A 57671-nucleotide genomic window follows, 5' to 3' on the forward strand; every position below is an offset into this window, starting at 1 on the left:
ATCTTAAACAATCTTAAAAAAGCAAGTCAAGATCATGTTATTTATCCAAAAATAGAACAACGCTTTCGTTGTTTTAAATATTTTGATATAGAAGATACTAAGGTTGTGATCTTAGGACAAGATCCTTATCATACTAAAGATACAGCTAATGGTTTGTGCTTTAGTGTAGATAATAACTACAAACCCTTACCTCCATCATTAATTAATATCTTTAAAGCTCTTGAATATGATCTTAATATTAAAAAAGTAGATGGGGATTTAGAACCTTGAGCTAAACAAGGTGTTTTATTATTAAACACTGTTTTAACAGTGAATATGAACCAACCAAACTCACATAAAGCTTTTGGTTATGAAGAGATGATGGTTGATATTTTTAAAGCATTAAGTAAAGTTAAAAATGTGGTTTATATGTTATGAGGAAAACAAGCTCAATCATATTTAAAATACATTAATACTGCTCAAAACTTAATATTAATGTGTCCACATCCAAGCCCTTTAAGTGCTCACTTAGGATTTATAGAAAACAAGCATTTTAGTCAAGCTAATCAATATTTGATTAAAAATAATAGAGATCCAATAAAATGATAAAATATACAAACTATGAAATGAGGTGAATTCTTAATGAATATACAAAGTAAACTTCATAATACAACAGTTGAAGTTGAGGGGTTTAAGAGTTGACAAATCATTTTAATATTTTTAGCTTTTTTAATTACTTTTATTATTTTTACAGTTATTAAAAAAATATATTATTCAATTCGTTATCAAAAACGATTTTATATTATTCCAAGACCATCAATTAAAGGGATCTCCAATATTGGAATGGTGATCTCGATCTCAGTTGCTGTTATTATCTTATTAACTGTTTTATCAGCTAATACTGCATCTGTTATTTTTAGAGCCTGACCAGGAACCCGGGTTACGCTTGAAGGAATTTTAATTAAAATTGGTGGATTATTATTTGGTCCAATCTTAGGTATTTTTATTGGAGCAATGACAGATTTATTAGCTGTTGCTTTAACTGCAGGTGTATTCCACCATGGGTATTTAATTGCTGCAATGGCATATGGTCTAATTGGTGGATTGATTCGAATCATTCTAACTACATCTAAAAAACGCGATATTCCGTTTGCTATTTATAGTTCACTAGCTACCTTATTTATTGGTGTTATTATTGTTTTATTCTTATATTTTGCACCAGGAATTAAAGATAATGGATTCTCAATTCAAGTCTTTGGATTTGATCTAAGACTTCCAGCTACTACAATGATTGCTTTAATTTCTGCTTTCTTTGTTGTATCAATCATTGTTGTTTGGTTATGTTTATTAGTTAAATGATTAATAAAGAAATATAGTAAAAAACAACAAAAGGGTAATTGGTTTGTTGTCTTTACTCCTGTGCTTGTTACAATCTTATTAACTGAAGCTGTTGTTAACTTATTGATGATGCCATCATTTGATGCTGAACTATCATCACTAAAATATACTCAATGGTTATCAATTAGAGCAGCTTTATTCCCATTCATGGTTATATTAAATTTAATGATTATTTATCCAATCTTTAAGATTGTTGTACCATTGATTCGATATGAGTATGAAGATGATATTGTCGAAGATAAAAATGTACCAATTCATGTTGATTAAGGATTAAGATAATATGAAATATGAAATCAATATAGCTGATTTAAAACAAACATCAATGTTTGATATTAATGAACAAGAAGAAGCTAACATTATTAAAGCAATAGAACAATTAGTTAATGATCTTAAATGCTTTGATCATTTTGATTTATCGAACACTAAACCTTTACTTAATATTCATCAATCATTTGATAACTACTTAAGAGAAGATGAAATTGATCAAAATGCTAATCTAAATCATAAAGAAGTGTTAGATTGTCACATTGAAGTTCAACAAAATTATGGAGTTCTAAAAAATGAAAAATAAAACAATTCGAACTTTACATAACCAACTAATTAATAAAGAAATAACTGTTGAACAATTAGTAAATGAAGCAATCAACAAAGACATTGCACTAAAAGAAGCTAATGCAACTTTAGCTACAAATTACAAACAAGCTTTAGAACTTGCTAAAGAATTTGATAAAAGTCCAATAGAACCTAACCAATTTTTAGCTGGTATTCCTTATTCACTAAAAGATAATATTATTACAAAAGATATTATTACAACTGGTGGTTCTAAATTATTAAGTAAATATACTCCCCCATATGATGCACACATTAAAACTTTATTAGATCAAAATAAAGCAATCTTGATTAACAAGACAAATTGTGATGAATTTGGATTTGGTGGAACTGGATTAGCTTCAGCTTTTGGTCCTGTTATTAATGTTGATTATCCTAACAGAGTTGTTGGTGGTTCTTCATCTGGTTCTGCACTATTAGTACAACAAGGAGTGGTACCTTATGCAATTGCAACTGATACTGGGGATTCAATTCGTCGACCTGCTTCTTTATTAGGTATTTGTGGTTATAAACCAACTTATGGAATTGTTTCAAGATATGGAGTAATGCCATTTAGTCCTTCACTTGATCATGTTGGAATCTTAGCAAATGATGTAGCTGATGTAGCTATTGTTTTAGATGCTATAGTTCAAAGAGATTATAAAGATAGTACAAGTGTAGACATTAATACTAATTTTTATGATCAACTAAATTCAAACCAAAAATATCACTTTAAAATCATTAAAGATATTTATGCTTTATTTAAACCAGAATATAAACTTGCTTTTGATCAACTAATAGCTGAGCTTAAAGCTAATAATCATCAAGTTAGTTTTGTAGAATATGATTTTAAATTGATTCAAGCAATTCCCTCAATTTATAAAGTAATTGCTTATGCTGAAGGACTATCTTCTTTATCTAACTTAACCAATATTACTTTTGGACATCAGTTAGTTGATTATAAAAATTATGAAGATTTACTTTATAACACTCGTAATCAATTCTTTAATAGTGAAATCAAAAAGCGTTTATATATGGGGGCTTTTGTGACTCAATCAAACACAATTGAACCAATCTTTATGAATGCTAAAAAGATGCGTAATCTAATTGTAGAAGCAATCAATCAACATTTAAATGATCAAAACACTATCTTTATTCATTTAACAACAAATGATGTTGCTGAAACTATTGAAGCTGTAAGAACTCAACAACCAACAACTAATGAAATTACAGATGTATTACAAATTGCTAACTTCAGTGGACTTCCATCAATTTCAATTCCATTTATTAAAAACGAATCAGGTCATGTTGGTTTAAATTTATTTTCTAAAGTATTTAATGATCAAGAAGTGTTAAATGCTGCTTATTTAATTGAACAAGCTTTAAAGGAAAATAGTAATGAATAATTTTGAAGTCATCATTGGAATTGAAGTCCATACAGCATTAAACACAAAAACAAAAATGTTTTCAAACACAAGTGCAGATCATAAAGCTGCAGTCAATCTAAACATTAATGAAGTTGATTTAGCCCACCCTGGAGCTTTACCAACTGTTAATAAACAAGCTGTTTATAAAGGTTTATTTTTAGCTAATGCTTTAAATATGAAAACAAACCATCATTACATTGCTTTTGATCGAAAACATTACTACTATTTAGATTTACCAAAAGGGTTTCAAATTACCCAACAACAGTATCCAATTGGATATGATGGTTATATCAATATTAAATGTAATGATCAAACTAAAAAGATCAGAATCAATCGAATCCATCTTGAAGAAGATACAGCTAAACAAACTGGAATTGAAAACAAAATCTTACTAGATTACAACCGAGCAGGTTGACCATTAATTGAAATCGTAACTGAAGCTGATTTAAGAAGTGCAGATGAAGCTGTCGCTTATTTAGAAGAATTAAGAAAAATATTATTATTTAATGATATTTCAGATGCTAAATTAGAAGATGGATCAATGCGTGCTGATGTTAATATTTCAGTTCGTTTATATGGTGATAGTAAGTTTGGAACTAAAGTTGAAATCAAAAACATCAACTCAATCAGCAATGTTGCTAAAGCAATTAATTATGAAATAAAACGACAAACTAATTTGATCTTAACTAATCAATTAGTAGAACAACAAACAAGAAGATATGATGATCAAACAAACTCAACAGTTTTTATGCGTTCAAAAAATGATGCTGTTAATTATCGATACATCAGTGAACCAAACATTGCTCCAATATCTTTATCTGATCAATTTGTAGCTGATTTATTAGCTACTAAGAAAAGTAGTATTGATCAAGTTAGATCAGAATTATTAGCAGATGGGATGAATAGTGTTGCTATTGAACAACTATTAGCTGATTGATCATTATATAAAGCTTTTGATTTTGTTAACCAAATAGCAAAATCAAGTGTTAATGTTTATAAATGAGTTTGTTTAGAATTCTTAGGTTTAATTAATAAACAAAACAAAACTATTGATCAAATAAGTGAAGATACATTAGTTAAAATTGCAAAAATGATTCAACTATTTAATCAAACCTTAATCAATGGTAAACAAACAAAAACAATTCTTGAACAAATTTATTTAACAAACAAAGATCCAGAAGTCTTAATCAAAGAACTTGGTTTTGAACAAATCACTGATAAAAATGAATTAACTAAATTATTAAACGAAATCATAGCTAATAACGATGCTATGATGGCTCAGTACGATGAACGTCCAGATCGTGTTGAAAAATTCATCATGGGTGAATTAATGAAAAAAACCAAAGCTCAAGCTAACCCTGCAATTTCATTCACTATCCTTAAAGAAATATTAGCTAAAAGATAAAAATATAAGTCCGCACAAAAATGTGCGGCTTTTTTATTTATAATAATATCTAAAGGTTTAAGATAAATAAGTATATGATTAAAAAACAACAATTAATTAAATTGATCACAAAAACATTAATAGGATCTACTCTTATTATTACTCCATCTGTATTAGTTGCATCTAATAAAATTAGTAATTTAATTAATAATTTTAAAGTCTATAAAAATGCTTCTAATTTTTATGTTTTAGAACTTACTTTAGGTTTGGCTAATTTATCTTTATTAGATACTAAAACAATTAGTTTAACATTTACTAACATTAATACTAAAGTATCAGAAACTAAATTATTTCCTTTTCTTAAGGTTACTGATACAACAATTCGTTTAATCATTGATGAAGCTAATAAATTAAATGATCTTGTTATTTCTAAAATCACTTTAAAAGATCAACAATTACATTTTGCTGATCATCTTAAAACTAATGAAATTAATCTTAATCAAATCTATGTTGATGAACAAACAAAAATAGCTCTACATCAAAGAATTAGTTTAATCGTAGGTTCTGTGGTATTAGGAGTAAGTGTTGTTGTAATATTAATCATTGCTAAATATTACAAAAAGAGAAAACTAAACCAAAAATCATTACCTACTAAAGATCAAGAAAAGAAACAATAACTTATAAGGTTAGTTTGACTTATAGCTAATTTAAAAAAAATCAACAATTAACTAAGACTCACTGCCTTAGAATGAGTAATATAAAAATAATCTAATTAAGTTATTAAAAATATAAACAGATATAATGGTGCTAACACTGATTATGTCTGTTTTTAGTTAAAGAAGTTTTAGTAAGTTATATTTTCTATTAAAGGTGTTGTATTTAAAGCTAAGCAATTTTAAAAAAATAATATAAAATTAATAACCTGTGTTTCCCACTTGTTCAATTACACCCTTAACTTAATGACGAGTTAAGGGTTTTTTTATTTTTCTTTTATATATTTATATATAAAAATAAGACTTATAAAAGAATGTAATGAGCAAGATTTTTTCAAAATTATTGCTGGGTTTTTCTCTTTTGGTACAAAAAGAGTTAAAATGCTTTATTTTGCTTTTATATTTTTATAAAAATATAAAAGTTTATAATAATTACAAAGATGCAAGAATTAAGATATCAAAACGAGTAAAAATATGAAAACAGACAACAAAACTTCTAAAAAAACTACAACTAAAAAAGTGAAAAGTTCACCTGCTATTTTAACTGGTCCCAATACTAAAAAGTCGGAAACAAAAATTGTAATTAGTTCGGTTGACGAACTGATGATGTTTAGTGATGAATATGATTGAGATGAAGAAATAAACGCTCAAGATTTTCCATTTATGACGTTTGATGATAAAACTAAACAAGAAGTAAAATCTGTTTTAGATTCAAATGAAACGGCTAAAAATGAAGTTAAAGAAGAATATAAAATGTTTTCATTATTTGAGACATTATTTGATCATTTTGATCTTTTAAAAGGGTGCTCAAAAACAAAGTCTAGTACCTTAAGAACAATATTGATTCAATTGCTTTCACACCGAATCAAAGGACCTAAAAGTATACTTGGTACAATGAAATCGATTGAAAAAGAAGAACAAGATGTTTTCTCTAAAAATTCATATTATCGATCTCTTGAGTATCTTGCAAAAAATTCACATATATTGCTTAAAAATTTAAACGACAAAATTAGCGAAAAATACGAAAGAAACATTAGTGTAATGTGGTTTGATTCAACCACAGCATATTTTGAAAGTTTCACTAGAACAGGATTAAAAATGCCTGGTTATTCAAAGGATGGAAAAACCAAAGAAGACCAAATTGTAATCGCAATGGCAACTGATGAAAATGGAATTCCAATTCACTATAAATGTTTCCCAGGAAACACACCAGACCAAAAAACATTCATTCCGTTTTTAGAAGAATTAGCTAGTATTTACGAAATTAAAAACATCACAATAGTTGGTGATAAGGGTATGAATAATGCTGAAAATATTAGATTCTTAGAATCTAACGGTTGAAATTATGTGTTTGCTTATCGATTAAAAGCAACTAAAAAAGAAATCAAAAATGCTATTACGAATTCTGACGATTATACTCAATTGAATGATAATTTAAAATACAAAATTATTGATTTGAAACCAGCAAATGGTGATAGTCAAGATGCTGCATCAACTAAAAGATTAGTGGTTGTTCATAGCGAAGAAAGAGCTAGAAAAGACCGACATGATCGAGAAGTTTTAATCAACAACTTCACTAAGAAAATGGACAAAAAAGGTGTTGTTACACAAGAAAAACTAATGGGAGCTAAGAAGTGCAGATACTACAAGGCTGTAGACAAAACGACTTATTATATTCTTGATCAAGAAAAGATTTTAGAAGATGAAAAATACGATGGTTTTTTCGTTTATATAACAAACCGATTCGATTTATCAATTCTAGAAATAATGGAAATTTATACTAAACAATGAAAAATCGAATCGAACTTTAGAACTTTAAAAAGTACACTTGAATTAAGACCGATTTACCTATCTAAATACGAACACATTTTAGGATATTTGTGTTTATGTTTTGTGTCTCTTGTTTTCTTAAGATTTATACTACATTGAATGAATGATGAATTAGTTGCTCAGGGATTAGAAAAAATTACAGAACAAAAATTAGTTGAAATCGTAAATGATGTTAAATCAATTAAAGAGATTGTTAATAATATGGTTGTTCAAGAAATTGATTTTGTTAACAAAGGCACAAAATCCAGCTGGATTATCTATGAAAAAGTGTTAGCTTGAGCATCCAAAAAAGGGATGATTTAACGGCATTATTTTTTTAAAATCTACAAGTGGGAAACACAGGAAAGATAAGTTAGAGATCTACTCTTTGTACAAAGAAAAAGATTTTTCATTTAATAAAATTGCAAAGAAATACAATTTAAACAGAACCGTTGTTTGATACATTATTCGGTTAATAGAAAGGCATGGAACTAAGATTGTTTATCGTTCTAGGAATAAAAAATATTCTAAAGAATTCAAAAAAGCAGCAATTGATCGTGTTTTGCTTAACGGTGAAACTTATGTAAGGGTATCGATAGAATTAGGATTATCTAATGTTGGTTTATTACACTCATGAATTAAATCTTTTCTTGAAAACGGGTATAATGTTGTAGAGAAAAAGAGGGGCCGTAAACCATATGAACAAAAAGCAAGAAAACAAGACGAACATCTCATTGAAGCAAGAAAATGAACTTTTACGAAAGCAGAATTTACGCCTTACCATAGAGAACGAATACTTAAAAAAATTAGATGCCTTAGTTCAGAAAAGAGAAAACCAACAAAAGAAGAAATAGCTCAAGCTATCACAGAACTAAGGCAAGAATTGTTATGTAGTTTGAGATTCATTTTAGAAGTAATTAATAGCAATCCAAATTGTCCAGGCATTTCAAGAAGTGATTATTATTACCACCTTAAAAAGGTAAGTAAGGATCTGAAAAACAAGGAAATAATGAGCCTTATCACTGAAATTTATTACCACCACAAAAAACGCTATGGATACCGTAGAATCACACTAGAATTAGCAAATAGAGGGATTTTAATTAATCATAAAAAAGTGAAACGTTTAATGAAACTAATGGGATTATTTGCTCTAACTCCTAAAGCTAAATATCGATCATACAAAGGCGATTTAAATGGGGTAGTGAAGAGTCATCTATTAATCAAGATTCAAGATCAAGTTGCTCATAAAACTTATTATCAACGAGATTTTTCAACCACTTCTTGTAATCAAAAATGAACAACTGATGTTACTGAATTTCGCATCACTAATAGCAAAGTATACTTATCACCAATTATGGATATGCACAATAGAGAAATTATTGCTTTTAATATTTCAACAAGCCCTAACTTTCAACAGACAGTTAAGATGATTGGTGAAGCTTTTCAAAAGTTTGAAGACTTAAGTGGGTTAATATTGCATTCAGATCAAGGCTGACAATATCAAATGCGCCAATACCGCCAAATGCTAGCTGAGAAAAATATTATTCAATCAATGTCGCGAAAAGGTAATTGTCTTGATAATTCGCCTATGGAAAATTTCTTCGGTAAACTAAAAAACGAAATGTTTTATGGTCATGAATCTGAATTTAAAACGGTTGAAGAATTAATCCAAGCTATAACAAACTACATTCATTACTATAATAACGAAAGAATACAAGTAAAATTAAAAGGATTGACTCCTGTACAATACAGGCATCAATCCTTATAACAATAGACAAGAATTAATTTGTCCAAAAAATCGGGTTCACTACATGTTCCGGTTGATTGTGTTTTGTTCTATCTACAAATATTTTCAAGAAATAACCAAAAAAGAAAAAAATCAATCAACTCAAAAGCTACATTTTAAAGCACCCTTCTTACTTAAGTATAAAAATAAAAACCCTTTTCAATTAATGAAAAGAGTTAATATAAATAATTTAGTTAATTGATTTTCGCATTACCATTTCACCATCAATCCCTACAATTGGACTAACGACAATTAAACAGTCTTGATCAACTTCTCGTACTAATCTAATTACATTAGGGAATTCAACATAAGGAGAGATTGTTTGTAATGATTGATTAACTTTAATTGAAGCATCACTAACTGATTGAGAAATTGTGATTGAATTATTAAAGTCATGATTTCGTAGATTTTCAATAACTTTTTGAATATCTTTAGCATACACATCAATCTTTAAACTCTTATGTTTAGGGAAGTAAGCGTTTAATAGTACCCCTAATAAAATTGAAGCAATGACTGATGCTATCATGTTTGGTGAAAAGAATAATTCCACATCAACAAATCGTTTATCAATTAATGTTCCTGGGACAAATGAACCTAAAATAATACCTAATAATAAAGTAAATACATTAAAGTAGGTTAGAATTGAACCAATTGGTTTACCATTTTTCTTTGAATAAAAGAATGAAACAATATCAGTTCCCCCAGACGAACCACCAGCAATATAAACTGTTGCCATAAAGATTCCATCTAAGATACCATACACAAAAGCATACACTAAAATTGAAGGAATTTTAGGAGCTTGTGCAGGATCAGTTCATGGTAGAACTTGAACCTTGTTTTCAATTAGTAAATGATATTCATATAATGGTTTACTAAAGTCATATAAAGCATCTTTAGCTTCTGCACTCTTAAAATGATCAAAGAATTGACGTAAGATTACATTACTTGTTTTAGCTTGTTCAGTGTTATAAAAATTGATAAATTCTTGTTTAATAGCTTCATTTTTAATAGCATCAAAACTAAGTGTTTTATTAGCTAAATTTGCTGTTACATCTCTATCTAATAAGGAGTTGGTAAAGAAGTTATCAATAGTTGGATAAGCAAGTTTATTATTACCAAAAATCATAATCTTATCTGTATTAGGAATTTGAGCAATAATAAACCCAAAGACTTGAGCAGTTAAAATATAAACTAAACTCATTAATGCAAAGTGTTTACCAATTTTAAAATAAGCAAAAATTAGTAAAGGAACATTAATAAAAACAACTAATAATCAGAATAAAATATCATAAGCTATTTTTGCATTATAAGCATCATTTGATGATGTAATGATAATAGATTGAGCAAGCCGAGCAATTCCTTGTGATAGACCAGTGATTCCAGGAGAATAAATTCCTGTGTTTTGTACAAGCACTAAACCAAGTAAACCTGTTAATAAAGAAAAAGCAACAATCGCTAGATAACGAATTCAAATCCGCTTAGTAGTATATAAACTAGCAAACTTCAATAAACCAGCTTTATAACGTACTTTTTCAATTTGTACACCATTTGGTTCATGAATCATTGTTTGATTAGTGTTGATTCTACTTGTTCTTTTTAATAATTCGTTTGTACGCTGTGGATTCTTTTTAACTCACTTACTAAAACTAAATTTAGATTTGTTTTTATTTTCTTCCAACTAAACCAACTCCTTTCAGCAATTTTTCTTGTTTAATAATGAAACAAAAGCAACAATTAATTATACTAACTGTTGCTTTTTAAGATCGTTCATACTATTTATATTTATTTTTAATTTCTTTAATTCTTGCAGATTTACCTGAACGGTTACGCATATATGAAATGTAAGCACGACGTACTTTACCATAACGTAACACTTCAATTTTTTCAACAAGTGGTGAGTGGATGCTAAAGATTTGTTCAACACCCACGCCATCAGATTCCTTACGAACCATAGCAGTTTCGCTAGCTCCAGAACCAGTACGACGAAGCACAACACCTTCGAATTTTTGAATTCTTGATTTTTTACCTTCACGAATTCGGTTATGAACAACAACTGTGTCCCCAGAACTGAAATAAGGAATATCTTTTTTTAACTGTGTTGAGTTAACATAATTTAGGATTTCACCCTTATTAATTTTCATAACTGACATATTTTACACCTTCCTTTTATTATTAATATATTTTGTGTATAAATCAAAACGATTTTGTTTAGTAATTAACTCTTGTTGTTCTAAGCGATAAGTTGCAATATTTTTATGATGACCTGATAATAAAACATCAGGTACTTTATATCCTTCGAACTCAACTGGTTTTGAATAAACCGGATAATCAAGTAAATAGTTGTTAAATGATTCAGAAACTAAACTATCACTTGATATAACTCCATCAATTAATCTAACAATAGCATCTGCTATTATCATGCAAGGAATTTCTCCCCCAGTTAAAACATAATCACCAATACTAATTGTTGCATCAATGTAATGATTAATTCGCTCATCAAAACCTTCATAATGACCAGCTATTAAGATAATATGATCATACTTAGATTTTAAATCAACAGCTGTTTGTTGACTAAAGACAGAACCCCTTGGACTTGTTAAAATTACAATTGAATTTTCTGTTTTAATGGCTCTGATTGCATCAACAATTGGTTGAAGCAACAAAACCATTCCAGGTCCGCCCCCATATTGATAATCATCAACCTTTTTATGTTTATCTTTAGAATAAGCTCTAAAGTCAATGATTTCAATTTCAACATGTTGATTAGCTATTGCATTCTTAATAATTGAGTGATTTAGTCAAGTTGCAAACAAATCACTAAAGATTGTTAAAATACTAATTTTCATGTAGCAAATTATTTTGCTTTCTTTAATTCAGCCTTACGTTTTTTATTAGCATCTTTAAGTGCAGTGAATTCTTTTCATACACCTTGTTGAGATAAAATGCTTTTTACAGTATCGCTAGGTTGAGCACCGTTCTTTAGTTGTTCAAGTGTGCGTTCATTATTTAAAACAACTTTTCCATCAATTGGATTATAGTGACCTAAGTTTTCAATGTAAGCACCATTTGCTTTAGCTTTAGCATCCATAACTACAATTCTAAAGTATGGTCGCTTGTGTGTACCAACACGTGTTAATCTAATTCTTACCAATGTTTTCACCTCTTTTAAGTTAGTTATTTATATAAATAGATGACGTCTAATCAATTTTAGACAACCTAACAATTATACATAAAAATAATAAGCCCGTCAAGCTTTTTTGCTTAACGGGCATTAATTTCTTACTTAATCCTTATTTAAGGACTTTTTAATTATATCTTTAATGATTATTTAATAAATATTGATTAATAAAAATACCAACAGAATCTTTGTGTTTCTTTTTGTTAATTATTAAATCAACATAGTCTTTAATATGTATTCTTTTAAGTTTAGCAGCTGCACTTAGATTAGCTATTTTAAACATTGGAATATCATTTGAACTATCTCCAATACAAGCAATTTGATCTAAGCTAGTATTAAGAAGTTTAGCAATGAATTTCATTGCTTCTCCTTTATCTGTTTTTTGGGGTGTAATTTCTATAATGTGTTTTGAAGTATATGATACTGTTGCTTGATTATTACACAGTTCTTTAAGTTGTTGATATATTGAACCATTTAGTTTTTTATAAAGAGCATTAGGTAAGATATTAACTTTATAAACCTTATCATTGATTGGATCATATTGTTTAGGTTTTATAACAATATGGCTTGTATAATAAAGTTTAATTAATCAAGCATAGGAAATATTAAATAATTGAATAGTCATTTGATCAATATATGTTTGGTTATATGGTCAAAACCCTAAGTTGTTTGTTTTAGTAAAATCAAACAACTTAGTTAAGATTTCTGAATCAATTAATTTAGCAGATAGAACTTTGTGATTAATACAATCATAAATAAGAGCACCATTGAAGCAAGAAATATATTGAATCTGGTAGTTGATTTTATTTTTTATTAAGCTAACTACTTTTAAAGTGTTAGCTAGTGATCTTCCAGTTGATAAAACAACTGTTCCATTAGCTTTTGTGTATTTATCTAAAGCATCTAAGTTATATTTAGAAATAGTTTGGTTTTTAGTTAGTAAGGTGCCATCTAAATCAATGAACAAATAAGGATGTTTAAGCATACTATTAACCTTTATTTAATATATTAATAATATTATAAGAATAAACATTTAAACTTAGTTATATTAACTATATTCTGGTTATTAATTGTCATATTTATAAATAAATCTACTAAAATTATATTATTACATCATTAATTAATGATTTTAGTTATTGATGTGTTAGATTAAAAAGATATATTTATCAATCAATAAACAAGATTTTTAGATTTTGTTTTTAAATTAAAAAGAATAATATTTAATTAATAATAAACAAAGGAGTTGTATGGAGAATAATAAAAAGATTCCTACATATATCTATGCTCTTGGCGGGCTAGAAGAAATTGGTAAAAACACATATGTAGTTGAACATGATGATGAGATTTTAGTTGTTGATGCTGGAATTAAGTTTGGAAATGCAACAATGCCAGGGTTTGATGGAACGGTTGCTAATTTTGATTATTTAGTTCAAAATTACAAAGGAATAAGTGGATTAGTAATCACTCATGGGCATGAGGATCATATTGGGGGAATACCACACTTATTAAGACAAGTACCAATTAAGAAGATTTATGCACCACCACTTGCAGCAAAATTAATTCAACGAAAAATTGGTGAGTACAAAGATTTAAAGAAACCAGAAATCATTGTTTTTGAAGATAAAACGATGTTTAAAACAAAGAATTTTGAAGTTGATTTTTATCGAGTGTGTCATTCGATTCCTGACTCATTTGGTGTCTGTATTAAAACACCAAATGGTTATGTAGTATCAACTGGTGATTTTAGATTTGACTTTGGGACTGCTGGAGATCAAACTGATTTATTTAAGATTGCTGAAATTTCAGCTCGTGGTATTGATGTTTTATTATCTGAAACAACAAGTGCGGAAGTACCTGGATTTTCATCTAGTGAATGTTTTGTAATTAAAAATATTGCTGATTATATGAGTAAAGCAAAGGGGCGAGTTTTTGTTTCAACTTTTGCTTCTAACTTAGGTCGGGTTGAACAGATCATTGATGTTGCTGTTAAAATGAATAAAAAGATTTGTATCATTGGCAAATCAATGGAAGCAAATGTTAAAACAAGTCGTGCTTTAGGATATTTAAAAGTAGCTGAAACAACTTTTATTTCAAGTAAGGAATTAAAGAATTATCCTGATAATGAAATAGCTGTTATTTTAACTGGTTCACAAGGTGAATCAATGGCTGCTTTAAATGTAATGGCAAATGGTAAACACTCTAAGATTACTTTAAAACCTTCAGATACAATCATTCTTTCATCAAATCCAATTCCAGGAAACTGAAGTCAAGTTGAAGTAATGGTTAATAAGCTTTATCGTTTAGGTGTAACAGTTTATGAAAATACACCAAGTAAGAAGATTCACGCTTCAGGACATGCTACACAAAGCGAATTACAAATGATGATTAAAGCTGTTAATCCAAAATACTTATTCCCAATCCATGGGGAATATAAAATGTTAAGAGCAATGCAAAAAAACGCAATGAACATTGGGTTTAAAAAAGAGAATGTAATCATTGCTGTTAATGGTGAAAAATTACAATTACTTGATGGTGTATTAAGTAGAAGTGACATCATTGTTGATGCAACACCTAACTACATTAATGGTAATGATATAAGCACACATGCTGCTTCATTATTAAAAGAACGATTTGAATTAGGAAATGATGGAGTTATCTCAATTTCATTAATTGGTTCTAAAACAAGAAAACAAGCTGTTTTATCACCAACAATTACAACTCGTGGATGTTTTTATGCACGAGATTCAATTAACTTAATTAATCGTTTATCAACATCTGCTAAAACAATTCTTTCTCAAGATTTAAATGGTAATGATTTTAATATTAATAAAACAACTAAAGCGATAGCTGAAGAAATAAGATCAACTGTTTGAAAATGAAGAAAGAAAAATCCAGTTGTTTTAGTTGATATCTTATTTGAAGAAGATATCTTAGAAAAGAAAGAAAAAGAAGATTATATCCAACTTGAAGTTGATCAAGAATTTGATGATCTTTTAGTTGAAGAATATGATGAAATGGTTGATAACGCTTAGTTTTCAATATATTTAAATAAATACTATATAGAACTAATGGTAGTGTGTTGCCATTAATTTTTATTTAGCTAAATTTAAAATGAATCCCAATAAAAAACCATAGCTATGTAGCTATGAGTTGGAATTATAATAGTTAACTAAAGAGTTATTTATGGTTTAGTTATTTTGAATGGATTAGCTAATAAATTAGCTTCATCAATATTATCTACTTGTTTATTAGGATCTTTGATATATACATGAGTAATAGTGTATTCTCCACTTTTAGTTAGAGTTTCACTACCTACAACTTTAACATCAACAGGATCTTGGTTTATGAAGATTTCAATGTTAGAAATATTTACTGTATTCATTCCTCTAACTGTTTCTTCATTAGGGAATTTGAATTTGAAAACTAATTGTTTATTCTTTAGCTTACTTAAAACATCATGAACAGCACCTACTAAAGTAGCTTCTAATTTGTTGTTTTGATTAATGAATAATTTAAACACTTTAATCTTGGTATTTGGTTTGTTTACTAAAACTTTTAATCGTTCTTGATTTTGTAGTTCAGTATTATGTTTAACTAATTCGGTTTCTGTTTTTATTAAGTCTTCAAAGAATTTAGCTATAGTTTCTCAGCTAGTTGTTTGATCGCTTTTGTTAAATTTGTATTTATCAAATAATGTGCTGATTAAATTATTGTAAACTTGTTCATTCTTTTCTTTTAATGTTGAATACAATGTATCTAGTTGATCTTTAATGTTAGCAATATAAGTTACTATCTTATTATTTGGTTGTATATTTTCTAATCGTTCATTTTCACTTAAACCATTAATAAATACTTGTAAGGTAATAGCTGAAGCAAGCGACCGATTAACAAAGGCATTTAAACTAAATACTTTTGGTTTTGGAGACTCTGTCTTATTTGTTGTAATTTCTTCATTTAAAGAATTTGATGATGCAGTATCTGATTTTTCAGCTTCATTCTTAATATTAACTTCTTTATCTTTGATATCTTGATTTAAATATTGTTGTTCACCATCAACAGCTGTTTTCGATTCATAGATAATAAAGCTATCTAGTAGATATGATTTGTTTGGATCTAAATTATTAAAAACAAATGAAGCTTTGTTATTGTCGATCTTAGATCTGTTATTTGATCTGATGAATTTATTACTATCTTTTTCTTTTAAGACTAATTCTAAGAATTTGTTATTATCACCATTAATATTAACTATCAAGTTATATTGATTGTTGTTTTTAACTAAACTAAGTTTAGAATTATCTTTAATACTTAATGATTGAGTTGTGGTTTTAGATTGTTGGCTTTGATCTAATTTTTGTTCTTGTTTTTCAATTTGGCTCTTTTGAGTTGATTTATTGTTTGAACAAGCAACAATTAAACTACTTACTGTAATTGTACTTAATGATGCTAAAAATACCATCATTAATTTTCTTTTAATATTTATCATCATAAAATCACTTTCTAATCTTTTGTGGGTTGATATTCTACACTAAAAAGAGAAAAAATGCAACATTTATGCAATAATTTGTATTAAACAACAAATGATAAATAGATATTAAAATAGTTGATTAGATGATATTTTTATTTATAATATTAACCTATATAAAATGCATGTACAACTTAATTAATTATTAATTTTGTTAGTTTATAAATTATATGGAAGTATACGGAGATGAATTTAAATGAAAATTAAACGAAAAGGAATATTTGCTTTTGCTTCAATTGGGATAGTAGCTATTACAACTACATTAATAGCTAGTTGTGCAAGAAGTACTAATCCAACCCTAAAAAGTGAATTAAATCTAGAAATAGTAGAAAAAGTACTAAGACCAACTAATAATCAAAAATATGGATTAAAACTAAAAGTTAATAAAGCATATGCTGATCATTTTGTACAAGTTGATTTAGTTAAATCAACAACTAATACCAACTCTATAAGTTCAGATAAAGATAAGATTAGTTCAAGTGGTGAAGTTGTTGTTCAGTTTTCTAATATTGATTTAGATTCTAAATATTTAATTAAGCGAGTAAAAGTTTTTAAGAAAATCAATGATCAAAATCCATTGATTAATCAAGAATATAAAACTAAAGATTTATTAAATGTTCATAAAGTAGTTAATTCATCTACACCAACAGAAAATTTAAACCAAAATAATAATCCAGATCAGAACCCAAATCCAGATCAAAGTCTAAACCAAAAAGGCGAATCTAAACTTTCATCAATTAATAAAGTATTTCATGATGGTATTGTATATAAAAAATCAAACGATAGTTTAGAATACAAGACTGCTGTTGATGATGAGTTTAATGATAAACAACTTACTTTGGAAGTTGTTAATTTGGACGGTGGAGAACCTCAATATTTTAATGCTACAGCCAAAGATAATTTAGTTACTTTTGATCTATCACAATTAGTTTCTGGAAGCTATCAAATTAAAGAATTAAAAGACAAAGAAGCAGATAAACAACTTTCAATAAATTAAATTAAATTCACACATGCATCTACTTTTACAAAACCATTTATTATTAATTCATCAGGACAAACTAGTTTAGAAGTTGAAAATTCAAACATAAAGAAGAATGAATACTACTATGCTATTTTTAAAGATAATAACAATAGTGATGATGAATATAAAGTATTAACCCAAGCTAAAGAAGATAATAAATTAAGTTTCAATGTTGGTGTTTTAACTAACAAAACTTATACTTTAGATCGTGTTGAATCGAACGAAATTGATACTTTGGAAAAGAATCGAAGAGTTGTAGTACCTAATACTCAACTAAATGAAAAATATAAGGATAGTTTTGTACTATCAGATGCAAAAGCTACTGTAGCTAATAACAAATTAGAATTAACTACTAACAATGAAACAATTAACAATTACTTATCTTTTTCACTTCCATATGAAACAGCAAATAATAAAATACTCCAAAAAGTTTTAGTTGCTAAATTTAAGGATGATCTAGGAACTTCTTTAGAGTCAACAGGATCATATGAAAAAGACAAATTTATATTTGATACTTCTAAACTTTCTACTAATAAATTATGAACATTAACTGATTTTTCTATAAAAGAAAAAGGACTTTTAAATGATTCAGAAAAAGTATTAATTAGTAAATTAGAATTAAAAACAGATAAACCAGTTTATGTTATTAACAATGATATAAATTCTACTAATCTTGCTATTCAATCAAAACTAAGAACAGTAGATATTAATACCAATGAAGATAAATCAAAAACAATTAAATTCTATAACACTAAATTAGCTAACCAAACTGTCAAATTATCTTTAGGGAATGAAACAGACGAACAGTTAGTTGAATTAACTGCTCAAGTTAATGATGGATTAATCGCTACTTTTGATGTGAGTAATGCAAATAATTTAGAGAATAATAAAAAATACTTTATCAAGAAGATTACTGATAGCAACGATAGAGAAATAGCCGATGTAACTAATTTAAGTGATGTAGAAAAATATCTTTATAAAAATAAGTTCTTGATTAATGTAGAAAGATTAATTCACCCGCTAAAAGCTAGAGATTTTAGAGATGTTCAAATTAATTCACCTGATTTAGAGAAGTTAATTGCACCCGATGATAGAAAATATTTAACCTTTATTTTTGAATATCAAGGACAAACAATGCCAACTGTTACATATAAGGGTGGGGAAGAAAAATGACAGATTGATTATAAAAATCTTGAAAACGCTAAAGAACACGAAAAAACCGAAAAAGAAATAAAATTAATAAATCCGTCAGATCAAGGTTTAATTGTTAATTTAGGTATTCCGCACAATAGACATTATCGATTAAAGAGAATCGAACTTAAACGACCAAATAGAACAATATTATTGTATAAAAACGATCAAAACCAATTTAATATTACAAACAAATATGGGGTTAGCGAAATATCTATTAAAGATAATAACCTACAAGTGGATCTAATTGCAGATTATCCTAAAAAACATGTCAACACGAGCTTTACAGTTTATATAAGAACAGCAAATGATGAAGTAAGAAAAGTTAAAGGGCATGTGTCTTCTAACTTCGATGCAAATGCTAAAATCCTTCAACATAAAATTCTATTAAGTTCTATAAACTTCAGTTTAGAAGGTACTAAAGCAATTGCTCTTTCATTAAATGATGAAATGCACGACAAATACAACATCTTAAATAAAGAATTTGAACTCAAAAAAGAGAACTAAAGACAAAAGATTCTCATAAGAAACAAACACAAATTTGCGGATTTTTTAATTTCTTTCCATTTTTTCTTTGAATATTTGTGTAAATTTCTATTCACCCCCCTTGCTCTATAATAGGTTAAGAATAGTGAAATAAATTCCTACCTAATTCTTATACTGAGATAAAAAACCTACAATGGAAGATACGAACTTATGTTCGATATAACTCCAAAAGTAGGTTTATTTTACATAGAAATTTAAATAAAATTCCAAACAAAAACCATAAGGATTTGTGATTAGCTATTTTCAAAGCGACTATAGTTTATTACCAATTATATAAATACACATATTATTGCACTACATATTTAGTTTTTAAATTGTGAACGTAAAAGCTACCGCTTTAGACATATTATTTAGGCGACATAGCTAATATTTAAAGATTTATTTTGTATCAACACTAACCTATTTTATTTATTATCTTCTTCGTCTTGATCTTCTATACATTTATCAATCTCTTTTTTGAGTGAATCTACAGAAGATATGATGCATTTTCTAGATCCTATAACCAAGTTTCTTAACTCCTGAAATTTCTTTTCACGGTAGTAATCACCATCACATATTGCAATAAATAAATTTTCTTTATTTATATTTTCTCTTGCGTGTTTTAAAAATGATTTTACATCATCATATTGATTATCCTGTGCTCCACCTCTGTCTTTAGTGTATTTGTGCGATGCATAAACAATATAATTTTTGTATTTTCACTTAAAATCAATAGATTTTGTATGATTCTTAGTAGTTAAATTATTACGAGAAACAACTAAACCATTTGAGAGGTAAATAGATTTTTCACTATTTTTAGGTAATATTTCAAATTCTTCAAATTCTTCAAAGTTACTATTAATATACTTTTCAACTAGCTTTTCATGGAAATTTTGTTTTTGAGGATCTTTAGCGATGTGATTTATTAAATGAACATTTTCTAAAATTTCTTGTTGCAAATAATTCAAATCAAAATCGTATCTTTCAGCATATTTCTTTAACTTGTCTTGATATTTTTCAGGATTTCTAACAACATCATTGATGTTATTAGTTCTCATTTCCTTTATTTCATCTTCAAATATATTTCTCATTTTTACACCTTAACAGCCTTTAAGTTTTTGTTCTCTAAATAAGTTTTATTTAAAATATTTCTAGCTGTTTTAAAATCTAATCTACGTCTATATTTAAAATCATTTCTTAGGCACTTGAACGATGTCATAAACACATCATTTGTTGAATCTCTATATTTTTTTAAATTTTTATTTACTTCTTTAATAAATGCTTCTAACTCAGATTCGCTTTCAAATTTTAAACCTGAAATCTTTGTTATACTTCTTGAACTGGTTTTTATTTTTTCGTTTTTAATTTCAGATCCTTTTACAAATTTTATACTTTCGCTTTGATTGTTATCAACGCCATATAAACCAATATTTCCGTTAGGATCATTAAATTTTCAGGGTATATTTGACGTATATGTTATTAAATTCTCACCCAAATCTTTATAATAGCCAATATTAATATTATTTTTAACAATAAAAAAGTCTTCTGTTTGTTCTTTATTAAATAATGCTAAGCAAACTGGTACATCAGTGTCTTCGAACATTCTCATTTCAAGAGAAATTATGCAATAAAGTCTCTCGTGATATTTATTTGAAGTTATAAATGATTCGGGGATTATAGCTGCTACAAAATCAACATTTTTGAGCATCAAGTCTAAACTTTTCAAATAAAGATCGTCAAAACTATAGTCAAAATTTTTAGATTGTAATTGTGTTGCCTTGTTTTTAGCTAGATAAGGAGGATTTGTTATCGCTACAGCAAAACCTTTTGGGAAATCTTTAATTGTATCCTGACAAATTATTTCAAATTCAGGGCAATTATTTGTCTCAGGCAAATTTAGATCATAACATTTTCAACTTTTTGGTTGTTCTAGGTTTAATGATTCAATCAATTTTATAATATTATTAGAACCAGCAAACGGCTCCAAAAAAGTCAGATCTTGAATTGGGCAAATTTTGTTGATGTTATTATATCATTTAAAAAAATAATTATTTTTAAACGGGTTTGTTATTGTATAAAATTGACCATTTAATTTTTTAAAAACATTCTCTTTCATATTCTCTTTCATATTCTCTTTCATCATTGTTATTATTAATTATCCTACACTTTTAACAAAATTTTGCCATTTATTTTCGTTTTATAAATTCCTAAAATAAAATAAGGTAAAATTTTTAATTATTGTGTTTTTTAGTACGTTATTATTGTTGCTTTAGTATTTTAAATATTGATATGTTTATTATTAATTTATTAAACAAAATCTTCTAATTGACCATATAAGATATTAATTTATTATATATGCAAGAATAATCCATCACATTTCCATTGCTCATATAGAAATAATTCTTTAAAAATCTAAATTTTTAAAAACTTCAATAATAGATTTAATGGCACCAACATCATTACACTTGTAGCGATCTTTTTTATTTTAAACTAGTTAAAAACAAATTCTAATTGTTTCATATGTCAGCTTAAAAGATGTTTCTTTAGCTATTAAAGCGGTATATCCTAATACTCGATTTAAAATCTATAGTTTGTCAATAAGATATTCTACTAAGTTTCTAAATTAGATGATTTAAATATACTTTTAAATAACATAATAATCATTTTTAACTCAGAGAATATTAACTTTAACTTTACTCCACCATCCATTTAACACTCTTTTTCAAACCACAAAAAGAGCATAAATATCCACTTTTTCAACTTTTTATATAAATATAAAAAGTATATTTTCTGTTTATACAATATAGCCATTATTGGTTAATAGGTTATATAGGTGTAAGTATGAAAAACAAAAAGATAGTAGATTTATTTGCAGGTGCAGGTGGTTTAACAATGGGATTTGTACAAAATGGTTTTGAAATCGTTGATACAATAGAATTTTGAAATGATGCAGTACAAACTTATAATCATAATTTTAAAACAACAATAGTTCCTAAAGATATTACATCAACACCAATTAGAGAAGAATTAGAAACTAAACATGCTAACAAGGTTGGTTTAGTAATTGGTGGTTTCCCTTGTCAAGGGTATTCAATAGCTGGAAAAAGAAGTTTAGATGATGAACGAAACCAATTATATATTTATACAATTGATGTAATAAAAAGATTACATCCTGATGTATGTGTTCTAGAAAATGTTAAAGGTATTTTATCTTTTAAAGAAAAGGATAATGAATTAGTTGTTGATAAGATGATTAAGAAGATGAATGAAATTGGTTATTATACAAGATGCATTCTTGTTGATAGTTCTAAGTTTGGTGTAGCTCAAAAAAGAGAAAGAGTAATTTTTATTGCTTCACCAATTAATAAAAAAGACAAAGTTGATGAAGTTATAAAGAAAATAGGAAGTGTTAACTTACCAACAGTTAGCACAAAAGATGCTATATCACATCTAGAACAAACTAAAGAGAACAAAGCAATTAATCACATTTTTACTAATCATTCAGAATCAATGATTAGTAAAATGTCAACTCTTAAAGAAGGTGAAAGTTTATATAAGAACTATTCTGATGCATTTAGAAGAATTTATTATGATAAACCATCACCAACTATTAAAGAAAATCATGGTGGGGTTCATATTCATCCTAAATTAAATCGAGTTCTAACACCAAAAGAGATGGCTCTTTTACAAAGTTTCCCAGATGATTTTATTTTCTTAGGAACTAAATCTAGTATTCTTAAACAAATAGGTAATGCAGTACCTGTTAAGCTATCTTATGAAATAGCTAAAATAATTAAAGAAACTTATAAATAATAATTTTATAAATCGCTTAGCGATTTTGTTAATAAGAAGTCTTCTATACCAATATATAAAATTCCATTATTATCATATCTAGGGATGATCTTCTTTTTCACAATCACTATCTTTTTAAATGAATCATTCACTCTTTTAAGAGATGCTATTTCTTGATCTAGTTTTTCTTTAGTATCTACATTTAAAGCTAATTGAATATAGTATCTTTGACTACCTAAATTGACAACAAAATCAATTTCTAATTGAATTTTTGTTCTAGTATTATCTTTTTTAGAATCGTATTCAACTACTCCTATATCAACATTATATCCCCTAGAAACTAAATCATTGTAGATGATATTTTCCATAATATGGTTATCTTCTATTTGTCTAAAATTTAATCTAGCATTTCTAAGACCAACATCAGCAAAATAATACTTATAAGGAGTAGAAAAATATCTTGATCCTTTAACATCATATCTGTTTGCTTTATATAAAACATACGCTTCTTCAAAGAAGCTAAGATATTTTAGAATTGTATTTGAAGATATTTTCATTTGTCTTTCTGACAGAAATCTTCTTGATAGTTTAGCTGGATTAATTAATGATCCAACAGAAGAGTAAACAAAATCAAGCAACAACTCTAAAATTTCTTTTTCATTTTTAATGTTGTTTCTTTCAAGCACATCTTTTATATATGTTTCATTAAATAAAGTTGATAGATATTTATTCTTTTCTTGATGTGTTGATAAACTATAAATATATGGCATCCCACCATATAAACTACAATGTTCAAAAGCTAATTCTTTATTTTCATATAAATCATATACTTCTTTAAAAGATAATGGATTTATATGGATTTGATCCCCACGATCTCTAAATTGAGTTAGTACATCAGATGAAAGCATTCTAGAATTAGAACCAGTTACATAAACATCTAAATTATTAGATTTAATAAGAGCTAAAAGAACATCAACAAAAGTTACACTTTTCTCTTTACTTTGTACATATGGATTAGCTACAGCTTCACATAATTGAATTTCATCAATAAAGATATAGTACATTTGATCTTTGTTTTTGATTTTACTTTTAATATAATCGTTTAATTCAAAAGGATTTCTATATTTAAGATTTTCAATATTATCAAGAACTATTGTTATGATTTGATCATCATTGATTTTATTAGCTAAAAGATAGTCTTTGTATAAATTAAATAATAGATATGATTTATCACATCTTCTTATTCCTATAATGATTTTGACTCGACCATTTCCTTTTTTGTCTATTAGTTGCTTTAAATAGTAATCCCTTTTGATTATCATAATAAAACCTCATACGAAGAATTAAGGTGGAATTCCACCTTTTTTATTCGAATCTAATAATTTGATTAGTTAGATGAATTCAACCAACCAACTCTTACACCTCTTATTCCAGTAACATAAAACAAAAAGATACAACTATAAAACCATAGCTGTATCTTTGAATAATTAAAATTAGAGAAAAGAAAAACGACCATAAGGTCGTTTAGAATTTGTAAATGGTGGAGACGATGGGGGTCAAACCCACGACCTCCTGAGTGCAAATCAGGTGCTCTATCAATTGAGCTACGTCCCCAATGGTGGAAATAAGTGGACTTGAACCACCGACCTCACCCTTATCAGGGGTGTGCTCTAACCAACTGAGCTATACTTCCATACATCAACCATATAATTATAACTTTTTTGCTATATTTTTCTACAAAAAAAGTAAAAACAATACAAAACAAATTGTATTTAATGGTTGATTTTATATATCATTGGATTAAAATCAGAAAATAAATTATCTTTTATATTAGTAGTCTATTTATTAGTAGTCACTATCTTCATCAGAATAGCTATCAGAACCATCATATAGTTCTAAATCGTTAAAATCAAATTCTAGAGCTTGGATTCTACCAAAGAATTCGAATTCAACCATAGCAGTTCCTTTAGTTTCGTTAATATTAGTGATGTTAGCAATTTCACCATAAAATTGGTTACCAATAATTTTAACAGTTTGGTTAACTTTAAAGTTAGTTGATGGTTTTGGTTTTGTTTCTTCTTCAGGTTCAAAATCGTTTTGATCTTTAAGTACAACATGATTGCTTGTATCATCATCTAAACTAACATTAGCTCGTTCACGATTAGCTTTTTCAATCATTTGAAGAATTTGTTCTTCACTAACTGGAATTGGTTTAACATTTTTACCAGATGAACCAACAATCCCTGTTACCATTTGTGTATTTCTAATTAAGAATCAAATTTGTTCAGTCATATCCACTTTAATGAAAACATAACCATTAAATTTGTTTCCTTCTTTAATTTTTGTACAACGGTATTTAGTAACCCCTTCAACAACAACTGTTTCTCATTTAACATTGTCCCGATTACGCATTAATTTAGGGGCATCAGTTGGATCATAAAGTTCTACTTTTTTGATTTTTTCTTTAATGATTTTGATATCAGCTAATTTATCACCCATACCATAACCATTAATCTTATCTTTTAAGTTTTCAATAACTTTGTTTTCATTACCACTTACAACAGTGATAATGTATCATTGAAAATGATGTTTATTTTCATTAAGACCTAAATCATTTAATAACCTTTGGTCTAAATCTTTGATTTTAAATGCCATATAATAGACTCCTTATTAGATATTTTATTTTGCTGATAATTTAATGAATGCAGAATCGATTCCAAAGAAGATTGCTGCTAATAAAACAACGATTATAATAACTACAAATAAACTTGTAATAACTGATTTTGCACTTGCTCAAGATGTTCTTTTAACTTCTTTTTGTAAACCATAATATCATCGTTTAATTTTATATGATCCACGCTCATAATTAAGTTCATACTCAAAGACAGCTTTTTTATAATCAAAACGCATCTTTTTAAGAATCATTTTAGATTGTTTAAGATAAGCTTTTTGTTGAACTGTAGTTAATTTTGATTTGATGTGCCTTAAGTTGGTTTTATAATCTTTTTTTGCTAGTTGATAAATTCTTTTTTGTTTTTGTAAAGCTAAAAAAACAACGTTGGCTTGTTCTTTGAGCTCTTTTTTACGTTGTTCTTCTAATATTTGGTTGCGTTCAAACTCTTTGTCCTGGTAAGTTAAGTACTTTGATTTATCTTTTGCCATAACACTTACTTAGTTTCCTTATGAGTGGTGCTTTGATTGCACTTTTTACAATATTTGTTTAAGACAAGACGGTCGATTGCAAATTTATTACGCTGGGTTTGATAATTACGACTAGTACAAACCTCGCAAACTAAGATTATTTTTTTAACCATATTTATAAATTATATTGTTTTTTAATATTTAATACAACATTAAACTAATAAACTAGTCTTTATTTCTTTAGTTAATGTTTGGTTTTTAGTATGAATAAGTTTAATAATTGAATCATTAAAAAATGGAGTAACTATAAAAATAGTAATAAAGATAAAGAAAATTAAACTAGCTACTCAAGGACTAACTGTTACATTATTATCATAATATAATCCAAAACCAAACATTGTTTTATTATATGGATCTAATCAAGTTTGAATTGTAAACCCATAAAATAGTTGGTATAAGAAAACAAAGCAACAACCAACTATAGCTACAGTTCAAACTAAATAATGTCAAGGTTTAGTTTGTAGATCAACAAAGTTTTTAGCTGGTAAACTAATCCTTTGTTTTCTTATTAATAATTCTTCTTTTTTATTAAAGAAACTAAAACTATAATTTCTATTACTTAATGATAATTCTTTAGCAAATGGATATTTCTTATAATATCTATTTCTTTTTGTAGCATTGTGTAGTGCACAAATAATAATTAATCCATATACTAAAAAGAAAAAGACACTAGAGAAATTAGACATTAGATCTACATAAGCATCAGTATTTTGGATAATACCAACTATTGAATGAATTATAAAAAAGAAAGAAAAAGAGATAAAAGAAGAAATAGCTCCTTTTAGATATTGATTCTTATTATTAGCTATTTTAGATAATCAATAAGAAGTAAATATAATCTTTTGATTAATAAGATATTGATTAGCATTAATATCAACTAAAACAAAAGAGTTAACTACTCCTAAGATTGAGATTAAGATAATAACATCAACAGTTAAAGTAACTGCTTTAATGATGTTGGCATCATAATTTCAAGCTTTATTAATTACTCCAAAAACTGTTCCTTCAGATACAAAGATTTGTCCAATTGTTAATAATAAATAAAAGAAAGCAACACAAACTATACCAAACACTAAGATTCAAGAGATTCTTTTAGATCCGTTTTTGATTCGGTGTTGGATATTGCCAATATTTAAGAATGAATCATAAGCAAATAAAATTGATGGTAAAGCAGTTAGTATATTAGTAAAACTAAAGTTTCCTTTAGTATAAACAGCATTTGAGCTTGTTATTATTTGATCATTAACAGCAACACTAGCTAATGAATAGTTTCAATTCTTAATTCCTAATACTATTCCTACAATACCAAAGACAATAATTGGTAAGAACTTAAGAATAGTAGAGATGATTTGTAAAGTAGCAGCTATTTTAATAGATATTAAGTTAATAACAATAAATAATATAAAAATAATAAAAGTAGTAACAAATAATAACCAAATAGGAGGAGTTTCATTAGGTGGTAAGATCACTTTAAAAAAAGCTTCTGCTCCAAAGAAACAAAGTGAAGGTAAAAGAGCAGCATTATAAAAACAAGGTTGAGCAATAGCAATAAATCTTGCAAACTTTTTATATTTAAAAATTTCAAGAGAACCAGATAGTCCAGCTCCTTGCTTTTTACTAAAACCAAAGATTGCAAAACTAATAGCTGTGGCAATAGCTATAAAAGCAGCTACAATTCAAGAAACTATTACTCCAATTTCATTAAAGCTGTTAATTTTAAATATAGAGTTGTTTTTAAAGAAGATGCCAATTCCAACAACTGATCCAATTAACATACTAACAGCTGCAAAGAAACCAATTTGTTTTGCTTTCTTTGTTGTAACTTTCATATAATCACTCCTTTCCTTTATTCTTTTAATATTGTTATTTACTAATTATTTAAAAATATTAATAATTAATTACTTTAACACATAATAAATTAGTTTTTGCTAATTTTTGATTTTTGTCTTAATTAAGGGACAAAATCAAAGACAAATTTAGTATTTTAGAATAGTTAAATAAGATTTTAAACATTTAGTATGTTAGTAACTTGTTACTTAATAAATATTTTTAAATAATTTAAACATTTTTAAAATAGACTTTATAAATTAGATTTTGTCCCAAAAAGAGAACAAGAAAAAGCTTATAAATGTTAGAATATTAGAAAGAATTTTATAAATAATCACTATTAAAAACCGTTTCGAAAGCAAAATAGCCTAAAAAACGGTTTATTATTATGAGAAAGTGCAGAAATTATGAACAACCGTAATAAAAAACCAAAATTAACAAAAAACAAACTATTAATACAGTTGTTGGAGTTATTGGTTTAGCAGCAGCTGGTGCTGTTGCTGGAGTGTTAGGTAATGAGTTGTCAAACAAAAATGAAGACTCAAAAACTTTAAACTCTTTGTTACATGCTGTTAGTAAACCAAATGCTAATGATTTATTAGAATTTAATTCAGCAGAGATTGTGTATAACAATGCTGACGATTCTAATGTTGGTACAGTTAAAACGGAAAACACTTTCTATACTATTTTTGATTTAGTCAGAAATAACTTTAATATTAAAGCGACAGTACAGGAAGCTTTAGACAAAGGCGTTACTATAAGTGGAACTGTTTATAGTGCTGCTACTGGTTGAGTTATTGAAGGTGAACCAGATCAAAATAATGGTTCATTAAAGATTAAGAAAAACGATAATAGTGCTACCAAAACATTATTTGATAGTGCTGGATATTATACAAGAAAAATTCCGATTGGACACGCTTTTGAAACATTAGATGAAAATGGTGTTTACCAATATACTCACTTGCAAGACTATACTAACTTCTTAGAAACTTTAAAAGAAAATAGTTTTCATAAACTTAATGAAAGCACTTTTATTAAGATTAGAACATTTATTCAAAGCTTAAATGAACCAGCACTAAGTAATATTTCTCTTGCTAAATTAACTGTTAATAATGAGCAGTTAATTATTGTTAATGGTACTGATAAAAATTTACAAAACGTTACATTTGTAATTGATAAATTACCAATTGTTTATAAATATGATGACTTACAAGCTGAGCTGCCAACTTATGAAGAAGTTGAAGCTGCTAATTTTGACTATGCTGAAGCTGTCTTCCAGAAGATTAGAAATAGTTCAAAAGATAGAGTATTCAACAATATTTTAGTTAAAAACAATATTAATCAAAAAGATGGTAAAGTTAAAATTATTGTTGATGGAACTATCGAAGTTAATGATGGTAATAAAACAATGTTGATTACACCATCTAAAACCGGTTATCAATATATTAAATATGATCGTTCTGTAGATGCGGCTAAAGCTGATACTAAGAATCCTTACCAATACGATCTAGAAGAAATCTCACGTTTCTTAGAATTAATTACTGCTAAAGGTAATGGACTAGAAAATGCTATTCAATTAAGTAGTGTTGTTGAAAATAAACTTTATAACTCATTATTAGCTCAATATAAAATTTCTGCAATCGCTTCAAAGATTTATTATGACTCAGCTAAGAGCCGAATTGTAATTGTTGATGATTCTAACTATGCTCGTAAAGTATTAGTGTTAGAAAATATTCCTAACATCATTACAATCGATTCATTGATGAAGTTTAAAGATACTACTAATCCAAATCATAATAAACCATTAATTTCAATTGATGAAGTAGCTCAAAAAACTGAATTTAATAATAAAGAGTTCAAAAAAATTATTCAAGATTTATTAGTTGAAAAATTAACTTTAGCTAAAGATAACCAAGTTGGATCAGTGTTTGTTTCAGGCGATGTTTCTAAAGCAGAAATAACTGAAGAAGACAAGAAGTTGTATGATAAAAACGCTAAGTTTGAAGTTTATAAAGTTAAAGTAGCTACAACAGACGGTATTGAAAGATTTATTTACGCTTTAAACCGTAATAAATTTTATAGTGCAAATGGGGATATTGAAGTATTCAAAGATAAAGTTGAATACGAAAAGAACGAAGCTAATGTTGTAACTGTTTATTTAAATGTTAAAGATGTTAAGTTAAATCAACTTAGTACTTTTGTTGAGCAATTCAAAGATACAGCTGATTCATCTAATCAACAACCTATTTTTGACAAGAACAAAGCCAAAATTAAAAGATTTATCCAGAAATTATCTGACCGAAGCAATAATGATAAATTTATTGTTATTGATACAGATCGTGAAACACCTACATCTAAAGTATTAATTATTTATGGATTACCAAGAGTAATTACAACTAATGAAGCTTTTGATAATTTTGATACTGAAGCAAGTATTGATAAGCTAATTGAAAGTTCAATAAAAGATAAAAATAATGCAAAATCATCAAAAGAACTTTATATTGATATTTTAAACAAGCAGTTAAAGAGAAAACAAGGTGATAATAACAAAGGGTTCATTAATGGTAATGAGTTTGATTTTAATCCTTCACCATCAAATGGTTCAAACAGTTCATCTGCTAGAATCGACTTTGACATTGAAAAGAACAAACACCTAATTGAATTAAAGAAACGAGAAGGTAGTGAAGACATCATCTTCACAAAAATTAGAATTGAAAAAGGTTTAGCTTCTAACCCTAATGGAATCATTCCACAAGTTAAAAAAGCTAAATGAAGTCCTTTAGATAACCAATCATTAGAATTCTTTGCTTTATATGATAGTTTAGCTGCTGATACTAGTAATCCAAATGCAAAAGTATTAACTAGTCAAATATTAAATTATGAATTCATTAGAGTTAATACTGGTTTAATTGCTCAAGGAACAATTGAATACCGTTATGATGAAGGATTAATCATCATTAAAGACCCAAATATTCAAGAAGCAGTTATCTTCACTAATGTACCTAAGCTTACTTTAGTTCAAGATGTATTCAAGAATATGTCTCAAAACAGTATTAGTGGCATTCCAAACAATATTGTTGATGCAATGATAAGTAAATATAATAGTGCTAATTCATTAAATGAATACAACAATAAAGCATTAATTGAAGATATTGTTTCAAAGAAAACAAGTGGTAATTTAGTTCTTGGCAACTATAAACTATCTAAAGATAGTAAACAATACACTACTAGTGTAACTGTTAAAAACAATTTAGATGATGGACCAAATAACGCACAACGTCGTTATAAAACTTTTGTTTACGAAGTTACAGAAAATTCACAACAAGATAACAAAGTTAAAATCTATGATAATGTTAACTATATTGATTCAAAACGTGCTTATGAACTATATAGTAAAACAGTGCCAATGAGTCAATGAAAAGCCGTTTATGATTTAATAGGTAATAAAAATACATATGAAAATGGTGTTTCAATTAATGAAATTGAATTAGTTGCTCCAAAATTAGTTTCTAAATTATTAGCAGATGTTGCTGATGAAGGATTTGGTTTCTTAAAAACTAAACCAGATTATTTAAACGATGATACATATCCAACAAAACTATTTATTATTGAAAGAGATGGCAATAAAGAATTAGTAATTGCTGGTTTAAGAAAAAATAAATCAGGACCATTAAATGCAGATAATAATAGAGCAATATTATCTATTCTTTCTATTCAACAAATACCAAATATTGCTAATGCAGCTGATATTAGCTTAACTTTACCAACTTTAGAAGAAGTTGTAGCTGCAGATGGTAATCTAGAAAAAGCTATTAAAGATAAAATTAATAGCACGACAAAGAAATTTAACTTTGATTACAACTACACAAAGAATGTTAATGGCAATTTAACATTAGATGAACACCAAGTTAAATTTGATTTTGATAAAACGGAAAAAAGAGAATTTGTTCGTTTATATAAAGGTGTAGATAACTCATTTGGATCAATCACTATTTTTGATACTAAACCAATGATCAATGTTATTGGTACAGATTATACAAAACCAACAGAATATGAACATACACTAAAATACTGACAAGGGTTTGCTGAAAACTCTACTTTAAGTGATCAACAAAAAGAACAGTTAATAAGAGATTTAATTGATGAACAAAAACGAGTTGACCAAAACCTTAGAAATTACAACTTCAATGTTACAAGTAAAACAACTGTTGAATTAAATAAAGATCAAGGTAAATTGATTATTTTTGAAGACGGAACAAAGAAATCTACAACAAAAATAGTTGTTGTTTATAATGTTCCTAAAGTAATTTCAAACCATGAGATTTTTGAAAACACACAAACAAGCCTAAGCACAGAATTACAAATTTTAAATGAATATGAAGCGAATACATTAAAAGCTATTCGATCTGTTCTCCAAAATAAACGAAGTGAAATCGTTAAAAATAACAAAGCATTTGGTTATTCTATTAAAGATAACGAAACAATGATCTATGATCCACAGAACAAACGAATTACATTTGGTGATCAGGTTATTAATGTTGTCTTCTTAGAAGAATATGAAGCAGTTCATGCACGTATTTTTAATAATGTTAATCAATTTAAAGATCTTGTTTCTAATCAACTAAAAACTATTGATCAAAAAGAAGATATATCTAATTATGCTCAAAATCCTGATGTTCAAGCCATTAAATCTACTTTAGCTGGTAAAGATTTAAAGAAAATCTTTAAAGTTGGAATTAAGATCGTTGTTGAAGCAACTGAAAACGGAAAACCAAAATACTACTTATTCTTATCATCACCTGATTTTGCAACCGATGTAACTGAAGGTATTAAATGAAAAGATGTATATGAAGCAATTGATTTTGTTAATAAATCACCTACATTTAATACAAACGTTCAAGATCAATTAATTACAGAAGCTTTAAATAGCAAAATTAGAAATGGCAAGATTGTAATTACAGATAAAGAATTTGATCCTGCTACTATTCGATATACATATCGATTTGACAATAACAAAAACATCAATTTAATTAAAATGAGTGGTAGTGCAAGTGGTGAACTTGAATTAATTATCCAAGACGGTACAAAGATTGGTAGTGTAGATTCACAACCAATTGATAATATTATTCCTTTAGATAAAGCAGAAAACTTAGCTAAACTACAAGCGATTATAAAAGCAGTAGAAGATGCACCTGAATTAGAGAAAAAAGGTCAGAAATCAATTAAGTCAGCTAATGTGCTTACTGCATATCCTGAATTAAAAATTGGTGAACACAATTTTGATAAAGTATATTTAGATACTAATAAAAATGTTTTATGATTAATTAATACTACTCTTAACAAAGGGTATGCTTTAACAAACATTCCTTCACAAACTACAATTAGTATTGATGATACAACAGAACAATGATTTAAATCTACTGAGTTATTAAAATATGACTTAAGTCCATTAAGATTAGTTCAAGCACATGTTACTTCAAGCAGTCAGCCAACAATTGCAGGAATTAATTTTGGTGCAGATTCTAATCCAAGAGTACAACAAATTGGCGATTTCTATTTAATCACATATAACAATAAACGATTAATAGTAAAAGATACAACTAAATACCATCTACAACCATCTGAATTAATCAGCTCTAAACGATTTGTTACTGATCCTGAACAATTCAAAACTTTCTATACTGAGTTAGAGAACAAAAAAGTAGCTACACCATATTCTTCATTAACTAGTAAATATGATGAAACAAAAAATCTAATTGATCAAAATAGTATCTCAGAAAGTGCTACTTTCTTAGCAATCAGACATGGTAATGAAAATGTTATTTTAGTAGTTGATACAAAGGACTCTGTTAAGAATGTTTATTTAATCAACAACCTACCTGAAGTTGTTGCCCCTTCTAAAATTGCTATTCCATCAGTTTATGATTTCTTGAAATATACTGGAGACGAAGAAACAAGATTTAATAATGCTGTTAAGAATAAATTAGATGATTCAGGAAATAGTTCAAATCAATCTATTAAATTGATTGGACAAGAAGTTGCTTGAAATGAAGCACAAGTTCAAATTGATAAATCTGCAAGATCAATTAAAGTTTTTGATAGATCTAATACTAGATTATTTGAAATTAATAATTTTGACTACTTACCAGAATATAAACTAGCCACTATTAGTAGTGATTTCAACTTCTTAGATAAGTATGAATTATTAAAAGAAATTAAAAAGTTAAAAGATGCTGATAGTACTTTAGATACTAGCGATGAAAACAAAGAAGATCCAAGTACTAAGAAACGACCACAAAAACAAATTACTGAACAATTCCTTAAAAATAAAATTGTTCAATCTGCTATTAAACAAGCATATGGTGAAGGTACTGTCTTTACACAATTAAGCAAGATTAGTGTAGAGCATTTATTAGTAACAAATAATCACAGTGACAAGGATAGAATTATTCTTCGTTTATTTGATGATCAAAACAGAGTAATTAAAGCATTAATTATTACCAATGTAACTCGTGTTGTTGATAATGAAGAAACTATAAAAGTTTCTAGAGAAGAGATTATTAACCAAATTTTAAAAACCGGTGCTAACGAGAGCATTGCTAATTTATTCGAAACAAAATTAGTTCAAAATATAACACAAGGTGTTAACACTAAAATTGATGGTATTTATCAATATAATAAATCAATTAAAGCGACTAAAGAAGGTCGTTACATTTTAGTTGAAGATCCAACAAAAATTGATCAACCATTTGTAATCATTTTAAAAACAAATTACTTAGATTTCCCAGCATCTCTTAATTTAGAAATATTCGAAATTAAGAAATATCAACAAAACATTGAATTATTAAATACAAAGACAAACAAAACAGCTAAACTAACTGAACTTGCTAATAAAGAATTAAATTCAATAGTTAATGAATATTCAGAAAATATCAATTTATCTGAAGTAGATGTTCAATTAGAAGATGATAAATTAATCTTTAGTACAAATGATCAATTATTAGTTGGACACAATTTACCAAAGATTATTAAAGCTTATAATAATACTTCTCAAAATATAAACCATTTACCATCTATTGATGAAATTGCTAAGGCATTAGATCAAACAACATCAGTTGTTAAGGCTTATGAAGACTTCTATAAGAAAAAAGCAAATAGTGGTAATGAATTTACTATTAGTACTAATAAAAATTCTCCTGCCGAAACATTTAAATTCAATAAAGATAAAGTATCATTTAAATTTAATGATGATGACACTTTAAAAATCACATCAACTGATCAAAGTAATAAAACTACAGTAAACATTATTCTTCCAACAGAATATGAACAAGATAGTTTTAGTGTTATTAATGCAATTAGTAAAGATCCAGATCAAACTTATCAATTACTTAAATTAATAACTGACAAGTCGCAAGAAACAACTTTATCTGAAGAAATGAGAAAAACATCATTCTTAGCTAATGATGATAGTTTACCTGCTGATTTCTTAAAAGACGGAGAAACTATTAAAATCCGTTATCTTTTAGAATCAAACAAAATTATTCTTAAGAATGAAACTCAAAAGAAAACAGTTGTATTCTATAATGTAAACCGTGTTATAGGTTCAGAGAAAATTTATGAAACTAAAGACATTGTTCTTGCTGATAAGAGTACTCAGGACTTCATTTTAGATAAGATTAAAAACGATACAACTAATCAATTAAAATGAGATGGAATTACTGTTGAAAAACCATCAGATAGTAAAGAAATTAAAGTAACTAATATTGGTATTGCCAATAATAGTTTAGTTTCAAAACCAGGAAGTGCTATTGCTCAATTCACAGTTATTGATAACTATATCTATCACGTTGGTAGAGAGAAGTTTAATGCTGAAGAAGAAATTGTAGAAGTAATTGATTTTGATACTTGAGCCAAAAAGATAACAACTCAAGAACAAACCGTTGAAGCAACTCAAATTCCTGAAGAAGTATCTAAAGAAATATTCTCATCATTATATGGAAATATTGATAAAGCTACAGCTAAAGTATTTAAGGTAGAAAAAGATGGCAAACCATTAATTGTCATTAAAGGAACAAACAAAACATCTAAGTTAGGTCATGTTATTATAATTCATAATTTACCTAAAGTATTTGATGGTGATGCAAATAGTTTACCTATTCCTACTATCAAACAATTAGCTTCAAGTATTGGTTTATCTGGACCTGATTTAATTAATGCTGAGAAAATTTTAAACAATACATTAATTAAATTGTTAAAGGATCAAAGTGGAGAAATTTTCCATACAGACATTAAAGCCAATGAAGCTAACATTGAAGTAACAAGAGATGATGATAAAAAGCAATATTCATATATAGTTTCAGGATCTTCTGGTTCAAAAGTAACATTAAAAACTAAAAAAGCCATTCCTAACGTCTATGCTTATGATGGAGCAAGAGATACATTAAGAGAAGGTTTAAAAGTTAGTGATTTTGAACATAAATATGAAGAATTAAAAGCTAAAAGTGCTGACAACAATGTTAAATATAGTGAAATCAAAGACAATGAAATAATTGTAAAACTATTAGCAAACAGCAATGTAAATTCAGATGCTAAAGACAAAATTACTCAACACCCAGCTGATTTCTTAGTTTACTTTGATAAAGATACAAACCGAATCATGATCGGAAGTGACACTCAAGCTGTACTTCTTATTTTCGGTAACATCATCAAAACAGCAACTAATGAAAATGCTATTGGTACAAGTCAACATCTATTATATAAATATGGTGAAGCAGTAGAAGCTAACTTTGACTTAAGTAGTTTAATTCTTAAAAAATTAAATGAATTAGAACCAAATGACTTAGAAATTAATGGATACCCATTCACTAAACCATTTGCATTTGTAAATAAAAATACTGATGGCTCATTCTTATTCAAAGATTCTAAATCAGAAACTACTGAAGATAATTTATACTTTGTTGACAGAACAACTTATACACAAAAAGATCTAATTAATCATAGTTTTACTAACCTTACTAAGTTCTATAATGATGTTAAGCAAGTTCTTCAAAAAGAACCTAAATACTTATTAAAGAAAACTTCAGAAGTTAATAATGATGACTTAACAAATATTGTTAATTCATTAGACTTTAAAGACCCATCAAATGTTGAAATTGTACTTGGTGGTAATAATTTAGCTTTAGTTGGAGTTGATAAAGCAACTAATAAAACTAAAGTTGTTAAATTAATTACTCCATCTGTTCAAGAAGCACCATTTACTTTAAGTAATGATGATCTTACAAATGTAGAAGGATCTACACTTGATGAAAAAGTTGCAAATGCAACAGCTAATGCTTTAAAGAAATTAGCTCAACAGCAATATGAAGAAGCTATAAGAGCTAATCCATCACTTGCAGAAACTCTTAACCCTAATGAAGTTACTTTAGATGGTAATAAGATTAATTTAAATGCTCCTAATGTTAAATATGTAACTAAAGTTGATCCTAATAATGAAAATCGTAGAATTGTAGAAGTTATTAAAGATAACAAAGTAGTTGCTACAATCACAATGCCAAACGATCTACCTAATATTAAAGTAGTAGAGTGATCAGAAACACAAGCAACTCCATTTGAAACTTGAAATATTTTATATAACATCTACAAGAACTCTGCAGCAGATTCTACAAACGAAAAACTCAAAAACATTCGTTTTGTTGATTTAGATAGAGAAACTAAAGCCAACCAATCAATCTTTAAAGTTGATTTTATTGATAAAGTGATTAAAGCTCAAAAATTAGAATCATTATTATCTGAAAACAACCGTTCTATAGAATACAACAAAGAACGAAACGAAATCATTTTACGTTCAGCAAACTCTAGTTTAGTATTTAGTAATGTAACAAAAGTTGTTATTGCTGAAAATCTATACAATGCTTCTAAAGGATATGTAGATAATTCAACTCCAGTCTTTAACTCTAAAAACCCATTAAGTGCATTAGATCAATATATTAAAACAGATGCACCTAAAGATTTAGCAGCACAAAGTGTTGAACTTAAAGATGAATTTAATACTTGAAGTGTTAAACAAGTTCAACAAATAGAAGATTTAACTTCTAAATACAAAGACTCATTTGTATTTAAATTAGCAACTAATAAAGAAAATGATTTTGTTTATGTAATTGATATAAGAACATATAATAATGATCATGTAAGTGTTAAAAATGACTTTAATAATAATTTAAATGATTTTGTAACTACAAGATCTAAACTAAATTATTTAGAAGCTAAACCAGTTGATGAAGTTAATAGTCCAACACTAAGTAAACATGCAGCTAATTTAAACCTTGAAAAAGCTTATGTAATCAAAAAACAAATTAATGGTAAAGATGTATTTGTTTTATTTGGAAGCAAAACATCAGAGCGTGAACAAAAGAATAGTGCTAATAAAGTATCTGTTTATGCACCATTTGTATATGTTTTAGATGGCTTACCAATTGTTCCTGAAGCTAACATCTTATTACCTAATGAAACAGATGTATTAAATAGTGATTTATCACATGCTGATTTAATTAAGAAGATGTTAGAAAACCCAGCAATCTATGCTCAATCTGGAAGTCCAGCAACAATTAACTTTGGTGGTCAAAAAGTAACATTACCAATTAAACAAGTATTAGTTGGAGATGATGGGGGAATTGTAATTGTTGATGCTAATGATGAACAAGTGTCTGTTCCATCTAAACCAACAACAGTTATCTATAAAGATTATAGTGTTGGAGTTGATTCACCAGCTCCTGATAATCCAAGTCAAGATTTCAGATTCTTAGATATTAAGAGTGCTAAAGCATTATTTGATCTAATTGATAATCAAGAACCAACTAAACAAACACAAAGAGAATTAACAGCTGATATTAAAGCTAACCCATTATTAAAGAAAATATTAGATGATTACAACAATACTGTTAAATCTATTACTAATAATGATTGATCATTAGATAAAGCAACAATTGAATATAATCGATCAAAGAATATGATTATTATTCGTGATAATGCTCCATCAGATAAAAACCCAAGAATCTTATTAATTAAAAATGTACCTAAGATCGTTTATGCTAATGAACTATCAACTAATAAAAACCATGTCTTTAGATTAGTTGATAATAACTTCAACTTATTAGATTTAGTTAAAAACAAAGTAGATGAAGTTATTAATGAAAACAGGCTAGTTAAGAGTTATACAATTGGTAATGCAACACCTAACTTTAAAACTAAAACAGTAAGTGCATACTCTAACTTAAATAATATTAGTGCACAAGATACACCATATCCTGATTACCCTAATACTTATGTAATTAATTACACAGTAAATGATTCAAATAATACTAATAAAGCATTATTTGTTTATGATTTAACTCAAGTAGTTAAAAGAGAGCCAAGCTTCACTAACTTTGTACTATTACATAACCAAATTAAAGCATTAGGATCTCAAAAAACATTTAATGAGATTAATAAGATTACTAACGTTGAGCTTAAGAGTGTAGTTAGAGGTGTGTTTGGTGATGATAAAGATTACAACAAACTACAAGCAACACACTACAACGGTTATTTATTATTTGTTCTATTCAACGATCTAAATAACCCAATTAAAGTATTAAGTGTTAAATTACCTAAATTAATTGATCAAAATGATATTACTTTACCAACTAAAGATGATATTATTAACTCTACTTTATCTGTTAATGAATTAATTCTTAATAGTTTTAAAGATAATAATAAATATCCAGTGGATAGTAATGGATTAATTAATATTGATGGATTAAAAGTTAATCCACAAGAAATTGATATAGTAATTAATGATGATAATACAATATCAATCATTAAAGCTAATACAGATCCAGCTGAAATCTTAGCTAGAATAGTTGCTGATAACCCTCAATATCCAAAACGAGCATTAATTGATTCAAAAGCAACTGAGCATGTTAATGAACGAAACCCAGAAGCTATTTATGAATTAGTTCAAGCAATTAATAAACTATCATTTGGTGAACCAACAGAAGTCAAGTTAACTGAACAAATGATTCAAAACAGTTACTTAAAGAACAAATTAATGTCTGCTTTTGAAGATGATGATATTTGATTTAATTTCAATGCTACAACGATTCGATATGATATAGAAAACAACCGAATCAGTATTGATAACAATAATCCTAATAATGCTAAGATCTTAGTTATTAATAATGTAGATCGAGTCATTAAAGATTATGAAAACCCTACATCATTCTTATTTGAACCACAAGATATCATTAGAGCATTTAATATTGATCGTGCTCGATTATATAGAGAAAATAAACTAACATCAGACCAATTGATCTTAGGAGCAATTGCACGAAGTGTAGCTAGAAAAGACTTATCAAGTCCATATAACTACTACAAGCTAGAACTTAAGAATGATGGAGTCATTACTAAAGTTGATCTTAACTTTATACCAGTTGATGATCCAACAATCACAAGAAATAAAGATGCTCAACCTTGAAAACGATATGTTTCATTAAAAACAAAGAATGATCAAGAATATATCATTATCCATGATACTTACTATAACTTCTCTAAATTAGATGGTAATGAAGTAATCAAAGATAATACAGCTTATAAGAAACTTGTAGATCAAATTCTTAAATCTAATCAAAACTTAGTATTTGATAATAATATAGTTAATAAAAAAGAATTAGATCAATGATTAGAAGATATTAAGAAAGATAATAATATTAATACTGATCAAGAACTTTATTTAAGTATAAGTGCAGGATCTAACTTAGTACTTAGAACAGAAAATAATAAACATAAATACTTCTATGTATTAAATAATGTTCCTGTTGTAGCAACAGAAAAAGATATTAACTTAAAACTACCAACAGATGAACAAGTATTAGCACACAATGGAGATTATGCTAAAGCAGTTAAAGCTAAATTAGTTGATCCAAATGAATTCCCAAGAGATGAAAACAATAGAATCAACTTCTACAACATTAGTATTGATCCAGATAAGATAGAAGTTATAAGTCGAGATGATGGATCTGTTGAATTCTATAACCAAGAAGATGGTAATCGAATTATTATAGCGATCACTCCAACTGTATTACCACCTAACTATACAATTGATAACAACTTCTTAGATGATGCAGTTTTAGCTAAAGAAATCTATCAATTAATTAAAATAGCAAATGCACCTAATAAAGCTAAACCAAATCAAAAAGAATTAAATCAAGCTTTAAGATCTAATGCTTGAATTAAACAATTTATTTTAGATCAATATAGTGATGAAAATAACCCAGCTAATATTGAAACTGATTTCACTAAAGATTGAACGATTCAATATTATCCTGAAAAGAATCAAGTTGTATTAAGAGGAAAAAACACTGATCAACAAAAACGAGCACAAGTCATTATCATTAATCAAGCTATTAAAGTAATTAATGATTATGAATTATATTCAGTTGCAGATGTATTAGGTGTAGATAACTCAATAGAAGACAAACTAGCTCACTTAATTAATCAAAAGATTAAAAACTTAAACAGAGTAGGAGAGTATGATCTTAGCCAACCTGCAGTTGTAAGTGAAACTGAATACAACAACAAACATGCTATTAATGATCCTAAACAAAATGCTAAATACAAACAAATCCGTTTAGCAAATAATCAATTAATTGTTGTTATTGATAATAATAAATATCTACCATTTACTAATGGTAAATCAATCTTTAAGAATCCACTTAAACAATTAGAATTAGAAAACTTGCTTAAATCAAAAGCTAAAGTTGGGTTTGATTTAATTGATAAGAATACTAACTTACCAATTAATGAAGAGTTGTTTAAACACTTAAAAGATACTATTGGTTTAACTGAATCTGAATTAAAAAATACAACTGTATCAATTCAAGATGGATTCATTATGGTATCTGGAGCAAGAGATGATGGATCAAGATTTGTTCAAAAAATTGATTTTAATCCAAATGTTGTTTCAAAAGAAAGTATTCCATTTGTATCAATTGATGATGTAATTAAAGCAGATGGAGATTTAGGAGCAGCATATTTAAAACTATTAAATGATCCTAATAAATATCCATTAGATAGTAATGGTATGATCGAAGTTAACGGAGTTAAGATCGATCCTAAGAATGCTATTGTTGAAGTTGATCCAAACACTAATGATTTATTAGTGTATGAAAAACAAAAAGATGGATCAATTAAACTAGCTACTACAATTGTTTATAAAACAAATGCAGATGAAGTAAGTGTTAAATATACAGTTGCTGAAGGGCAAGATATTTACCATGCTTATTTACAAGATATGGCAACAAGAATCAAAACTGTTGAAATGAAAGTAGAAAACAAATCACCAGAAGCTCTTAAAGTTGTTCATGATATTCTAAAAGATCCAATTATTAAATCTTATTTACCAACTGGATTTAATATCTCAGATCTAGTAACTGTTGAATTTGATAATACATCTAACAAGATTATTATTAGAGACAACGACTCAAATAAACCACATGTTGTCATTATTAAAACTTCAATTCTACAAAATGCACCTGTTCAAATTAATGATCAAGTAGCATATAATGCTAATATTGACTACTGAATGATTATAGTATCTGTAGTAAGTTTAATAGCTGGAATTGGATTAATTGGACTAATAGCAATTTTAGCTATCCGATTTAAAAATAAGAGACGAACAAAATAAAACAAAGGATGAAGATAACTATGAAAAATAACAAGACTAAAAAATTATTAATACCAATTACTTCATCACTTGTAGTAAGTGCTACCATAGCTGCAGCTATTGGAGCAAGTTTTAGACTTAATAATGAAAAAGAAACTAAATCATATTTAGACTTTTTAATTACACCAACTAATGTAGATAATGAATTAGAAGCTAATAAACCACGAAAAGAAGTAGCTTTTAATGGTTCTAAGTTATTGTTACCATTTAATCATGAAGTAATTAATGAGTTGGCGAATTTGGCAGATACAAAGCATCCATTAAGTGGGGATTGGAAGCAAACAGTAGCTTCAGCTACATATTCAAACGAAAACAAAGCGGCTGCAGTTAAAGCTGCAATGAAAAAGTTATTTAATATTAACGTTTATAATCGTAATTATAATAACTTTGAAAAGGATACTAAATCTGTTAATTTTGGTGGTTTAAAAGTTAATGCAGATCAGTTTGAGATTGAATGAGTTTCTGAAACAAATAGTGAAATAACTTTCAAGTTCAAGACTACAACTTCAGGAAATAATCAGGAAGTTAACTTCACTCTTCCTAGATTTGAATCAAAAGTAGTTGATGCTTCTAGTATGAATGAAATTGAAAGAGCTATTGTTACTAGTTTTGTTGTTAATTTAAATAGTGAATTACCAATTGATGTTCCAAGAACAGATATCTATAATAAGATTGTTCCTACTAATCAACCAGCTGGTAGTAAATTAGGTAATGATGAGTTTCAATTAGGTCGTTTGTTTTTCAAAAATAAAATTAAAAATTTATTAACAGCTAATGCAAGTTCAGGTGGTAATTTTAATTTAACTAATCTTAAATATTGATATTCACTTGAACAAAATGCTTTATTTGTTTATGATGCAATTTCTAAAAAAGTATTTGTATTAGCTAATTGAGGGTTATTCTTAACACCTGGTGATTTATTAACTGATCGTGAAATTTTCGAAAATGATACAGTAGGTGAAAATGTATCACCTTTTGCTAACCCAAAAGATAGATTAGCAAATATACAAAAAGCATTAGAGACTAAATATAAAGATAAGTCTATTAATGTTAATGGGATTAAGTTGGAGGGTGTGACTGGGTTTCAGGATGGCAGCACAACTCTAGATAGTACTGTTAAATATGTGCAACATTCAAGTTCAAATAGCTCTACTAACACTGAAATTCCATTTCGTTCTTGAACTGTAAATTATGCGAATTCTAACAAAACACCTGTCAAAATTTTTGAGATAAATCCATATTTACACCAAACTGTTGGATATGTTCATGAGAGTGGTGTTGAAGACTACTACAGCGGAATTATTGAAGTATATAAATTATTAAATGAATCTAAAAAGGTTAAATTAGGTGATATTAAAAAGAAAAATCCTAATAATTACATCCTTAAAAAATTCTTTTTAGATGCAACTGATGTAAATGTAGATCAACAAAACGGTAATAATGGTAACAAAGATGCTCGTTCAATTGATGTAGCAAGTGCTTCTAATGTTGATCATATTGTCTTAGAACTTGTTCAGTATGGTAGAAAGGCAGCTTTATTAGTTCATAACGCAACTTCTGAAAATACTTTAGGAACAAAAGGTCAACAAGATGATCGCCGTGCATTTGCTGGTCGTCCACTTAAAATGATTATTGATGATTTGCCACAACTAGTTAATGATAGTCGTTACAAGGCGACAACTTTAACTGATATTGTTAAATATTCATTTGTGCCTGATGAAGATATTAAAAACTTTAAAGATTTTGGTCAAGGCTCTCCCGTTTATAATGATATTACTGGTTTAGATAATAATGAAAAAAACAGAGTTAATCTTGACCGAGTTAGAAGAAATATTGGATGAGCATCTTATCAAAAAATAAAAGCAGAACATGGTATTAAAACAAACAAACCAGATCAAGGCGGAGGTTATGTTGATTTTTTAGGAAATAATATTCCATTTAATCGTTTACAAGTTTGAACTTTAACAACCTTACCCAACAACAACCGTAATAACTTTGAAGATTTAAAAGATAAATTGTACCGTGAACATATGGCAATTGTTGAATACGGACCATTTAGAAATAAAGGTCCTAACCAAATAACTGCTGAGACTGTAAAAATTCACGGTATTGTTCAATTTGATACTGGAACATTTATTCCATATTTCCCTATCGAACAACCGTGGAATAATGGTGTCTATCAAAGTAACCGTAAAGAATTAGGGGATATTAATGGTGAAGAATTTCAATGACCACCAAAACACTGAAACACTGGCGAAGTTGTTTTAAAAGATGATGGGCTTTTCACAACCTTTAATATTCTTGATATTATTGGTAGAGCGAAAGAAGTTGATTATGAAAACCCTCTCCCTAATGTACCATTGTCATCAGATTCATCTTTTAATGGTGAAGGTTATAAAATTCCAAAAACTCCTGGGGAACCACCTAAAAAACCTTTATTTGATCCAGCTTCAAAATTAGACTTAAGAGATGGATATACAAATGTGGTATGACCGCCAGATCTTGAAACATGAGCTAAGAACCCGTCTAATACTGGTGCGCGTTTTGGGTTATATTTTGTTGACTTATTTAAAAAGAGAAATCCAAGATTTCCTCATTTAGGGCAACTTTACAATCAAAAACAACATAGATATACTGATAACTGAGAAACAGGGGTATTAACTGGTTTAGAAACAATTCAATATTTTCCTGAATTTGGAAAAATTGTAATTTCTGACAACGGTTATTATCGTGATTATGTGGGTGATAAATGAGTTACTAAAAGACGATTAAAAGATGGTAAATTAGACCCTTTTAATATTATTATGTATGGATTCATTAACGTTGAATTAGCACATAATTTAATTTCTGCAATAGATCTAGCAAAAGCTGGCTGAGATAAAGAAAAAGCGTATAAAAATAAAATTGCTAATCTTCCAAATTCTCCAATTGCTAATGGTGCAAAATTATTAAGTCAAAATTTTCATGTTATCAATCCACAATTAAGCGATCAAAAATATAAAAGTGAACAAAATATTTCCTCTGAAGCTAATTTTAATTATTCAAATTCTCATCAAGGAAATCAAAAAAAATATAATATTAAAAATGAAGATAGATTTTTAATAAACTTTGAAACAAGAGAAGGTGAAAAGAAGAAAATTTATGTTTTAGATTACGATATCATGGAAAAAGATGCTATTAAGGGTGATAGTGTATTTTCTAATATCGATGATTTCAATAAATTTTTCAAAGGTGTATTAAAAGAGGGGGAATATGTAGATTTACCCGAAAGCAGTATTTCTGGTCAAGCAATAAGAAAAATGCTTCAAGATAAAGAAGGAAAAGGAGCTTTATTAACAGATAATATTCCGCACACATTAAGTAACATTAGAGTAGCTAGAGTTGGTGATACAATTGCTATTAATGCAAAAACTTCTCGTTTTTTACCTACTCAATTCCCTGGATTATTATCTAAAGATAGAATTTCTCAACTATTTAATCTTCACCACCAAGAATATAATCTATTAATCAACGATCTACCTTTATATTACAAAGATGTTGATATTAATTTAACAATCCCAGATATTAAAACATTAATCGATACTGGTCGAACTTTTGAAGAAGAAGTAAAACATCAATTAGATACTAAATTTAGACAACAAACACATGATAATAAGATTATCTTTGGTGCAGTAAATAATCCGGATATAGAAGTATCTGATGTAAATGATTTACAAATTCAAGATATTGATTACGATAAGAAAACATTTAAGATTGTAGATATTAGAACTAATAAATCTATTTTAGTTAAAGTAACTAAAGATGCTATTCCACAAGTTAAATATATTAGTGCATTCACTACTAATAACAATCAACCATCTCTTAAAAACTATGGAGAAGATATTAAGTTCATAAGTGAAGACTTAGTACATAAATTTACTAGACTTCATGGGAACGGTGCTTCTGGGGCATCAACTACATTAGCTGAGCCTAATACATATGTTAGTGTTGTTCAAAATGGTGCTGGGCAATCTGATACTGCTAACTCTTACACAAGACAACTTTATCAATCTGAAGAAGCAACTACTAACTTCCCATCAAACATGAATAAAGATTCTACTAATGCAGAATTAAGATATGATGCAAGTAAGAAACGTTTAATTTTTATTGATAATGATGGAAATAAAACTAGCACTAGTGGTAGCGACAAACCTAAACACCCTTCTGCTTTAGTAATTACTCATATTCCACTAGTTGTTTGAGCTGCAGATTTAGTTAATAAACCGGATGGAAATAATACTACACAACCAGCTAGTCAGCCAAGTGGCACTAGCCAACCAGTTGCTTTAGCTCAATCTGCGCCAGGTACTAATAAGGATGAAGACACATTCGTTAATGAAGTTCTAAAAAATGATGGTGAAGTAATTAAGACTATCAATAATTTACTTACTCTAAATAAAGATTATAATGGTGTGAAATGAATCGGTGGTGCTAAGGTTACAAACCCGCATGCCGCTAAATATAAATTAAATTCATTACTACAAATTGCATCGGATGATTTAGTAAATCCAAAAGATCCAACTGATAAGAGAACTAAAACTATTGGTGTTTATGATAAATATAGTTACTTTATTGATTTAGTAGATGGATCAAATGTATTTAGTGATTATGATAAGTTATATGAAACTATTGAAGGGGCTAGATTAGATAAATCTGGAAATGGTCAAAAAGATTCTAGAACAATAAACTTATTCAAACACAAACTTGAAGAAAACTCTGAATTAGTTGAAATTAATAAGAGTAATGACGTTAACAACTCTGTTCGTGATAGTACAGCAACTTCAAGTGGATCATCAGTCGATGACGGAAAAGTAAAAGTAGGATATATTGTTCACGAAGAAACAAAAGGAACAGAAACTAAGAAAAAAGGTCGTTTCATAATCAAAGGGTTTATTCAAGAAGGTAATGAAGAAAATAAACCTGCTATTTATGTAATTGATAATGTACCTAATGTAGTTAAGTCTAAAGGTACTTATTTACCATCTGTTTCTAAAGAAGAAATCATAGCTAAGGATGGTAACGAATTCAATGCCTTAATTGAAAAATGAAAAACTAATGGATCTACTAGCAGTAATTCAAACCCTAAAGTTTGAGATGGTAATAAATTCACAATTGGTATCTCAACATTTGACCCCGATCAAGTCATCTTCACGTTTGATAAATCTAGAAAATATTTAACAATCACTGATAAAACAACATTTGAAAAATTAGCTGTTGTTATTTTTCAAAACCCAATTCCTAAAGTTGTTAAAAATGAAGGACTATATAATTGACAAGATGTTGTTGATAATGGAATGGATATTGAAAAAACTATCAACAACAAAATTAAAGATTTATATGGTGCACCAATTGATGATAACTATGATTTAACAGGATATATATACGATTCAGCATCTAGTAAACCAGATGAGGGTTATTATGTTGTTAAGAAAGATAGTGATGAAGTTATCTTAATTGATAATAATAGATATACTGTTAATACTCAAAATCCAACTACTAAACAAGATAAGTTGTTTAATGGTAGAGATATCTTTAAAGATTATGATAAGTTTAAGACTTTCTATGATAAGTTAACTGTAAACGAACAATCATTATCTCAAGATGCAAACAATCAACTAAAAGATTGACTAGATAAACAAAACAAAAATGCATTCAAAAGCTCTAATAACTATAACAATATCAAAGTTAGAAAATACAAAGATGCAATAATTCTTTTTGCTGATGAACAATCTTCATCTGCAACTCAAAACCCTAATAAACGTCATATTCTAGCAATCAACAATCTTCCAAGAATTGTTAAAGATTATGAAATCAAATTAAAAGTTCCAACTCTTGATGAATTAATTGATCAACAAAAATCATTAGAAGAAGTTTTAAAAGAAAGATTATCAAAACTTGGTGATAATTCAGAAACATCAAAATACAAAGTTGACGGTTGAGAATTTGATGCATCAAAAACAAAAATCACATTTGACTACACAACGGATTTAATAACTTTAACTCAAGAAGAAACTAAACAATCTATCAAGATTAGTTCTTCAAGTAGCTTACCCTCTATTAAAATAGTTAGTGCTAATCAAACGAAAAAAGATAATACTAACAACAATAAATCTATTGATTTCTCAAATCTAGAAAACGCTTATATTATTAATAGTTTATATAAAGAAATTAATCAATTAAGTGATTACACTACAACAGATCCTGGTGCTAAATTATTTAGTGCCTTACCACTTTATGTAACTCAATCTGATCGTCACAATTTAAAAGATCAATTTGGTTTATTAACTGACGATCTAAAAGATACAGCACATATCAACCAAAAACTATTCAACAAAGATTCAAAAACATTAACAATTAAATATGTACCTGAAAAGGATTTAATTGTTATTAAGGATAGTGATTCAACACCAAGTGCTTTATTAATTAAAGAAAACAACCGTTATACTGATAAAGTCGACTTTGCTATTCCGCCACGAATAGCAACACAAACTAATAACGCTTTAGATGTTAAGAAGTTAGTTGATGAACATATAAAAGGTTTAAGTGCTACTGGTGATGGTGCTAAATTAATTGGTAGTTATGTTGTTCATGATCCAGAATTTGCTTACGCTGGGCAAGATGAACAATTTGTAACAATTAAGTATTCATCTACTAAAGATGGAGCTAAAGATCAAAAAATCTATGTTGTTGATAGAAATAAATATCATAACGTAGTTTCAGGTAGCGATTTAAAAGAAACAATTGTTCAAAAAATCACTGACTTCAATAAAATCCAATCAAAAGGATTTAAAGAACTTACCACATTAAATTCATTATCTCCTTCTGAACAAACTTTACTTAAAGAATTATTTAACAAAGCATCTAATGGAGATGCCGCAAATTATCAAAACATCCGATACCGTTTCATTATTCACAACAACAAGAGTGAAGTTATTTTTGTTGGCACAAAAAATGATAATACTCATTTCCCATCAAACAGAACTTTCTACTTCAAATTAACTGATTTAGTAAATGTAACAAATGATAGTGTAGCAGAATTACAAACTCCTGGAGTTTGAGATGTAATTAATGCTGGTTTTGTATGAACTGAAGCATTCAAACGAACTTGATTTAAAGATGCTCAAAACAACTATACTATTGGTACTGCTAAAGTAGCAGAAAACAATTTAGAAGTTGATATTTCTACCGACCACTCATATGCTATTGTTAAAGATAATTCAAAAACTGAAAACGATAAAATCATCGGTTATGTTGTCTTTAAAAACAAAGTTGAAAAAATTGAAAAAGCTGATTATTCAGAAGTTCCACCACAAGAGCTTAAACAATTAATGGATATTATTTCTGATATTCAAGAAAATAATAATCCAGATGTAGCTAAAGCTAAAATTAAAGATCTAGATCATGTTATTAAAGCTAAAGTATCTAGTTTTGATATGACTTCTATTAATGCAGAATTAATAGCTAATGGTGATATCTTAATTAATGACCGTAAACAACCAGTATCTAACTACTTATTATTAACTAATGTACCTAAGTTATTTAATTCAGATAGTTTCTATAGTTTATTTGAATTAGCTAATAGTGCAAATGATACAGTTAATCCAGTCGAATTAATTAGTAAGCGATGAGAAAATAATAAACGTATTGAAGGTAAACAAGTAAATAATCCAGTTCATAGTACTGAGAAAACAAAACCGCACTTCTATGCGTTTACTGATGGAACTTCAGGTACAGGAACTGATGCTAAAGACAATCTAATTTATGTTTATGATAAGAATATCTATAAACCAGAAGTAGCTAAAGCTGCTATTAAAGAAATTCAACTATACCGTGCTAGTGCAATTAAAACAGGTTCTGATATTGTTACATTAGATCAATTTGATAATCAAGAAGTAAGACAATTAGTACAATCTAGCTTTAATGGTTGAACAAATATCAAACTCCGTTTATTTAGAACTAGAATGATAGTTCAAGGACAAGAAAATGGAGCAACTAAATACGGATTTATAGCAGGATTACCAGATGTATTAGATGCTTCTGGTTTAGAGTTCCCTGATGAAAATACAATCATCTATGAACATGATGGGGATGTTGATAAAGCGTTCGCTGCAGTTATTAAAGATGAAAATAAAACTCCACGTAAAGATGGAAAAATCTCAATTTTTAGTACTTTATACGACCCAGCAGCTGTTAAACTGGAATTTAACAACATTACTGGTCAAGTAAAACTATATAACAACAATAACTTTATTAGACAATTTAACCCAAGTATTCCAATGGGTAAATATAGTGTTATTGATGCAAATCAACGAAGATATAACATCTCTCCACAAGAAGCTTATAAATTAGTTCAAGCTATTAAAAAAGCTTCAATAGTAACAGATAACCAACATAAATATTCTGAAATTGGTGAATTTGCTTACTTAACAACAAACTTACCAATTGATATTAATACACAAGATGCAACAATTGAATACATTCAAGAAAAGAACATTATTGTTGTTCGTGGTTCAAATAAATATGGTAACCGTTTAATTATTCAAAATGTACCTAGAGTAGTGTTAGCTTCTAATGTTAACTTATATACAATAGATGAAGTAATTAAAAACAACCAAGATTTAAAGAAAACAGTAGAAGAAAAAGTTAAAGAGATTAATTCTCAAAGACCAGAATCTAAATCTATCGGTTCATTTGAAATCGATGGTACTTTAAGCATCGAAGCTAAAACAAATAATCCAGAATTTATTACTATTAAAACAGATAGTACTACTAAATACAAAAAAGAACCAATTTATTTAGTTGATGAAGTTGATTATGTTAAACCGATTGATACTAAAGCTTTAAATACATTCATTACTAAGAATGATTTAAAAACTATCTTAGTTAATACTAATAGTAATTACACACTAATTAGTTCTAATAACAACTTAAACAACAACTCAATTCAAAACCTATTAGCTAATAACTCAATTATTAAAGATGCAGAAATTAAGAAAGTATCATTAGAAAATAAAACAGTATTAGTTATTAAAGGAAAGAATGCTTTAAACAAAACTAAAGTTTTATTACTTAAGAACTTACCAACAATCATCTTTACTAAGTTTGATGATCCATCACATACTGTTGATCAACTAAGTGCTTATGATTTATTAGCTGTTTCTAAAGAATCAGCTAATACTAAAACAGCACTTGAAAATGCTTATAAGAAAGTATTAAAAGATTTAGCAGCTAAGAACTCTAATAAATTAAGATTTAATGATGTTGAACATACTATTGATGATTCATTAACAGTTATATTAAATAGTAATAATGATCCATACGAGTTTAGAGTAGGATTAACTAAAGATGGAACATTAACTGAAATTGGAACTATTGTTCTTCCTAAGAGTGCTATTCCAGTTCACTATATAGTTAACCAACCAACTAATTGAACTACTAACCCTAACTTAGCACATCAATTCTACAGTAAACTAACTGATAATAACCCTAACTTAGCTTCTTTATTAGAAGATGAAAATATAAAAACAATATTACCAACTGATTTTGATAAAGCAGCTGATGGATTAGGTATTGTTAATGATGTTAATAACTTTGGTTTCTATATCATTAACAACAAACAATTAGTTCTTGTTAAGAATGCTTATGTAACAGTTGATCATAGAAGTATTTATTCATTAGCTGATGTAGCTAAGAATAACAATGATCAATTAAGTACTTTAGAAGCTAAATTGGATGAGATAGTTAAGAAAGAAGAATCTGAAAGATTAATCAAAGATATTAAAGTACCTAATAACTTAGGATTTGAACGACAATTACATAACTATAATGTAATTTCAGCTCCTAACTTTATGCGTATCTTTGTAATTGATAACCATAAATACAAACAACAAATTGAAGGTGTTGGTGTATTTGTAAGTAATGCCGCTCTTAATAAATTATTAGATAAATTAAGATCTAATAATAATCAAACAATTAATAGTTTAGATAATGATGATCTTAAGAAATACTTTAGCAAGCTAAACTTAACACTAGAAGATGCTATTGTTACATTAATTCAAAAAGATGAAAAAGACATCTTAATGGTTCAATCAAGTAGTGAAAATACTTCAGATGTTTATACTATTGTTAACTTACCAAAAACAAAGAATGCTAAAGAATTAGGATTTAATTTACCAACTGTTGAAGATTTAATCAACAGTAATGGAGATGTAAATAAAGCTATCCTTGATAAGATCAAAGATAGTAGTGGTCAAGTTACTATTGATGGACAAAAATACAATGCTAATCAAATAACTGTAGTACTTAATCCAGATGGATCAATTGCTTTAATTGCTCCTGATAATAAAGAAATAACAGTAGTAGCAGATAACCCACTTCCTGTTGTTAAGAGCATGAATGCTAATTCAAACGATTATGCAAAAATCTTTAAATTAACATCAGCTATTGTAGGTAATCAACCTGAAAACAAAGAAAAACCAATAGTTGAAACAAACTATGAAGCTATTAAAGAAGCTCCATACATCAAACAAGTATTAACAACACTTTATGGTTTTAAGTTACCTGATTTTAGTAAAGCTAAAGTAACATATAACAGAAACTCAAACCAAATCGTAATTTATAAAGAAGCAACAGCAGATACATTTGGTAATTTATTAACAATTAATAATGTGCCACAAATCATTGATGCTAAAGATATCTTCAAACTTCCTGAAGCTATTAAAAACATCACTAATATTGATCTATACTTAACAGCTCAAATTAAAAATAGAGCTTTAGAATCAGCTAATAAGATTAATCAATTTGAAGTAGCAGATGAATTTGATTTAAAACTATTAGATAATAGATCTGATTTTGTTATCTCTCCACTTAATAAAACAAGTCATAAAGATATTTATGTAATAAGTCCTTATGAATTTAATAAAGAACCTTATAGTGGATCATCAATCTTTAAACAATTACATGAGTTTAATAGAATTAAGACTGAGTTAGAAAAGAGTCCATTAAAAGAAGCTGATTCTGATTTAAATAAAGCTGTAGCTTACAAAACTTTAAACAACAAAGAATTAGATGCATTTGTAGCTAATGATAAATTGTTAAGTGAAGAAACTAAGTTGTTAGCTTCAGAAGATAAACAATACTGAATTCTAGTTGATAAGAATAGAATCTCTATAATTAACCAATTACCAGCTATTATTCCGCAATCTTCACTTGGTGAAGATAAGAAACTTCCTGAAGCTAGTCAAATTATTAATAACGATGGGGATATTTCAAAAGCAATTATTCAATCATTAACAGAAGGAAATAAAGAGTTAAAGATTAATGATGTTAAATTTAATCCAAAAACTGTTTCTGTAATTGTTAATAAGGATCAAACTATTACATTCATTGATCCAGAAACAAACGAACAAGTTTCAGTTGTATTAGATAAACCATTCCCAGAATTTGTAACAATTGATGCAAAAACACACCCAAGCTTTAATAACATTTCTGAAGTTCATAAATTAAGACAGTTAATAGAAAAAGATCCTGGTCAAGATAAGCCTATTAAAGATCTATTAGAACTATTAGGCGAGGATAATGAAAATCAAGATACTCCTCTTGCAGATCAAAGCATCTTACCAGATAGTTTTAAAGATAAAGGTACATTCAAGTTTGATAAAGATAAGAACCAATTAACGTTCTTTAACAAAGATGATAAGAATCCTTCTTACATTGTAATTAACAACTTACAAAAAACTGTTGATTCATCAATGCTTTATGACAACAAAGATGTTGTAGCTAATGGATTATCAGCTGTTGCTACAATTAGAAAGAAGATTGAAGATTTAAGTAATAAATCAACTTCTGGCTCATCAACATCATCAGACAAAGTAACAATTGGTCAATTCACAATCGGTAAAGACATATCTATTCAAACTTTAAATAATTACAACTATGCTTTAGTTGATAATAAAACAAATGATGTAGTTTATATTATTGATAATAGATTCTATGATCCACAATCAATTAATGCTAATAATGTATTTAAAACAAATGAGATTGTTTATCGTTTCAATAAATTAGTTCTTAATGAAAACCAAGATAAGAAAAAATCAGTTAGAATGGGAATTCTAGCTGATAAGGATGGAATCATTAAAACTGATGAAATGGTTGAAGTACTTGAAAATATCAAGAACTTTGATTATGGTAAAGTACTTGTTACATATTATGATGATCAAACATATATTCTTGAAGGTTTTGATAAAGTATCAAACAACAAACGTGTATTAACATTAACTAATATTAAAAAAGTTGTTAATGTGAGTGATAAATCAGCATCTGGAACTAAGCCACTTCCATTTACAGTTGCAAGACCAGAAGAAATTGCAGCTGCTAAATCAATTCCTGCAGCTTATACTAAGAAATTAGAAGAAGCAGGAAAGGAAAACGGTGGTAAAGTAACTATTGATGGAAAACAATACGATCCAAAAGATCTATTAGTTGTTGAAAACCCAGATAAATCTATTTCAATCTTCGAAAAAGACCCATCTGGTAATAATAAGCACATTATTTCGTTCGTTGATGATAACGATCCAAATAATTACACTATTAAAGATAGTCAAGAAGATAAAACTATCTTCAAACCAGAAAATAGTGATCTAAACAAACTTAATAATTTATTAAATTCAATTAAGTCAAGTGATGAAGATAAAGGTGATGGATTCAAATCACTTAAAGCAATTGCTGATAAGAATACAGAGTTTAAAGAATATTTAAAAACACTAAAATTTGATGCAATTGACAGTGAAAATGCCAAAATCAAATACAATCCAGAAACTAACCAAATATTAGTTAGTGATGGAGCTAACCCAGCTAATATCATTATTTTAAATGATGTACTAAGAGTAGTTGATCATACAGTTGTATATCAACCAGAAGATGTACTAGTTTATAACAACAATAAAAAGAAAGCTATTAATGAAGCTTTAAAGAATAAAGAAAAAGATGATAAAGGCTTTGTAACTATAGAAAACTACAAAGGTAAACCACCATTTACTTTAAGAACAAACAAAGCTAAACAAATTACATTAATTGGAAATGCTAGATCAGCTCTTGAATTAACATTAATTGATAACAATATCTACTCAGATAATGTTATCAATGGTTCAGAAATCTTTAAGAATGTTCGTGAACTTGAATCATTATTATCTAAAGTTAAAGAAGCATATGATAATAATGCTAATAAAACATTAAAATATGATGCAAGTTTAAATAAAGAACTAGATGATAAATTAACTAAAATGAATATAGCTAAGAATGAAGCTGTATTAAAATACATCTCACCTTCTCAAATAATGGTTTATTTACCAATTAAAGGAACTACAAATAGAGGATATAACGATCAAGCTAACATTTATCTAATTGATAACATTCCACAAGTCTTAAAGATCACTGATTCACCAATTCATTTCCCTTCAGTTGATGAAGTAATTAAATCAGACGGAAACTGAATTAAAGCTACACTTGATCAAATTAAAAACTTACCAATTAGTACTGGTGGTTTAGTAACAATTGGAAACAAGAAACTAAACCCTAACTATGTAGATGTACAAATAACAGAAGATGGATCAATCCAAATCTTTACATTTGACCCACTTAAACCAAATGAAAAACACTTAGCTGTAGCTCTTAGTCAAACAGATGCTAACTTCAAATATCCTAAGTATGAAACAAGAGATGGAAGCTATGTAGATCATCGATCAATTAACACTGTTTATGAAATCTTTAAACAACAAGCGAAAGAAGTAAATGGTGAATGAACACTTCCTTTATCTGCATTTAACAATAACGAAGTTATTAAACAACTATTAGCTAAAGAGTTTAAAAAACCAGAAACTGGTTTAGTTGATATTGAACAAGATACAGCTAAACTAAGCTATCTTCCTAACTTATCTAAATTAGTTCTAAAAGGTAGCTTAAAAACTAATAAAGATCAAGAATATATCTTAGTAATCAATGATGTTAAGAATGTAATCTTAGCAAGAGAATTATATTCAAACAACCAAGTATTAGATTCAAACCCTTCAAATGCAATCATTAATGCACTTGAAGCTAAAGCAGCTAAAAATGACTTTAATGTTGGTATCCTTAAATATCAAATTGAAAGTGCTACATATAAAGAATTAGAAGCTGATCAAAAAGTTAAATCTGATAGTAACATTGTTGATATTAACAACAAACTAATTTATGTAATTGATGATTACATTTATAAATCAATTACTTCTCAAACTTGAGAACAAGCAATTAAAAACAATGATCAATTAGATCAAGCAATTGCTCAACTTAATCAAGCACCAAACCAATTTATTCCTTTAAACCAATTAAATAATCCAGAATTAACAGCTTTAGCTAAAGCACAAGGATTTGATCTAAGTACAGCTAAAGTAGCTACAATTGATGGCAAATTACAATTTGTTGGTGTTGATGCTAATAATAATCCAATTGAACTAACAGTACCATATATTAATAATGTAGTATCAAGTGATTATGTAACAGT

At 27.6% G+C, this 57671-nt stretch carries 27 protein-coding genes and 2 tRNA genes (2 of these 29 cut by a window edge); 14 read left to right on the forward strand and 15 right to left on the reverse strand.

Features of this window, described 5'->3' with window-relative positions; genetic code table 4:
- The 8 genes from JM47_RS03135 to JM47_RS03170 all read left to right on the forward strand — a co-directional run.
- Positions 1-588, forward strand: the 3' portion of a protein-coding gene (locus JM47_RS03135) for a uracil-DNA glycosylase (RefSeq protein ID WP_208894932.1). Its footprint begins 57 nt before the window's first position; the window shows 588 of its 645 coding nt (coding positions 58-645); the start codon falls outside the window, past its left edge; its stop codon occupies positions 586-588.
- Between the two features lie 30 nt (positions 589-618).
- Entirely contained in the window at positions 619-1644 is a 1026-nt protein-coding gene (locus tag JM47_RS03140) for a hypothetical protein (protein WP_208895288.1), read from the forward strand.
- 13 nt (positions 1645-1657) lie between these two features.
- Entirely contained in the window at positions 1658-1948 is a 291-nt protein-coding gene (locus tag JM47_RS03145) for a hypothetical protein (protein WP_208894933.1), read from the forward strand.
- A complete protein-coding gene (locus JM47_RS03150; RefSeq protein ID WP_208894934.1) occupies positions 1938-3371 on the forward strand; it encodes an amidase family protein in 1434 nt (477 codons plus the stop codon). Before JM47_RS03145 ends, JM47_RS03150 begins: the two co-directional genes overlap by 11 nt.
- On the forward strand, positions 3364-4797 hold the full coding sequence (gene gatB, locus JM47_RS03155; RefSeq protein WP_208894935.1) for an Asp-tRNA(Asn)/Glu-tRNA(Gln) amidotransferase subunit GatB: 1434 nt from the start codon (positions 3364-3366) through the stop codon (positions 4795-4797). Before JM47_RS03150 ends, gatB begins: the two co-directional genes overlap by 8 nt.
- A gap of 74 nt (positions 4798-4871) precedes the next feature.
- On the forward strand, positions 4872-5453 hold the full coding sequence (locus tag JM47_RS03160) for a hypothetical protein (protein WP_208894936.1): 582 nt from the start codon (positions 4872-4874) through the stop codon (positions 5451-5453).
- Positions 5454-5963: 510 nt separating this feature from the next.
- Positions 5964-7622: an IS1634 family transposase gene (locus tag JM47_RS03165; protein ID WP_208894774.1), complete on the forward strand. Its 1659-nt coding sequence runs from the start codon at positions 5964-5966 to the stop codon at positions 7620-7622.
- A 64-nt stretch (positions 7623-7686) separates the two neighbouring features.
- On the forward strand, positions 7687-9066 hold the full coding sequence (locus JM47_RS03170) for an IS3 family transposase (RefSeq protein ID WP_318023476.1): 1380 nt from the start codon (positions 7687-7689) through the stop codon (positions 9064-9066).
- A 208-nt stretch (positions 9067-9274) separates the two neighbouring features.
- On the opposite strand, the gene JM47_RS03175 is transcribed toward JM47_RS03170, so the two are convergent.
- The 5 genes from JM47_RS03175 to JM47_RS03195 form a co-directional block, all read right to left on the reverse strand.
- Positions 9275-10762: a YitT family protein gene (locus JM47_RS03175; RefSeq protein ID WP_244870379.1), complete on the reverse strand. Its 1488-nt coding sequence runs from the start codon at positions 10760-10762 to the stop codon at positions 9275-9277.
- Between the two features lie 94 nt (positions 10763-10856).
- Positions 10857-11234 (reverse strand): 50S ribosomal protein L19, encoded by a 378-nt coding sequence (gene rplS, locus JM47_RS03180; protein ID WP_038103400.1) that lies wholly within the window; start codon positions 11232-11234, stop codon positions 10857-10859.
- A gap of 3 nt (positions 11235-11237) precedes the next feature.
- Entirely contained in the window at positions 11238-11930 is a 693-nt protein-coding gene (gene trmD, locus JM47_RS03185; protein ID WP_208894937.1) for a tRNA (guanosine(37)-N1)-methyltransferase TrmD, read from the reverse strand.
- 8 nt (positions 11931-11938) lie between these two features.
- A complete protein-coding gene (gene rpsP / locus JM47_RS03190; RefSeq protein WP_197021676.1) occupies positions 11939-12244 on the reverse strand; it encodes a 30S ribosomal protein S16 in 306 nt (101 codons plus the stop codon).
- Positions 12245-12401: 157 nt separating this feature from the next.
- A complete protein-coding gene (locus JM47_RS03195) occupies positions 12402-13247 on the reverse strand; it encodes a Cof-type HAD-IIB family hydrolase (RefSeq protein WP_208894938.1) in 846 nt (281 codons plus the stop codon).
- A 262-nt stretch (positions 13248-13509) separates the two neighbouring features.
- Between JM47_RS03195 and JM47_RS03200 the strand changes: the two genes are divergently transcribed.
- Complete coding sequence (locus JM47_RS03200; RefSeq protein WP_038103413.1) at positions 13510-15294, forward strand: ribonuclease J; 1785 nt, start codon at positions 13510-13512, stop codon at positions 15292-15294.
- Positions 15295-15443: 149 nt separating this feature from the next.
- Here the strand turns inward: JM47_RS03200 and JM47_RS03205 are convergent, their stop codons facing one another.
- Complete coding sequence (locus JM47_RS03205) at positions 15444-16745, reverse strand: hypothetical protein (protein WP_208894939.1); 1302 nt, start codon at positions 16743-16745, stop codon at positions 15444-15446.
- A 235-nt stretch (positions 16746-16980) separates the two neighbouring features.
- Between JM47_RS03205 and JM47_RS03210 the strand changes: the two genes are divergently transcribed.
- Together JM47_RS03210 and JM47_RS03215 are read left to right on the forward strand one after the other, a co-directional pair.
- Positions 16981-17781, forward strand: a complete 801-nt coding sequence (locus JM47_RS03210) for a hypothetical protein (protein ID WP_208894940.1) — start codon at positions 16981-16983, stop codon at positions 17779-17781.
- A 258-nt stretch (positions 17782-18039) separates the two neighbouring features.
- Positions 18040-19503, forward strand: coding sequence for a hypothetical protein (locus tag JM47_RS03215; protein ID WP_208894941.1), 1464 nt, complete (start codon positions 18040-18042; stop codon positions 19501-19503).
- 443 nt (positions 19504-19946) lie between these two features.
- Here the strand turns inward: JM47_RS03215 and JM47_RS03220 are convergent, their stop codons facing one another.
- Positions 19947-20612 carry a hypothetical protein gene (locus JM47_RS03220; protein ID WP_038103421.1) on the reverse strand — a complete coding sequence of 222 codons (666 nt, stop codon included), beginning with the start codon at positions 20610-20612 and terminating at the stop codon, positions 19947-19949.
- 2 nt (positions 20613-20614) lie between these two features.
- Positions 20615-21664 (reverse strand): DNA methyltransferase family protein, encoded by a 1050-nt coding sequence (locus tag JM47_RS03225; protein WP_208894942.1) that lies wholly within the window; start codon positions 21662-21664, stop codon positions 20615-20617.
- A gap of 698 nt (positions 21665-22362) precedes the next feature.
- On the opposite strand from JM47_RS03225, the gene JM47_RS03230 reads away from it, so the two are divergent.
- Positions 22363-23334: a DNA cytosine methyltransferase gene (locus JM47_RS03230; protein WP_208894943.1), complete on the forward strand. Its 972-nt coding sequence runs from the start codon at positions 22363-22365 to the stop codon at positions 23332-23334.
- A 5-nt stretch (positions 23335-23339) separates the two neighbouring features.
- On the opposite strand, the gene JM47_RS03235 is transcribed toward JM47_RS03230, so the two are convergent.
- The 7 genes from JM47_RS03235 to JM47_RS03265 all read right to left on the reverse strand — a co-directional run bounded on the left by JM47_RS03235 (position 23340) and on the right by JM47_RS03265 (position 28343).
- Positions 23340-24635 carry an ATP-binding protein gene (locus JM47_RS03235; RefSeq protein WP_208894944.1) on the reverse strand — a complete coding sequence of 432 codons (1296 nt, stop codon included), beginning with the start codon at positions 24633-24635 and terminating at the stop codon, positions 23340-23342.
- A 216-nt stretch (positions 24636-24851) separates the two neighbouring features.
- Positions 24852-24927: transfer RNA gene (locus tag JM47_RS03240), tRNA-Ala, on the reverse strand.
- Between the two features lie 2 nt (positions 24928-24929).
- Positions 24930-25006, reverse strand: a tRNA-Ile gene (locus JM47_RS03245).
- Between the two features lie 152 nt (positions 25007-25158).
- A complete protein-coding gene (gene nusG, locus JM47_RS03250) occupies positions 25159-25968 on the reverse strand; it encodes a transcription termination/antitermination protein NusG (protein ID WP_208894945.1) in 810 nt (269 codons plus the stop codon).
- A 24-nt stretch (positions 25969-25992) separates the two neighbouring features.
- The gene (gene secE, locus JM47_RS03255) at positions 25993-26475 is read right to left on the reverse strand and encodes a preprotein translocase subunit SecE (RefSeq protein ID WP_038103339.1); all 483 of its coding nucleotides are present in this window, start codon (positions 26473-26475) and stop codon (positions 25993-25995) included.
- 5 nt (positions 26476-26480) lie between these two features.
- A complete protein-coding gene (rpmG, locus tag JM47_RS03260; protein WP_208894946.1) occupies positions 26481-26627 on the reverse strand; it encodes a 50S ribosomal protein L33 in 147 nt (48 codons plus the stop codon).
- 39 nt (positions 26628-26666) lie between these two features.
- Entirely contained in the window at positions 26667-28343 is a 1677-nt protein-coding gene (locus JM47_RS03265; RefSeq protein WP_208894947.1) for an amino acid permease, read from the reverse strand.
- A gap of 518 nt (positions 28344-28861) precedes the next feature.
- On the opposite strand from JM47_RS03265, the gene JM47_RS03270 reads away from it, so the two are divergent.
- Positions 28862-43057, forward strand: coding sequence for a GUMAP protein (locus JM47_RS03270; protein ID WP_208894948.1), 14196 nt, complete (start codon positions 28862-28864; stop codon positions 43055-43057).
- A 20-nt stretch (positions 43058-43077) separates the two neighbouring features.
- Positions 43078-57671, forward strand: the 5' portion of a protein-coding gene (locus JM47_RS03275; RefSeq protein ID WP_208894949.1) for a GUMAP protein. Its footprint extends 697 nt past the window's final position; only the first 14594 of its 15291 coding nucleotides appear in the window; it begins with the start codon at positions 43078-43080; its stop codon lies beyond the right edge, outside the window.

This window comes from Ureaplasma diversum (assembly GCF_000941095.1).
GTDB lineage: Bacteria > Bacillota_I > Bacilli_A > Mycoplasmatales > Mycoplasmoidaceae > Ureaplasma > Ureaplasma diversum.